This is a genomic window from Micromonospora sp. NPDC003776 (assembly GCF_053605645.1).
In genome coordinates, this window is record NZ_JBSGJR010000003.1 from 1 (window position 1) to 45,104 (window position 45,104).

Annotated in this window: 45 protein-coding genes and 5 pseudogenes; 27 read left to right on the plus strand and 23 right to left on the minus strand. The window is 68.4% G+C overall.

All coding sequences use genetic code 11. The annotated features are described in order from the left end of the window. The 3 genes and pseudogenes from ACWEVO_RS00380 to ACWEVO_RS00390 all read left to right on the plus strand — a co-directional run. Positions 1 to 413 (plus strand): annotated as a pseudogene (locus ACWEVO_RS00380) (hypothetical protein); the annotation flags it as partial. Between the two features lie 342 nt (positions 414 to 755). Then, positions 756 to 1,937 (plus strand): MarR family transcriptional regulator, encoded by a 1,182-nt coding sequence (locus ACWEVO_RS00385; protein WP_452305391.1) that lies wholly within the window; start codon positions 756 to 758, stop codon positions 1,935 to 1,937. A gap of 74 nt (positions 1,938 to 2,011) precedes the next feature. Then, entirely contained in the window at positions 2,012 to 3,001 is a 990-nt protein-coding gene (locus tag ACWEVO_RS00390; protein ID WP_452305392.1) for a DUF932 domain-containing protein, read from the plus strand. 141 nt (positions 3,002 to 3,142) lie between these two features. On the opposite strand, the gene ACWEVO_RS00395 is transcribed toward ACWEVO_RS00390, so the two are convergent. Continuing rightward, entirely contained in the window at positions 3,143 to 4,552 is a 1,410-nt protein-coding gene (locus ACWEVO_RS00395) for a GNAT family N-acetyltransferase (RefSeq protein WP_452305393.1), read from the minus strand. 163 nt (positions 4,553 to 4,715) lie between these two features. Here ACWEVO_RS00395 and ACWEVO_RS00400 point away from each other — a divergent pair, with 163 nt between their 5' ends. The 4 genes from ACWEVO_RS00400 to ACWEVO_RS00415 all read left to right on the plus strand — a co-directional run bounded on the left by ACWEVO_RS00400 (position 4,716) and on the right by ACWEVO_RS00415 (position 8,399). Further along, positions 4,716 to 5,753, plus strand: coding sequence for a C40 family peptidase (locus ACWEVO_RS00400; protein ID WP_452305394.1), 1,038 nt, complete (start codon positions 4,716 to 4,718; stop codon positions 5,751 to 5,753). 143 nt (positions 5,754 to 5,896) lie between these two features. Then, positions 5,897 to 6,436 carry a GNAT family N-acetyltransferase gene (locus tag ACWEVO_RS00405; RefSeq protein ID WP_452305395.1) on the plus strand — a complete coding sequence of 180 codons (540 nt, stop codon included), beginning with the start codon at positions 5,897 to 5,899 and terminating at the stop codon, positions 6,434 to 6,436. A 554-nt stretch (positions 6,437 to 6,990) separates the two neighbouring features. Continuing rightward, positions 6,991 to 7,341, plus strand: coding sequence for a PadR family transcriptional regulator (locus ACWEVO_RS00410; protein ID WP_452305396.1), 351 nt, complete (start codon positions 6,991 to 6,993; stop codon positions 7,339 to 7,341). Continuing rightward, the gene (locus tag ACWEVO_RS00415; RefSeq protein ID WP_452305397.1) at positions 7,338 to 8,399 is read left to right on the plus strand and encodes a hypothetical protein; all 1,062 of its coding nucleotides are present in this window, start codon (positions 7,338 to 7,340) and stop codon (positions 8,397 to 8,399) included. The genes ACWEVO_RS00410 and ACWEVO_RS00415 overlap by 4 nt, the downstream gene beginning before the upstream one ends. 322 nt (positions 8,400 to 8,721) lie before the next feature. Here the strand turns inward: ACWEVO_RS00415 and ACWEVO_RS00420 are convergent, their stop codons facing one another. After that, on the minus strand, positions 8,722 to 9,138 hold the full coding sequence (locus ACWEVO_RS00420) for a hypothetical protein (protein ID WP_452305398.1): 417 nt from the start codon (positions 9,136 to 9,138) through the stop codon (positions 8,722 to 8,724). 293 nt (positions 9,139 to 9,431) lie between these two features. Here ACWEVO_RS00420 and ACWEVO_RS00425 point away from each other — a divergent pair, with 293 nt between their 5' ends. Further along, entirely contained in the window at positions 9,432 to 9,866 is a 435-nt protein-coding gene (locus tag ACWEVO_RS00425) for a low affinity iron permease family protein (RefSeq protein WP_452305399.1), read from the plus strand. Positions 9,867 to 10,077: 211 nt separating this feature from the next. Here the strand turns inward: ACWEVO_RS00425 and ACWEVO_RS00430 are convergent, their stop codons facing one another. Continuing rightward, positions 10,078 to 10,788 carry a hypothetical protein gene (locus tag ACWEVO_RS00430; protein ID WP_452305400.1) on the minus strand — a complete coding sequence of 237 codons (711 nt, stop codon included), beginning with the start codon at positions 10,786 to 10,788 and terminating at the stop codon, positions 10,078 to 10,080. A gap of 28 nt (positions 10,789 to 10,816) precedes the next feature. Here ACWEVO_RS00430 and ACWEVO_RS00435 point away from each other — a divergent pair, with 28 nt between their 5' ends. After that, positions 10,817 to 11,146 (plus strand): hypothetical protein, encoded by a 330-nt coding sequence (locus ACWEVO_RS00435; protein ID WP_452305401.1) that lies wholly within the window; start codon positions 10,817 to 10,819, stop codon positions 11,144 to 11,146. 77 nt (positions 11,147 to 11,223) lie between these two features. On the opposite strand, the gene ACWEVO_RS00440 is transcribed toward ACWEVO_RS00435, so the two are convergent. Next, entirely contained in the window at positions 11,224 to 12,132 is a 909-nt protein-coding gene (locus tag ACWEVO_RS00440) for an aminoglycoside phosphotransferase family protein (protein ID WP_452305402.1), read from the minus strand. 197 nt (positions 12,133 to 12,329) lie between these two features. Between ACWEVO_RS00440 and ACWEVO_RS00445 the strand changes: the two genes are divergently transcribed. The 3 genes from ACWEVO_RS00445 (at position 12,330) to ACWEVO_RS00455 (ending at position 13,705) form a co-directional block, all read left to right on the plus strand. Beyond that, positions 12,330 to 12,491: a VOC family protein gene (locus tag ACWEVO_RS00445; protein ID WP_187399704.1), complete on the plus strand. Its 162-nt coding sequence runs from the start codon at positions 12,330 to 12,332 to the stop codon at positions 12,489 to 12,491. A 270-nt stretch (positions 12,492 to 12,761) separates the two neighbouring features. Next, a complete protein-coding gene (locus tag ACWEVO_RS00450; RefSeq protein WP_452305403.1) occupies positions 12,762 to 13,415 on the plus strand; it encodes an HAD family hydrolase in 654 nt (217 codons plus the stop codon). A gap of 35 nt (positions 13,416 to 13,450) precedes the next feature. Beyond that, entirely contained in the window at positions 13,451 to 13,705 is a 255-nt protein-coding gene (locus tag ACWEVO_RS00455; RefSeq protein WP_452305404.1) for a VOC family protein, read from the plus strand. A 99-nt stretch (positions 13,706 to 13,804) separates the two neighbouring features. Here the strand turns inward: ACWEVO_RS00455 and ACWEVO_RS00460 are convergent, their stop codons facing one another. The 3 genes from ACWEVO_RS00460 to ACWEVO_RS00470 all read right to left on the minus strand — a co-directional run bounded on the left by ACWEVO_RS00460 (position 13,805) and on the right by ACWEVO_RS00470 (position 16,629). After that, positions 13,805 to 14,152, minus strand: coding sequence for a hypothetical protein (locus ACWEVO_RS00460; RefSeq protein WP_452305405.1), 348 nt, complete (start codon positions 14,150 to 14,152; stop codon positions 13,805 to 13,807). 206 nt (positions 14,153 to 14,358) lie between these two features. Then, positions 14,359 to 15,420 (minus strand): DUF2332 domain-containing protein, encoded by a 1,062-nt coding sequence (locus tag ACWEVO_RS00465; protein WP_452305406.1) that lies wholly within the window; start codon positions 15,418 to 15,420, stop codon positions 14,359 to 14,361. Positions 15,421 to 15,519: 99 nt separating this feature from the next. Further along, on the minus strand, positions 15,520 to 16,629 hold the full coding sequence (locus ACWEVO_RS00470) for a serine hydrolase domain-containing protein (RefSeq protein ID WP_452305407.1): 1,110 nt from the start codon (positions 16,627 to 16,629) through the stop codon (positions 15,520 to 15,522). 437 nt (positions 16,630 to 17,066) lie between these two features. Between ACWEVO_RS00470 and ACWEVO_RS00475 the strand changes: the two genes are divergently transcribed. Further along, entirely contained in the window at positions 17,067 to 18,353 is a 1,287-nt protein-coding gene (locus ACWEVO_RS00475) for a hypothetical protein (protein ID WP_452305408.1), read from the plus strand. Positions 18,354 to 18,627: 274 nt separating this feature from the next. On the opposite strand, the gene ACWEVO_RS00480 is transcribed toward ACWEVO_RS00475, so the two are convergent. Beyond that, positions 18,628 to 19,101: a YcxB family protein gene (locus ACWEVO_RS00480; protein ID WP_452305409.1), complete on the minus strand. Its 474-nt coding sequence runs from the start codon at positions 19,099 to 19,101 to the stop codon at positions 18,628 to 18,630. 399 nt (positions 19,102 to 19,500) lie between these two features. Here ACWEVO_RS00480 and ACWEVO_RS00485 point away from each other — a divergent pair, with 399 nt between their 5' ends. Continuing rightward, a complete protein-coding gene (locus ACWEVO_RS00485) occupies positions 19,501 to 19,824 on the plus strand; it encodes a hypothetical protein (protein ID WP_452305410.1) in 324 nt (107 codons plus the stop codon). 84 nt (positions 19,825 to 19,908) lie between these two features. Next, a complete protein-coding gene (locus tag ACWEVO_RS00490; RefSeq protein ID WP_452305411.1) occupies positions 19,909 to 20,247 on the plus strand; it encodes a hypothetical protein in 339 nt (112 codons plus the stop codon). On the opposite strand, the gene ACWEVO_RS00495 is transcribed toward ACWEVO_RS00490, so the two are convergent. Continuing rightward, positions 20,241 to 20,375 (minus strand): hypothetical protein, encoded by a 135-nt coding sequence (locus tag ACWEVO_RS00495; protein WP_452305412.1) that lies wholly within the window; start codon positions 20,373 to 20,375, stop codon positions 20,241 to 20,243. The genes ACWEVO_RS00490 and ACWEVO_RS00495 overlap by 7 nt on opposite strands. A 14-nt stretch (positions 20,376 to 20,389) precedes the next feature. Here ACWEVO_RS00495 and ACWEVO_RS00500 point away from each other — a divergent pair. Beyond that, a pseudogene (locus tag ACWEVO_RS00500) lies at positions 20,390 to 20,608 on the plus strand (ankyrin repeat domain-containing protein); the annotation flags it as partial. After that, a complete protein-coding gene (locus tag ACWEVO_RS00505; protein WP_452305413.1) occupies positions 20,605 to 21,006 on the plus strand; it encodes a hypothetical protein in 402 nt (133 codons plus the stop codon). The pseudogene ACWEVO_RS00500 and the gene ACWEVO_RS00505, both read left to right, overlap by 4 nt. An 828-nt stretch (positions 21,007 to 21,834) precedes the next feature. On the opposite strand, the gene ACWEVO_RS00510 is transcribed toward ACWEVO_RS00505, so the two are convergent. Next, positions 21,835 to 22,293 carry a hypothetical protein gene (locus ACWEVO_RS00510; protein WP_452305414.1) on the minus strand — a complete coding sequence of 153 codons (459 nt, stop codon included), beginning with the start codon at positions 22,291 to 22,293 and terminating at the stop codon, positions 21,835 to 21,837. A 411-nt stretch (positions 22,294 to 22,704) separates the two neighbouring features. Here ACWEVO_RS00510 and ACWEVO_RS00515 point away from each other — a divergent pair, with 411 nt between their 5' ends. After that, positions 22,705 to 23,478 carry an ATP-binding protein gene (locus ACWEVO_RS00515; protein WP_452305415.1) on the plus strand — a complete coding sequence of 258 codons (774 nt, stop codon included), beginning with the start codon at positions 22,705 to 22,707 and terminating at the stop codon, positions 23,476 to 23,478. A 178-nt stretch (positions 23,479 to 23,656) separates the two neighbouring features. On the opposite strand, the gene ACWEVO_RS00520 is transcribed toward ACWEVO_RS00515, so the two are convergent. Beyond that, positions 23,657 to 24,043, minus strand: a complete 387-nt coding sequence (locus ACWEVO_RS00520) for a hypothetical protein (RefSeq protein ID WP_452305416.1) — start codon at positions 24,041 to 24,043, stop codon at positions 23,657 to 23,659. Positions 24,044 to 24,303: 260 nt separating this feature from the next. Then, positions 24,304 to 25,194, minus strand: coding sequence for a phosphatidylinositol mannoside acyltransferase (locus tag ACWEVO_RS00525; RefSeq protein ID WP_452305417.1), 891 nt, complete (start codon positions 25,192 to 25,194; stop codon positions 24,304 to 24,306). A 637-nt stretch (positions 25,195 to 25,831) separates the two neighbouring features. Between ACWEVO_RS00525 and ACWEVO_RS00530 the strand changes: the two genes are divergently transcribed. Next, a complete protein-coding gene (locus tag ACWEVO_RS00530; RefSeq protein WP_452305418.1) occupies positions 25,832 to 26,395 on the plus strand; it encodes a helix-turn-helix domain-containing protein in 564 nt (187 codons plus the stop codon). Between the two features lie 399 nt (positions 26,396 to 26,794). On the opposite strand, the gene ACWEVO_RS00535 is transcribed toward ACWEVO_RS00530, so the two are convergent. After that, entirely contained in the window at positions 26,795 to 29,566 is a 2,772-nt protein-coding gene (locus ACWEVO_RS00535) for a transcriptional regulator (protein WP_452305419.1), read from the minus strand. A gap of 162 nt (positions 29,567 to 29,728) precedes the next feature. On the opposite strand from ACWEVO_RS00535, the gene ACWEVO_RS00540 reads away from it, so the two are divergent. After that, on the plus strand, positions 29,729 to 31,648 hold the full coding sequence (locus tag ACWEVO_RS00540) for a hypothetical protein (RefSeq protein ID WP_452305420.1): 1,920 nt from the start codon (positions 29,729 to 29,731) through the stop codon (positions 31,646 to 31,648). 53 nt (positions 31,649 to 31,701) lie between these two features. On the opposite strand, the pseudogene ACWEVO_RS00545 reads toward ACWEVO_RS00540, so the two are convergent. The 3 genes and pseudogenes from ACWEVO_RS00545 to ACWEVO_RS00555 form a co-directional block, all read right to left on the minus strand. Next, positions 31,702 to 31,911 (minus strand): annotated as a pseudogene (locus ACWEVO_RS00545) (FIMAH domain-containing protein); the annotation flags it as partial. A 212-nt stretch (positions 31,912 to 32,123) separates the two neighbouring features. Next, positions 32,124 to 32,540: a YeeE/YedE thiosulfate transporter family protein gene (locus ACWEVO_RS00550; RefSeq protein ID WP_452305421.1), complete on the minus strand. Its 417-nt coding sequence runs from the start codon at positions 32,538 to 32,540 to the stop codon at positions 32,124 to 32,126. Continuing rightward, positions 32,540 to 32,881, minus strand: coding sequence for a YeeE/YedE family protein (locus tag ACWEVO_RS00555; protein WP_452305422.1), 342 nt, complete (start codon positions 32,879 to 32,881; stop codon positions 32,540 to 32,542). The genes ACWEVO_RS00550 and ACWEVO_RS00555 overlap by 1 nt, the downstream gene beginning before the upstream one ends. A gap of 1,987 nt (positions 32,882 to 34,868) precedes the next feature. On the opposite strand from ACWEVO_RS00555, the gene ACWEVO_RS00560 reads away from it, so the two are divergent. After that, positions 34,869 to 35,297: an ATP-binding protein gene (locus ACWEVO_RS00560; protein ID WP_452305423.1), complete on the plus strand. Its 429-nt coding sequence runs from the start codon at positions 34,869 to 34,871 to the stop codon at positions 35,295 to 35,297. 162 nt (positions 35,298 to 35,459) lie between these two features. Here the strand turns inward: ACWEVO_RS00560 and ACWEVO_RS00565 are convergent, their stop codons facing one another. From ACWEVO_RS00565 to ACWEVO_RS00575, 3 genes and pseudogenes are all read right to left on the minus strand, one after another. After that, positions 35,460 to 37,091: a RecQ family ATP-dependent DNA helicase gene (locus ACWEVO_RS00565; protein ID WP_452305424.1), complete on the minus strand. Its 1,632-nt coding sequence runs from the start codon at positions 37,089 to 37,091 to the stop codon at positions 35,460 to 35,462. Between the two features lie 119 nt (positions 37,092 to 37,210). Continuing rightward, positions 37,211 to 37,438: pseudogene (locus ACWEVO_RS00570) on the minus strand (transposase); the annotation flags it as partial. A 310-nt stretch (positions 37,439 to 37,748) separates the two neighbouring features. Beyond that, positions 37,749 to 38,711 (minus strand): GlxA family transcriptional regulator, encoded by a 963-nt coding sequence (locus tag ACWEVO_RS00575; protein ID WP_452305425.1) that lies wholly within the window; start codon positions 38,709 to 38,711, stop codon positions 37,749 to 37,751. 256 nt (positions 38,712 to 38,967) lie between these two features. On the opposite strand from ACWEVO_RS00575, the gene ACWEVO_RS00580 reads away from it, so the two are divergent. After that, positions 38,968 to 39,531, plus strand: coding sequence for a dihydrofolate reductase family protein (locus ACWEVO_RS00580; RefSeq protein WP_452305426.1), 564 nt, complete (start codon positions 38,968 to 38,970; stop codon positions 39,529 to 39,531). Positions 39,532 to 39,537: 6 nt separating this feature from the next. Here ACWEVO_RS00580 and ACWEVO_RS00585 read toward each other — a convergent pair. Then, positions 39,538 to 40,358: pseudogene (locus tag ACWEVO_RS00585) on the minus strand (IS5 family transposase). Positions 40,359 to 40,427: 69 nt separating this feature from the next. On the opposite strand from ACWEVO_RS00585, the gene ACWEVO_RS00590 reads away from it, so the two are divergent. After that, positions 40,428 to 41,135 (plus strand): DJ-1/PfpI family protein, encoded by a 708-nt coding sequence (locus tag ACWEVO_RS00590; protein WP_452305427.1) that lies wholly within the window; start codon positions 40,428 to 40,430, stop codon positions 41,133 to 41,135. 66 nt (positions 41,136 to 41,201) lie between these two features. Here ACWEVO_RS00590 and ACWEVO_RS00595 read toward each other — a convergent pair whose 3' ends face one another. The 3 genes from ACWEVO_RS00595 to ACWEVO_RS00605 form a co-directional block, all read right to left on the minus strand. Further along, positions 41,202 to 41,732, minus strand: coding sequence for a DUF6036 family nucleotidyltransferase (locus tag ACWEVO_RS00595; RefSeq protein ID WP_452305428.1), 531 nt, complete (start codon positions 41,730 to 41,732; stop codon positions 41,202 to 41,204). Further along, the gene (locus ACWEVO_RS00600; protein WP_452305429.1) at positions 41,729 to 42,121 is read right to left on the minus strand and encodes a hypothetical protein; all 393 of its coding nucleotides are present in this window, start codon (positions 42,119 to 42,121) and stop codon (positions 41,729 to 41,731) included. The genes ACWEVO_RS00595 and ACWEVO_RS00600 overlap by 4 nt, the downstream gene beginning before the upstream one ends. Positions 42,122 to 42,401: 280 nt before the next feature. After that, positions 42,402 to 42,728, minus strand: coding sequence for a hypothetical protein (locus tag ACWEVO_RS00605; RefSeq protein WP_452305430.1), 327 nt, complete (start codon positions 42,726 to 42,728; stop codon positions 42,402 to 42,404). Positions 42,729 to 42,786: 58 nt separating this feature from the next. Here ACWEVO_RS00605 and ACWEVO_RS00610 point away from each other — a divergent pair, with 58 nt between their 5' ends. The 4 genes from ACWEVO_RS00610 to ACWEVO_RS00625 form a co-directional block, all read left to right on the plus strand. Further along, positions 42,787 to 43,215: a hypothetical protein gene (locus ACWEVO_RS00610; RefSeq protein WP_452305431.1), complete on the plus strand. Its 429-nt coding sequence runs from the start codon at positions 42,787 to 42,789 to the stop codon at positions 43,213 to 43,215. Continuing rightward, complete coding sequence (locus tag ACWEVO_RS00615; RefSeq protein WP_452305432.1) at positions 43,209 to 43,436, plus strand: helix-turn-helix transcriptional regulator; 228 nt, start codon at positions 43,209 to 43,211, stop codon at positions 43,434 to 43,436. The genes ACWEVO_RS00610 and ACWEVO_RS00615 overlap by 7 nt, the downstream gene beginning before the upstream one ends. After that, positions 43,433 to 44,410 carry an NAD(P)-dependent alcohol dehydrogenase gene (locus ACWEVO_RS00620; RefSeq protein WP_452305433.1) on the plus strand — a complete coding sequence of 326 codons (978 nt, stop codon included), beginning with the start codon at positions 43,433 to 43,435 and terminating at the stop codon, positions 44,408 to 44,410. The genes ACWEVO_RS00615 and ACWEVO_RS00620 overlap by 4 nt, the downstream gene beginning before the upstream one ends. Before the next feature lie 428 nt (positions 44,411 to 44,838). Beyond that, positions 44,839 to 45,104, plus strand: a 266-nt coding sequence (locus ACWEVO_RS00625; RefSeq protein ID WP_452305434.1) for a hypothetical protein, incomplete at its 3' end; no start/stop codon positions are given.

A 45,104-nucleotide genomic window follows, 5' to 3' on the forward strand; every position in this document is an offset into this window, starting at 1 on the left:
CCGCCTACCGGGCCTGGCGCAACCACCGGCCCATCGGCGGCGGCGACGAGCGGCACCTGCTGCTGCAGCGCAGCGACCCATCACAGGGTGTGGCGACGCTGCGGCTCAAGGACCAGCGCACCTGGCTGGTGGTGCCCGACGCCGAGGCCGCAACCGCTTTCGACATCCCCTACCCGGATCGGATCGTCGGCGAGGTCACCGAAACCGGCCAGGGGTGGGCGCCGACCGCGTACACGGACCCGCAGCATCTGCAGTTGGAGGCCGGCATGGCGTACCCGTTGCCGGTGTGTGATGACCTCGCCTCGGCCTGCCGGTCGCTGCTGCGCTGGTGGCATCTGCGCCACTCCGACGCCTGGCACAGCCGCACCCCTGCCCAGCTCAGTCCGGCCGAAGTCGCCGACCTCGGCAGGTAGCGGTCACCCGGTCGCCCTGAAGACCGGCCGCGCCCCCAACCACGCCGCTGCGTTCTGGCAGCTGGGCCTGCCCCAGACCGGCGTCGGGATCTACTCCCGGCCCTGCCGAAGGCCGGCCCTACATCCTGCGGTCGGCGGCCGCCGCGCTCACCGGCTCCGGCACTGACCGCTTCCGGCCACATCACTCAGCCCCGAGACCACCGGACCGCAACCGAGCAACCCAGCAGGGCAGCGCACCGCTGTGGGCGCCCGCTGGCCGCTGCCCCGCGACCCGGTGCACCGCCGCCCGGCGCGACACCGTGCCGGGCGTTCCTAACCCCACGTTCCCAAGGAGGGGACCCGATGGAAAACCTGTCCCTGACACCTGCCACGCAGGCCGTCCTCGATGCGCTGACGGATCTCGGTCAGGGCAACGTCCACGAACTGGCCGGCAAGTCGGGCAAGGCCCGCTCGACCACCGACAAGGCGATAAAGACGCTGGCCGACGCCGGGTTGGTCGTCGCGGTGGACACCGGGGCCGACTCCGCAGAAGGCACGCCGACCCAGTGGACCCTCGCGACCCCGACACGAGAGGCCGTGCCCGAAGTCGTCGATCATGACGGGCATACGGCCGGCGCGGACGAGACCGAGCAGCTCACCGACCCGGAACCCGATGACGCGGCCGACGAGCCGGACACCGGCGACACCGAACCGGCCGACGACCCGGGCAACGACGGCGCGGGCGAGGAGACCGACGACGCGGAGACCGACAGGGTTGACATCGGCGACAAGGTCTCGAACGACAACGGCGAGGGTCGGCCAGTCACCGTTGTGCAGGCGACGCGCCCCGGTGACCGCAAGGTCATGGCCATCAAAGGCGTACTGGCTGACTACGGCGACGACGGCGCGACCCTCGACGTGATCGTGGCCGAGAGCGGCATCGGTCACGTCACCGCCGCCCGCCTGCTCACCGCGATGGGGCAGGCGGACGCCGCTCGACGGCGGCCGGACCTGCCCGAGCGGTGGATCGCGGGTCCGACCAAGGCCAGCGACGTCGACCCGAACCTGCAACCGCCCCGCTGCCCGCTCTGCGCCCAGGTACTCCGCGGCGTAGCGAACACGCTGAGCACCGCGGCAGCGGTGCTGTCGCTGATCCGGCCGGGCGGCACACTGCACGTTGTCGGCCCGGACGGCGAGACTCACGTCGTCACCCTGCCCACCCGCCCGGGCCCCCGTACGCCGGGCGTCGCACGCAGCGTGGGCCGGCGCGGCGACGTGACCCCCAACGCCGACGGCAGCCAACCGTTCGGCCGGGGCGAGCTGGAGAAGCTGTCCCTCGACGTCCTTGCCGCCAATTCGGGCAAGGCGATGACCCCGCAGGACATCGCCACCGCCATCGGCGGGCAACTCGGCCGCACCGTCAGTTCCGGGGCGGTGCGCAACAACTGCACCAAGGCCGCCGCCGCCGGCCGGATCCTCCTGGTCTCGGACACGCCGTTGACCTTCGCCTACCGGGTGCAAGCCAACACCGCCGAGCAGTCCTGATCCCCCAGTCCCTGTCCCTCGCGGGGGCCGAGTCGTGCGCTCGGCCCCCGCATCCGTTTGAAGAGGAGAAGCCCGTGCCGCACGAACTGGAGACATTCGCGGACGGAACGACCGCCTTCGCCAGCGCCCGCCTGTCGGCCTGGCACCAGCTGGGCACCGTCACCCAGGACACCATGCGCGCCGAGGAGATCATGGCCGCCGCCCGGCTCGGCGACTGGGGTGTGCGCACCATCCGCACCGTCGGCATCGACATCGTCGATGGGGTTGAGGTGCAGGTCCCCGCCGATGACAAGCGGATGACCGTGCGCCGCAACCCCGTCACCGGCGCCACCGAGTACCTGGGCATCGTCGGCACCGACTACACGGTGGTGCAGAACGAGCAGTGCGCTGAGATGCTGGACCGCCTCGTGGATGAGGTGGGCGGCGCCCACTTCGAGACCGCCGGCAGTCTGCGCCGCGGCAAGAGCGTGTTCGTGACCATGAAGCTGCCTACGGCGATGGAGATCGCCGGCGTGGACCGCTTGGACCTCTACCTGATCGGCACCACCTCCCACGACGGCACCGCAGCCCTGCGGGTGGACGCCAGCCCGATCCGGGTGGTGTGCGCCAATACGCAACGCGCTGCCTTCGCCAACTCGGTCGGGCACTACACGTTCCGGCACACCTCCAACGTCAACTCCCAGATCAGCCAGGCCCGTGAGGCCCTGGGCCTGATGTGGAAGTACATGGAGACCTTCGAGAAGGCCGCCGAACGGATGCTGCAGACCGAGCTGACCATGCGGGAGTTCGAGAATGTGGTGGCGCAGGTGTGGCCGGTCAAGGACAACGCGTCCGAGCAGATCCGCAACAACGCCAAGCAGCGCCTCGGCACCCTCAAGTACCTGATCCGCGAGGCCGACACCCAGAAAGCCATCACCGGCAGCCGGTGGGCCGGATACCAGGCCATCACCGAATACCTCGACCACTACCAACCGGCCAAGAACGAGACCGCCCGCGCCAACCGGGTGATCACCGGCAACGCCGGTGACCTGAAGGTGGCCGCCTTCGACCTGCTGAAGGTTTGACCACCACTGCCCCACCAGCCGGGGCGGCGGTCCCCCGTGCCGCCGCCCCGGCCCGCAGAGAAAGGGACGCGCCCTGGGAGTGGTTCTGCATCGACGCCGCCGACCGCGCTGCTCGCTACTACTCCCGCGGCGAGCGCGCGGTCAGAACCAGTGCAGGCAGTGCGGGGCGCGCTCGACGCGGAAGAGGGCGTCAGCGCGGGTTGCCGCGCCGGGGCGGTGGGCCCGGATGTGTCCGGCGCGCACGAGCGTGCTCGGGGCGGTGCCGCCCAGGTAGACCGAGCCGAGGTCACGCACGTCCAGGGACAGGTCGGGCTCCCGGTCCGTCGGGACGCAATCGGCCTTGCTGTCTCGTACCGTCAGCAGGTAGCGGCCGTGCTCGCCGAGGAACGGGTCGTCGACGTCGAGGACGAGTTCGCCGTCGGTGAACCAGCCGCGCGCGGTCAGCGCACGCGGGACGTCCAGCAGCCGCACCCAGAGCCAGTCGGTGTCGTGGCTGACCTGGCCGGCGCGGAAGTCCCCAAGCTGCCAGCGCAGCGGGTGCTCGGGCGGGAAATGCTTGAACACGACCTGGGTGACCAGGTCGTGTTCGAGCACGAACCGGGCCAGCGCCGTGAGGACGACGTCGTCGGTAGCGATCGTCTCGTCGACCGTCAACGTGTCGGAGTCGTCGAGCGAGTAGGTGGCGTACCCGTCCGGGCGGCCGTCGTCGTCACGGTGGACGGCGACGTAGCGCGGCGCCGCAGCGACCGGGGGCTGACCCGCACCCAACGCCCACCAGCGGCGCGGCCGCGATAGCGCGCCGGGCTGTGCCCGGCGGTACCGGTCATAGATCTCTTCCAGGATCTCGCCGCACTCGGCACGGCGCAGCACCTCGACCGAGCCGGTCGCCGGGGCGTCGGCCGTTCCGGACGCCCGGGGCACGGCGAAGGCGGCCTGGTGGCGCGGCACCGTCAGCCGCCGGGTGTAGGTCGCCGGTCCGTAGCCGAACCTGCCATAGATCGGCGCCTCGGAAGCCAGCAGCACGGAGAGGAACTGCCCTCGGGCCCGCAGGTCGGTGAGCTGATACCGCATCATCGCGCTGAGCACGCCCTGGCGTCGGTGCGACGGCAGTACGCCGACGAAGCTCACCCCGGCGGCCGCGACGGTGATCTCACCGGGCAGCGTCAGCTCGAAGGAGTACGCACCAGCGGTGCCGACGGGCCGCCCGTCCGCCGTCATGGCGAGCAGGTTGCGGTCCATCTCGATAGCCGACCACCAAACCCCGCGACCGTCGGTCGCGGTTTCGGGGAAGCGCCCGAACGCGGCATGGAGTGTGTCGACGAAGACGTCGAGGTCCTGGTCGGTGGTAGGACAGATCTCCATTGCTGCCGCTGCCTCCCCGCGGATACCGGCACCGCAACTCGTGGTGTCGCGCCACAGTGCAGCGTCGCCCGTGGCCAGGTAAAGCGAATTTGGGCCCGGCCCGCGGCAGGTCAACGAGGGCACCACCACCGACCCCATCCCGGTCAGCCACGGGAACCGCGCTACGCAATCGAGGTCGAGGTCAGCCATCTCCTGTTGGGACAGCCGACCTGATCGCCGAGCTGCTCCGCAGCGCCCGCAGGGAACTGCTGCCGCTCATCCACCACGTGCAACCCGCCTCCCCGCGCCAGCGTCCCCGACCGCGCGTCCGCGCGGAGGCCGGCCCTTTTTGTTCGAGGGAAGGGGAAACACCTTGCTCAAGACAGTCATCGGAGTCGTCACCGTCGTCGTCGTGGCCTGCCTCGGACTGCCCATGCTGCTGCTGTCAGCGGTCACGGGCGGTGGCTCCAGCGGATGCAGCATCGTCGTCGCGCCCGCCGTGCCGCCCTCCGAGCAGCCGCCCGGCCGAGATGGGTGGGACACCGAGCAGTTGGAGACGGCGGCGACCATCATCGACGTGGGCGTCGCCAAAGGCGTACCCCGCTGGGGCTGGGTTATCGCCGTCGCCACCGCCATGCAGGAATCAGGCCTGCGCAACCTGCCCCACCTGGGTGACCGCAACGACCACGACTCCGTCGGAGTGTTCCAGCAGCGCCCCAGCCAGGGATGGGGCAGCCTCGCGCAACTGTCCAAGCCCGCCTACCAGGCGGGCGAATTCTTCGACAAGCTCCTCACCGTTCCCGGCTGGGAGTCGATGCCCCTCACCCAGGCCGCGCAGGCGGTCCAGGCCTCGGCCTTCCCCGACGCGTACGCCAAGTGGACCGACGACGCCTTGCATCTGGTGGAGCAGCTGACCACCACCCTGCCGAACTGCGCCACCGATGCGCCCGCCGCCCTTCCGGACGGGTTCGCGCTCCCCGCCAACACGCCGCCCGCCGTCACGGCCGCCATTTTCTGGGCCGTAAACCAGCTCGGCACCCCGTACCATTTCGGCGGATCATGCACTGACCCGCACTCCGGCGACCCGGACAAGCAGTGCGACTGCTCATCGCTCATACAGGCGGCGTACCGAGCAGCGGGCATCCCCGTCCCCCGCATCACCACCGACCAAGCCAACGCCGGAAAGCCCGTAGCCGACCCGGCGCTCCTGCTCCCAGGCGACCTCATCCTCATCCCGGGCAGCCAAGGCAACGTGACCAACCCACGTCACGTCGGCATGTACCTCGGCGAAGGACTCATCATCCAAGCCCCGAAGACCGGCGACGTCGTGAGGATCTCTCGGCTGAGCGGTTGGATCAATCAGATCGCAGCCATCCGTCGCATTGTGCCTGGTCGCTCGCTTGTCGGGTAACGGAGGCAGCCACACCCGCCAACTCCCAAAGATCCTGCCGTGACGATCTCTCGCCACCGGGGCCGAGCAGCAACGACCTGCCGGCATGCGGATCTGCCGAATTGAGGATGCGCAGACATGGTCGATTCGGTACCAATGTCGCTATGCCCGAGCTGAGCCCGCCCATCGTCCGAGTGCATCGATCGTTCGTTGCCGCCATGGCCGAGTTCCGCGCTGAGGGACGCGGTAGCTCCGGAGATGACACCATGATCGGGGCTGAGCTGCGGGATTTTGGGCACCGCTGGGCGGCACTTGAGGGCTTCGCCGCGTACGTCGACTGGTTGCGGTCCCAGGCCCTGGAGGATTCACCCCGACCTGACGGCTACGTGCCATCGACCACGCTGTGGTGGATCCAGGACGACGACTACCTCGGCCGCCTCGCGATCCGGCATCGCTTGACCCCGCACCTGCGAGAGGCCGGCGGCCACATTGGCTACGACGTGCGGCCATCGGCGCGGCGTCGGGGCCATGCCACCGCGATGCTGCGCGCCGCGTTGCCGATGGCGTACGGCCTGGGCATCGAGTCCGCGTTGGTGACGTGCGACGTAGACAACATCGCATCCCGCAAGGTGATCGAGGCCAACGGCGGCATCTTTGAGGATCAACGCGGCGGGAAGCTGCGATTCTGGGTACCGACCGCTTGACCGAAGACTGCGGCGCTGAAACGACGGGCTGCCCGCCAACGAACAACAACATCACCCGCGCGGATCTGCCGCTGACCGCGCGTCACACAGCGTCACAGTCCGTCGATCAAGAGGGTGCTCGGTCTTGCCGACATGCGGATGCTTAATCGTTGTCCAGTGCGCGGCTACGCATGATCGTGGTGCGCTATCGGCGAGTCCTCCCCGCGCCGTTCGGGCCACGGGAGCGGGCGCGCTCCGCCGCCGGGGCCGCTGCTTGCGGCGACCGGCAGCGCCTGAACACGCTGCGGGGCCCGGAGTAGGACGACGTGACCGCTGAATCCGGGGCGAGGACGATGGCCCGGTTGGTGGGTGGGGCGCCAACGACACTGCTCTCCGCCGTGGGTATCGCAGGAGCGAAGTTCGGCCCGCCGAGGTCTGCGGCGTCTGCTGCGTCACCGTCGCCCATGACGACTCCTTGTCTCGTCGACTCCGGCGGGTCTGAGACGCCTGATGAAACCGGCTGGCCATCGAGCTCCCGGCTCGCATTATATCTTGTCTTCCACTATATTCGGTGGATGAGTTCTCGGGTGATGACTGAACCGGCCTTCTTCATCCTCACCGCGCTGGTCGACGCTCCACGCCACGGCTACGGGATCGTCGCGGACGTGGCAGAGCTGTCGCGAGGGCGGGTGCAGCTGAAGATCGGCTCCCTGTACGGGGCTCTGGACCGGCTCGTCGGCGACGGCTTGGTCGAGCTGGACCGCGAGGAGGCATGGCAAGGGCGGTTACGCCGGTACTACCGATTGACTGAGCGGGGCCGCGACGCCCTCGCCGCAGAGGCGCAACGGCTGGCCGCGAACGCGCGTCTCGCCTCGACCCGGCTAGGTAGCCAGCGGAACCCGATCACGGGGCCGGCGCCGTCATGAGCCGGCTCGAAGAGCGCTACCGCCTCGTGCTTCGGCTGCTGCCCGCCACCTATCGGCGGCGATGGGAAGACGACATGGTCGCCGCTTTCTTGGACAGCATGGACAACGACGACCCGGAAACCGCCGCGTACGTCGCAGACTACGGCCGGCCGAGCCTGGCGGAGGTCGCCAGCATCGTGTCCCTGGCTGTCCGGTTGCGTCTCGGGGGCCCCGACGCGCCAGCCCGTTCTTACGCCTGGGGACAAGCCGTGCGATTGGCGACCCTGATGGCGATGCTGACCCACGCCGTCATGGTCACCGCCAGCGTCGCCGTCGCACTGTGGCTGTCCGGGAAGATCGCCTGGTTGCCGGCGCCCGCACCCGCGTGGGCGCTCACGCCGTCGGGGAGTATCTGGCACACCGCGTGGAACCTGGCCGGCTACGCCTGGCTGCCGGCCTACATCGCGCTCGTCCTCGGACACCGCCGCGTGGCCCAGGCCGTCGCCCTGCTCGCCATCGTGCCCCCCGCCGTCACCACCGCCGTGGAGCAGGCCGCCAGTGACGTACCGCCATCCGTGACGCCCTGGGCGCTACGGCTCACCGACGTCGTCCTGCTACTCGCCATGGCGGTGTTTCACCGCGACGCCCCACCGGTGCCGCGCCGCCCCTGGCTCCTCGCGATACCGATCGGCATCCTGCTCGTTCCCCTGCCGCTGTTCGCCATCCAGGCCACCAGCCAGGCACCGAGGCTGCTGGACTGGCCTGGCCTGTCCTGCGCCATAGTCGCCGCCGCCATCGCGGTCCATCTGGCCGGGCGGCTACCCAGGCAGCCGGCTCGCACGTTGCCATGGTCACTGGCGCTCACCCTGCTCGCCGCGGCCACCCTCGCCCTACGAATCGTCACCCTGCCTGACTACATCGACCAGGCACAACGCACCACACTCGTCACAATCGCAGCAACGGAAGTCATCGCCGTCCTGATGATGGCCCTACCGCTCGCCCGACGAGCCAATCGAGCACTGCGCCGACTTCCACCGATCCTCGCCGACGCCCAATCGCCCACCACACCGACCGAGTAGGACTCACCCCCATCGCGGCCACCGACCCGCACCGGTCAGTCGAGCTGCTCGAAGTGGAGGTTGGCGTGCACGGCCCCTGACCTGTTCGCGATCTCGACGCCTTTCCTGGGTGAAGTCGAACGCGGCGTGCAGCACAAACGTCGATGTACTGCGAATGGGCAAGCACCGAACTCCATGCGGGTGATGTCGACCGGGTTGTGGCCCCCACCCAGGTAGATGTTCGCATCAATGCAGCCGGTGCGCGGGTTGATCGGGAAGTCGAAGGTTCGGCTAACGGCGCAGCGCGAGTAAGGTTGCCGCCCAGATCAGCAGACGAGATGCCTCAGGCTCCTCCTCCCGGGCCCGGAAACTTGAGAGTTACCTCGGCGGCCCAGCCCATACCCCCTGGCGGTTGCTGCCACTCGCCAGCACGCCTCTTCGCGATCGGCAGGTTGGCCCACCGCTTACGCGCCGCCTGCCGGCTGGCGCCCACCGCCGCACCAAGCTCGGGGTAGCCGGCACCGTACTGCACCGCTTCCTCCGCGCTTGCCGAAACGACGTCGGCGAGCAGGCTCCGCATCTGCTCGCCAACTGCCATGCGCGCGAGATGAGTCCGCATCCGCTCCGGGTGGCTCGGCTCGGGGTCCGCCCTACGCCCGGCATCCAGTTCGGGCTCCTCGAGCCGCTGTGCCCAACCGATGGCGATCGTCCTCAACCGCCACCGCATTTCCTGCCGCTCATCAGGTGTCAGATCCCGCATGACCACGCCCTCCTCAATGGCCTCACACTTCAGAGTCCGCCCGACAACCAGGGTTGTCAACCCCTGTGCGCGTATCACTGCCCCCTGCGGCAGTCAGTGCAGACAGGTCCTTGCCGGGTAAATCAATGAACTCGCCCCGGATCGCCGTCTTGATGATCTCGGGTCTGCCGCCCGTGAGTGACGAACAAAACCACCGCCGACGGCGCAGGTGACGAAATCTGCTTCACCACGCCACTCCGAACTACTCACAGGCGCCGTTTCGCGGCGGCCCATGCTCGGGTACCAGCAGGCATATGAGTACCAGCCAACCTGTCGCGCCCAATCAGCGGCGGGCACCCCACATGCCCAGCGATGTCACGCCCCAGCTGTCGTTCTTCGACAAATTCGCCACCCATGCTGCGCACTTCGTCTCACGGGCCTGGTTCTTCGCCGCCTGCCTGCTGCTGGTGCTGATCTGGGCGCCGTCGATCCTGGTGATCCAGAACATCGACACCTGGCAGCTCATCATCAACACCGCGACCACCATCGTCACCTTCCTGCTGGTGGCACTCCTGCAGAACACCCAGACCCGCAACGACCAGTCGACCCAGGACAAGCTCAACGCCCTGGCCGAGGCGGTCGCGGTACTGATGACCCATACCGCCGACATCCACGATCGCCGGGGACTGCACGACGCGGTAACCGAGCTACGCGACGCGGTCGGGCTGGAGGATCGCGAGAGCTCCTGAACCCGTCGGCCGAAACGGTTACATGCGCGTCCCGCCGGTCTTGCGCCCGAACAGCCACGACAAGGTGGGTAGCCGCTTGGTGTACCTCCACCGAGCGTCGACGGATGCACGGATCTGCCGCAAAGCGCTCGTCACTGGAGGTAACGGTAACCGGCTCGCGGGTGCCCGCATCCGGACGTGCCGAGATGAGTCCGTCGGCTTAGCACTCGGCCTAGCCCAACTGTGCCGCGTCCGGGCCCTCGCCCCAGATGTTCATGATCGTCCAGCGTGTTAGCCCGTAGACCAACGTCCAGCCGACCGGCGTCAGGTAGGACACCACAATGACAAAAGCCGCGACGCTGCCGGCCCGGATCCGATCCCGCAGTGCCTGCTCCCCCTCGCCCTTCAGCGCACGCCACCCCCGCCAGGCAGAAAGCGCAGCGAACAGGGGGGCCAACCAGGCCACCGCCATGGCGAGCACGGTGAACCAGGCGAACGGATGAGCCAGCGAGCCGCGCACCGACTGCCCCTCACCCAGCGGCGCGTACACCATGTCGTACACGCTGTTGCTGTTCCCGCCGTGCGCCCCGCCAAGGAGCCCGAAGAGGAAGAAGAAAACCGCGAGTCCGAAAGCCCACACCACCACTACAGCGCCCTGGAAGGGCTGTACGCGTTCAGTCGCGTCGTCGACGTGCTGGTGTCGGCGCTTCAACCGGACAACCCCGATCCGCAGCTGTTGGGACTGGTCCAGCGGCAAGCCGTGGTGGCGGGGCACCATCCCGGACACGTCGGCATGGCCGGCGTTCTGCGTGGCGATCAGGGCGGCACCGCTGGCCGAGTCGTCATTCCATCCGTTTTTCCACGAGATCGTCTCGGCACAGGTCAGCGACGACGCCGACGAGCCGCCGAGCGTTATTGGCGAGTTCTGACCGGGTGCGATCATCGGCAGCCTGCTGGTGGCCCGAGCAGGCGTGGCGATCCGGGCTGGCGCTCGCCATCTCGACGCCGAGGTGGCGGCACGCTCGGCGCTGTACTGGGCCTGGTGGCGACGCAACCGCAGAACGGTGGATCTATCCCATGGTTGGGGTCACAACTCCCAGTGGAGTACGGATTTCCGTCGCGACTACATCGCCGAGGGCCACCTGCACTACAACGTCGACGGTGATCCGTCGAGACAGCCGGACCGGGACCTGAACGACGCGGACCGGATCGATCTGCTCAGGTACCGGTGCAGCATCCGAGCCGATCTCGGCGCCGATCAATGGCCGTTCGACGACACGGTTGTGGAGCAGGCACCATAGAGCCGTCGAGGTGCCCGCACATGCCGCTGAGTGTGCGCGGATCTGGCCGATGACAGTGCGTGTGCGTGCGACCGTGCTCAGCGTGTGGCGGCGTCGGTGAGGATCGCTTGGAGGCGGCTTCGGCATTCGGCGAGGAATGTGGGGTAGGTGTGCCAGTAGTACGAGATGCCGCTGGCACCGACCGCGATGGCCCAGGCGCGGGCGCGCGTCCAGGTCAGGTCGTCGAGGCCGACGGCGTCCCAGTAGGCGTGTCGCGCCTGGGGCGGCAGGTCCCAGACGGTGGAATGCTCGGCGTCGGGCAAGCCGATCGACAGGCCGCCGAAGTCGATGATCGCGTGCAACCTGCCGTCCTGTACCAGGAGGTTGGTGGGCCTGAGATCGCCGTGGAGCCACACATGAGGTACGGAAGGTTCGGGCAGGGCGAGCGCTTCGTGCCACAACCGTTCCAGGGTCTCGACGTCGATTTCCCCGCCGACGGTGGCCCTGCAGTCCGTAAGACACCTGCTGATCCACTCGTCGCAGGCCCGCAGATGTCCCCCGCGGTACCAACTGAGGTCACCCGTGCGGGTCGCCCCCATGAGATCGATACCGTGAAGTTCCCGCACGACGGCCGCCAGATCGGTGCCGAAGGCCGACCAGTCCTGGACCATGTCCGGCCGGGCTTCGTCGCCGTCGATCCATCGGTAGATCGACCAAGGCAGCGGGTACGCGGTGGTGGGCGTTCCGGCGTGCAGCGGCTCGGGCACCGGACAGGTCAGCAGCGGTGCCAGGCGGGGCAGCCATTCCTGCTCCTTGCGCAGGGACCGCGCCTTGTCAGCGGTTCGCGGAAGCCTCACGAGTAGATCGCTGCCCAGCCGGTACATGATGTTGTCGGTGCCTGCACCCGCCGCTGACAGCGACAAACCGGCCCACTGCGGGCACTGCTCATCCAGCAGCGACCTGACAAGTCCCTCGTCGACCGGGACCTCGTTCTGGTGCAAAGCCATGCCAAGATCTTTCCGCCAGGTGCCAAGGCTAAGCCACTGACATTCCGTCGGCGTGCACGAGTGACCGAAGCAAGACGCGCTCTGCCGCGTAGCGCTCGTCACGCAAGGTAACCAGTTCACGGTGCACGCATCCGGACGTGCCGATGAGCGGACGGCATGCCGATGACAGCGGGTCGCAGCCCCCGTACGTTGGTGTCATGGCGACTTTTTGGACCTTGGGATGCGATGCCGACCATCCGCAGCGGATCGCCGCTTTCTGGGCGCTGGCCCTCGGCTATGTCAAGGAATCTGGCTTCGACGAGCCCGATAACGCGTCGATCGTCGACCCGGATGGTCGGGCCCCGCCATTAGTTTCCTGAAGGTGCCCGAGGGGAAAGCCGCTGAATCAAGAACCGGTCGCCGAATGCATATCGATGTCATGCCGACCGACGGGACACGCGATGAGGAGGTCGTGCGGCTGAATAGGCTCGGGCGCGACCCGAGTACGAGGATCATCGCCCCAACGGCCCCGGTTGGGTGACCAGGGCCGACCCGGAGGGCAACCTGTTCTGCGTCGAGCGCAGTCAGGGGCATCATGATCCACGTCAATCGTCCCGCTGATCTAGGGTGACCTGGTGCCTTCGAAACCCGTGACAACCGTCCTGTTCGATTTCGCTTGGACCCTGTTCGCCAGAGACCCCAACCGCTGGATCGGCAGCGCGGCGGCCTTGGTCGGCCGGGAGGTGGCCGTCGGCGAGGCGCAGCGCATCGCCTCGGATTTCGCTGAGTTGTTGCGGACGACGGCTACGGACCCTGCTCACATCGCCCGGGACTTGGACCCACAGGTGTGGGACCGGGCGATTCTGGCTGTCCTGCAGCAAATCCGTGGGGTGGACTTGCCGTTTGCGCGAGCGCTGCACGAAACGCACGCCGAAGCGCTCGAGCCGTACGCGGACACGTCGTCCACTCTCGCCGCACTGAGTGCCCGCGATATTCGCCTTGGCGTGGTCAGTAACGTCGGCTGGGACATTCGCAAATGCTTTGCGAGGCACGGGCTTGACCGCTACATCGATGCATTCGTTCTTTCCTACGAGGTCGGCTTCGTCAAACCCGATGTACGGATCTGGCGCACCGCACTCGATGCCCTGGCGGCACAGCCAGATCGAACGCTGATGGTCGGTGACCATCCCAGCGGCGACGGCGGTTCCGTGACCGCCGGGATACCGGCCCTGGTACTGCCGATGGTGAGTTCGCCAGCCCAGCTTCGCGGATTCGATCACGTGCTGACGTTGGCCGGAATTTGAAGCTGGTTCGGTTCTTGGTTTGTCGAGGTCGCCCTATGCACTTCGGGAAAGATGTCCGATTCTTCCAGTGTGAAGTCGAGGGCAAGTCCAGCAAGAACCGCATGCATATCGATGTCCGGGTGGCCGGTCCAGGTCCCTGGGACATGGTCGAGCGCGCCCGACTGATCCGGCAGAAAGGCCCCGAGTTGGTCGCCGCTGGCGCGACGGTGATCCGCGAGGAGTGGTACGGCGACGTGCTCGGCCACGTCGTCATGCAGGACCCCGAGGGCAACGAGTTCTGCGTCGCTTGATGCCACGGCCACTGCCCGCGATTCGGTATCCGGATCTGCCGCCACCCGTGCGCGGCACCCATCCTGAACCATTATCCCTAGTGCATACCCCAGGGGGCTTCAGTCCAGACCCTCGCATCGGACGCCGACGCTTGCGATCTCCCCGCTGCGAACGAGTTCTCGGATCGCTGTGGTCATGGCTGGCACGCCCGGTTCCGGCACGATCAGCTGGTCAACGGCCCAGAAGTAACTGCCGTTCGCGACTTCACCGGTCTCCCTCCATCTCGTAAGCAGGCGGCGGACCTCCTCGACGGTGAAGATGGTCAACGCCCAACTGGAGCCGTCAGGAAGATCGACGAAGGCATCTACATTGGCTACGGACTCCTCGGTGTCCGTGCTGGGATTGAGAAGGAACCGTGCCACGAAGGTTGGTTCCGCGATAGTCGTGTACGGGTCGATGGTGCCCATGAGCGCCCATCATGCCGCACGTGCACGAGCAGATCGTGGTCCTGCCCGACATCCGCTTCTGCCGCGATCAGCGCGCTGAGGGTGTCGCAAATCAGTTGCCGGACGACTGTCGCATATCAGTCCACGGAGGGCACTGCCGAGGGGACACGCTCCCGAGCCCCGCGCACTGCCGACCCGGGACGGTAGCGATCTCCGATGCCTATGACCTACGTGTCCTGCAGGGGCGCCAGCCAGTTCAGGTGTCCGTCGACCTGTACCAACGACGTCGGCTTGCTGTCGCCCGGCCCGTGAAACGCGATCACTCCCCGATCGTCCGCCAGCTCGCCGTGGTGCTGTGCCGACGGCGGCTCCTGCCAGACGTGGTACAGGGGCCCGTCGTCGCCGATCGAGTCGATTGCTTCATCGAAAGCGGCTCGCCGATGGGTGGGCACATGCATTCGTGTCGCGGCATGGAATACAACACGCGGCTCGCCGGGCGGCAGGCTTCGGCCGAGGGGCGAACAGACGTCGATGGCGTCGCCGGCGATGATCTCCGGCGGGTCCCCCGCCAGCTGTTCGAGGGCGGCGTCAAGAAGCCCCGCTCCTGCGTGGTCCTCGGGCCAGACCAGCGCCCTGAGCCAGCGCCGATTCTGAATGCTTGTGACATCCACTGGGTTCAGGTCAACGCCGACCCTGGTGGCGATCAGCGGGATGTCGTCTAGGTTCGGTGGCTGTTCGGTGCCCAGCCAGCGGCTCTCGATGGTGACCGGAGATTCCTGCCGCCCGAACGAGTGTCCGCCGATCAGGTAGCGGTATCGGTCCACGTGGAGGTGGATGCCCGCACTTGCGCCCACCTCGATCAGATGCACGGGGCCGTCACATTGGTGTCTGAGCGCCGCCAGCGCGAAGCGGAGACCGGCAGCTCTACGCACAACGTTCGACTGCACGAGACGGGTATGGATCATTCCCTCAAGGTCGCGGTGAAACGCACGACAGAAGTCGACGAAGACCGGTCCTGCCGACTCTGGTGCGGCGGCATCGGGACCGACGACCGAGGGGTAGAAGTGACGCAGATCGTGGTGGACACCGTCCAGCAGGAGGTAGTGGGCTGCCCCGAAGAGCAGGAACGACGCCTGCTGCCCGGAGCGTCGTTCGAGCAGCATCTCCAGTGTTGGCTGGTCGGCCGCAACAGCTGTGCACAACGCCTGGTACAGCGGCGAGGTGGTGAAGATGGCGGGTGCCAGGGCGAAGTGCTCCGACAGACTCTCCAACTCCCGCGTCCGGTCCATGGCACTCCTGTCAGTCAGCCCCATGTCAGCGTTACCGGCGTCACTGGGCGGCAAGTTAACGGGCATCTGGAGTAGGTGATTGGAACCGCGTCTCTGGCGTCATGAGCCAGTACGGGCGGGGATCGTCGGGATGGCGGCCGAGACCTCGGTAATCAAGTCGCGGACCTCGTCGCCCCAGTGCGAGGCGATGACCAGGTCTCGGGCGGGGTCGATCCAGAGCAGGTGACGGCCGCCGTTGCCGCGGGCGCAACGTCCGCTGCCCGGAGCGTCGGGCTGTACCCGCTGGGAGTCGTTGCGCCACCAGAGGTAGCCGTAGTCGGGGTTCAGGTCGCAGGGACTCCAGGCACGGTCGATCCACTCTTCGCTGAGTAGCCGCCGGTCCCGCCACTCGCCCCGGTGCCGGTACAGCTCACCAAGCAGAGCCAGATCCCTCGCGGAGATCCACAGACCGCCGCCCCAGTGCGCCCCGCCGCTGACCACCGGCGTAGGCATCCCGTCGATGTCGATGACCGAGTCGGTGTAGCCGTGCCAGGACCAGGACGAGGAGGCACCGAGTGGTTCGAGCACGTCCTCGCGGAGCACGTCAGGCAGCGGTCGGCGGAACAGCACCGTCAAGGCAAGGCAGAGCAGGTTCACCCGTACGTCGTTGTAGGCCCACCCGGTGCCGGGCGCTCCTTCGCGCTCGAAGCCCTCCCGGCGGCTCTGCGCGTCCACCTCCGTCGGCTTCCCCCACAGCTCACCGTTCCACCCGCTGGTCTGCTGCAACAGGTGCTGCCACGTGATGCCCTCGATTGCAAGGCGATCGACGAGCGGATGACGGATCGTCGCCGACACCAGCGCATCCGGGGCAAGCAGTCCTCGGTCGAAGGCCACTCCCGCCACGGTGGCAACGACGCTCTTGGTGCCGCTGAACAGCATCTCCGGGATCGCCGCGTCGCCCCATTCGGCGACCACCCGACCTCGGTGCCGCACGACACCGCTCGCGCCGGTGCCAGCCAGCAGGGGACCGGTTACCTCCCGATGCGACTCATCCGTCACCTGCTGGGACAGGTAGGCCGCCATGTCCTCGATGCCGTAGGTCACCCGCTGGGCCTGCCGTCGGACAGCTTCCCGGACTGCCGTCAGGTCGCTGGTTGGTTCGCCGCTGTCGCCTGCGATCGCGGAGCCAGGCAGTAGAAGCTGACCAGAGGAGTCCTCGTTGACGCTCACGCTCCGACCCTAGGGCTGGCCACACTCATGCTGTGCTCCCGCCGACAGCGATGTGGATCACAGGCGACCTGGCACAACGTAACGGTGATCTATGCGGGAGGCGACCGTATCAGGACCCGCTCGGCCGACATCCGGATCTGCCGCTGAGCATGCGCTGATCTGCCAATGAGCGGATGCGGCTGAGAGAGCGCTTGTCGCGTCGGCGGGAGATGTGGCGGGTCCCTGGCGGTTTCTGCTTCCTCGCATCAGCGACCGAACGGCCGGAGGCATCCGCGAAAGCCCAGAGTCCTGGGATTGTCATCGTGCGCCGACGATGATCCACTATGGCGGTGGAGCTGACCCCAGAGGAGAGTGACCTACTGGTCGCCGGCCTCGGCGTGGTAGGCGACAGGGTGAACCGGGGCGCTGGGCGAGGCGCTCGCCGGGCAGCCAGGTGGATGCGAGCCGACATCTTCGAGACCACCGTGGAACTGCGGCCGCCGTTGCCGACAATCACCGACCTGGTCGCCCGGACCTTGGAGGCACTGGGTACCCGGACCACCGGGTTGCGGGCCATGATCGGCAGCGGTGCCATGAACCTGAACCCTGCCGTCGTCACGGTGGCGCTGTCGGAAGATGGCGGGAGGATTATCGCAACCGTCCGTGGCGTGGCCAAGGAGGGCCTGATCCGACAGCGGGTCGGCGAGAAGGCGGCACGCCGGGTCGCGGAGCAGCTGACGGGCTCGTTTGTGGTTCGAGGTCGGGACGGGCATCCCCGTGCCGTGGAGTGGACAGACGACCTGAGTGTGCGCCTTGCTCGCGGAACCTCGGTGCGCGCTCTTGTCGCGTATCTACGGGCGGCCGACGAAGAGGGAACGCCCCGTCGCAATGTCCTTGCCGTCCTGACCGAGCGGTTCGCGCTGCCGTTCGATGATGCACGGCTGGCGATGGACCGTGTCGAGGGTGGAATCGTTCGTGCCGCGTCCGGCAACCCTGCCAACGAGCCGGACCCGGTCAAAGACCCGTTGGCGTGGACCTCCTACCGGCTCGAACTCGGACTGCCCGTCGGCGATGATGCTCGTGGGTTATTGCCGGAGCAGCAGGCGTCGGCGCAGGCTCTGCTGGAGCGCGCGAGGCGTGGCCAGCCCACGCACGGCACCGAAGACGTCGCCGTAGCGCTCGAGGTCGCACGCTTGGCAGTCGCGTCCCAGGAGCCGGATCGGACGCGCTTTTACCTCCTCCTGGAAGCAGCGACGTCACTATCGGTCGCCGCCGAAGCGTGCATCGCCCGGTTGGGGCAGCAGCCTTGCGCCCCGGAGGGTTCCCAGGAGTGGGTCGACGGTGTCGCCCTCGCTGCAGCTGCTCGCCAGGTCACCCCGACGTTCGCTGCCCAGCCCGACCCGGAACTCGAGGAGCGTGGCCTCGCACTGGTGGGACGCATCGTCACCCGCCTGCTAGGCCAATGCCACGCCTTCGTCGGACGAGCGATGATCGACTCAGCCCGCTGCATCCAGCGAAACGGCGATCCCGACCGGGCCGCGACCCGTGCCGAGGCCGTACTGGCCGACTTCGCGGTTCTGCTCGACCGGTTCGAGGTCGACGCTCCCTTCGACGAGCACATCATCGCCCTTGAGTACCTGCTGGCCGCCGTTGAGCTCATCACCGAGGTGAGAGGCAACTCCACCGAACTCGACGCTCTACGCAACCGGACCAAGCACGTACTCGGCCGCTCGATGACGGACTGAACCCAACCGGTACCAGCAACAACGGATTCCCGGTCACGAGGCCGGGACGCTGGCCGACCGCACCCATCGCACGGCGGCGTGGTCAGCGAGACGAAAGGTCATCACCGTCTTTACATGTCCACCGCCACGCACGGACATGCCGCAATCCGTGCTTGCGCGTGTACCGTACGCGTTACTGACCGTAGCCGAGCTGTCGGCTGCTGCGCGCGGGGGACGCTGTCGACGTGCTGCACCTCGGCGGTCGCGCTGCTCGGGCTGGTCGCGTTGGGGACGGTCACCCGGCGAACTCGGGGCGCCTGACAATGAAGTCATCCACGATCCGTTGATCCTCGGACGAGAACGCCGCCCGCGGCACCGGGATTTGGCTCATGCCGTACTTCAGCAGCCAGGTGTGCCGTCGCCGCCGAATCCGGGTGATACCGGACCAGTCGATTTGTGTTTGGCTGCTCGCGGTCTGGATGTGGACGCCCGACGTGCTCACCTCGTACCGGAACGGCTCGACGAAGAGGCTGCGCTGCAGCAACCAACTCAGTACCGGAAGGAGTTCGGTCACGGCGAACGCGGCACACAACACCAGCACGAGGTAGAGCAGCCGACCGCTGAACCCGGTCAGTGTCGTGAGCAGCACAGCCAGTGCCGCGAGGGCGAGCAGGAGCGTCCGTATGACGCGTTGCCGGCGGCCCTGTGCGTCTTGGCTCATCCGCCGTAGCAGGCCGTACGTCATCTGCACTTCACCGGTTGCGTGCACGCGCCGCAGTATGGCACGGCATCGCCGCAAGTCGCGCGTCGCCCAGCGTGACAGCGATGGCCGCCCGAAGCGTCGGGAACCTGCCGAGTGAAGGACCATGGTCCACCACGGCAGACAGCTATCCGGCATCTGGGTTGCACCCGCGCAGCGGATAGCCTTCCTGGCCCTACTACGGCTACTCAGTTCCGGATCTGCCGCTGGTCGGTGCCGGGGATCGCGCCGGGTCAGGCGAGGAAGGCGGGCTCACGACGCGGCGATTACCGCAGGCCTTCTCGATGTTCGGCGATTCGGCTCCTGCCGATCCCATGGCGGATGACGGAGACTGGAGCGATGTCTCACGATGTCGGGGGTGCGCCACGAACCCAGGTAGCAGTCACCGCTCTGCTCATCGTCGTCGGCGTGCTCATCCTCTTCGTCCCCGCCGGTGACGAGGGCCGAGTCCTCGTGCCGATCAGCGAAGGTCACGGACTATCCGCCGTAGACGGGGTCGGCGCGGCACTGCTGGCGTTGGGCGGTACCTGGCTGGAAGTGCTCGTGGTACGGCGCCTGCCGTCCCTCGCCCTGCCCCCACGGGCCTTGTTCGGACTCGGCCTGCTGGCCGGCCTCGGCATGGGACTCCTGATCGCCTCGGTCTTTTCGGGATTCTTCTGGTGGTGGGCTGTCGGCGCCACCACACTTGGCGTTGCCGTCCTGATCCTCGTGCCCCTCACGGCGCGCCGTTGAGGTCGCTGACCGAACGCCCGCTTCTGCCGCTGGTCGCGCTCTCGCTGGTCGAAGCGCGGATGGAAGCGGGATTATGGTGGCCGGATGTTTGACCTGAGCAGGTTAGACCTGGAGGAGATCGCCACCACGCTCGAGGACCAGACCGACTACGAGCACCGATGGCTGATCAACCCGCAGACCGGTGAGATCGCGGTCTGGACGACGGACGGCGGCATCGACGGGCGCACGCCCGTCGACCTTGAGGACCTTGACCTGGTCGGCATCGACCCGCTGCCGTTTTACGTCTGGTATCAGGACATGGCCGACTTCGCCGAGGGGATCAGTGACGCGGCGGCCGGCCGCAGACTGGCGCGGGCTATCCGGGGCAAGGGGCCTTCCGCCGGTTCAAGAGCGAGCTGCACGAGGCGTATCCGCACCTACTGACAGCCTGGTACGCCTTCCGCGACGTGCGCGCAACGCGGCGGGCGGTTGAATGGCTGGTCGACAACTCGCTGGTCGACGACGAAACGGGCGGCGCTGAGCTGCTCGCCGTCGACCGTGTCGGTGAACACCGAACCAGCACCGTTCGGATGGTACCCCCGTCCTGGTCCTGGCAGCCCGTCGCGGCGACCACGCCGCCGTAGACGTTCTGATAGCAGCAGGTGCTGACGTCGATGCAGACGACGCGCTGGGACGGACGGCTCTGATGCATCCCGTCGAGCGCGACGAACGCGCGGTCGTGGCAGTTCTCGGCCTCGCGGGCGCTGACATCTACAAGTCAGCGCCGACGGCGCAAAGGCCATGAAGCTGGCCAAGGGCTGGCAGCGGCAGAACATCCAGTTCATGTTGGGTGAGCGCCGCGTCGGCTTGGACAACGTGCCGATTGCCCGCACCGTGATACGTCTCAACCCGACCGGCTACCAGATCGAACGTGCCGTGGACGTCCTGGGAGACGATGAGTGGAACATACGAACCGGCACAAGCTCCGAGGAGGCCCTGGGCTTCGCGGGACGGCTGCGCAGCCAGCCCGAGCCGGCGTCTGGCGCCTCCTGGCACATCCTGAATGTCACGTCTGACGAGTTTGCGACGGCGCGCGCGGCGCTGCTTGAGCTCGCCGACGGCACCCGATCGGTGCCCGATGGGATGAGTCCCGACGAGATCACCGACCTGTTCCAGGAGCTCGAACGTCAACTCGGCCGGTGAACTGAGCCAAGGCATCGAGCGGGACAGCTCAGTTTCGGGAGTGAGTTGGCCAGGTGCCACGTCGGTCTGGCCGACACCGCCCACCCAAAGGCATCCTCATCTGCCGCGGATCGAGCATCACCGTACGTTACGAGTAGTGGGCGGTGGACACCTGGCCCTGCCGATGTGCGACGCCGGCAGGTTCCCCGCGCGAGTAGTGGTCTGGCCCCGCGAGAAATCCATGTGCAACTCGACCGGCTCGACAGTAGCGTTCCTCCGCATGGACGTCACGTTCAGTAAGCTGCCGGGCCGGCGCTACAGGATGACCGTCATCAGGGAGAACGGCCCGGAGCTGGCACCACGCCACGGACCTGGCTACGACGACTACCTACCACATGACGCAGTGCACTTTCTGGTGGAGGCGGAGGCGCAGCTGGCCTGGGGTGTGTTTGGCCAGATCGCCGCAGGCCGAAACAACATCTTCTGGCCCGCAGACCCCGTACAGCGGCGCCGACAGGCGCGCCGTGAGAAGAAGAGGACGCCACGCCCGGACGAGCACGCCGACATGAGCCGCTCCGAGACCCTCGCCTCCCTCTGCCAGCCATTGTGGGAGGTCCGGGCCGGCCATCGTTCTGCGCTACCGGATTGGACGTCACGAGCGCAGCCCGGATTGCTCGAGTCACCCCTGGTGGAAGGCATCCTTGCCCGTCTGAATGAGTTCGCTAGCCGGTGGTACGCGCTACCGCTGAACGGAGGCCTCACCCTGGCTTGGCCATTGCCGGTGCGACGCACGGCGCACCCCCAGCGTGCGTCGGGCTCACCCCAGCCTGTCGGAACGGCCAGGACCAGTCACCTAACAAGGACCCACGCCGGGTGGTAAACACAAGGATGTCCGGACTCGGGTCGGACTTCGATCCGCAGGACGTATTCCAGCAACCGCACGGACATGCCGCTGACCGGGCGTCTTGGGTGTCTTAAGCGGTCGCACAGATAGGCACCCACGACGTCCCACGCCAGCGTGGCCAGGACGGGCGCCAGCCCACGCCGACGGCACCACAGAACCGCCTCGGAAATGCCAGCCACCAGCGGCAGCGACTTCAGGAACCCACGCACCTCCATGGGCGTCCGTGTTGCCCAGCCACGAGCTTCGAGGACCGCCGCCTCCTGGCTGCTCAGGGTCCCGGCGCCGTAGCCGGCCTGCACCTCTTGAATGACCTTGGTATAGCCGAGGAACTCCGCCAGGTGCTGCCCGCTGCTGGTCGGCGTCAGCGTCCCGTCGACATCAAAGAACACCACTCCACGGATCACGGTGGAACGCTACCGGTCGCCAGGGGCAGCCCGAACTTGGGCGTAGCAACGCGCGCTCATGCCGCTGTGCGCGCGGCCGTGCCGATGAGCGGGTCCGACCGGCAGGGTGACCGGCGGTGGGGCCGCGTCCGGTCTGGTTGCCGGAACTTGGCGTGGGCAGCGGCGTTCGAGGTCAGGCAGTGGCCTGGAGGAGTTGTTGGATTCGCGTGACGACGAGTTGTGGTTGCTCGGCTCGGATGACGTGCGCCGAGTCGACGGGTGCGCCGCCTGCACGGCGGAGTGAGGCATGACTGAAGTCCGGAAGGTGTCTCGCCGCAGCCGGCCGCCGAGCTCTGACGCGTCATCGCCACTTCACCTGTGGGCGTGAATCGCCGGTCTCCGCTGTCGCGTGCGCATCAGTACGGTTGCTGGATGGACGTTCCCGGTTTCTCCCGGCAATCGCCGGCGCAACTGCCGATCATCGCCGTCGCCAGCGGCAAGGGGGGTGTGGGAAAGTCGAGTGTCGCGGTCGCGATCGGACGTGAGCTGGCTCGATCCGGCCGCAAGGTCGGATTGGTCGACGCCGACATCGCCGGCCCCGACGTGCCGCGCATGCTCGGCCTGCGCCGCGACGTGCCAGCCCAGTCGATCACCCTCGCGCGGTGGACGCGCGGCGGCCAGGTCGGCTCCGGGCTGGAAGTAATGGAGGTGGGCGACCTCAAGGTCGCCTCCGCAGGCTTCCTCATGGCAGGCAACCAGGCGCTCGCGCTCGGGTCGGACCTGAACGACCTCATGCTCGGCCGGTTGATCAAGGAAACGAACTGGGGCGATGTCGAGGCCCTCGTCGTGGATCTGCCGCCCGGCATCAGCTTCACGCAGCAGGGCGTGCTTTCCGGTGCCGGAAGGGTGGGAACCATCCTGGTGGTGACACCGGCCGAGGTCTCCCACCTGGACACCGGTCGGGCCCTCGGCACGCTCCGCGAGGTGCGAACGCCGGTGCTGGGCGGGGTGGAGAACATGGCGTACTTCGAGTGCCCCTGCTGCGGCGAGAAGACGGAACTGCACGCTCCGGCACCCGAGGAGCGCACCATCTGGGCCAGCGGTGTCGAACGGCTCGCGCGGCTCCCGTTCCGGCCCGACGCGTTGATCGACGCCGCGGATCTCGCCCCCGTCCTCGAGGCGGTGGCGACGCACATCGCAGCGTGACCCGCTCCTGAGGCGTCATCCAGGAGATGGCGCCCGGGCGACGTCCATTCAGTTGCGGAGAGCGGTTAGTCCGCCAAAATCGGGTGCGCACATCTGCGATCCACGCGTGGCGGAGCGTGACGGCGGCCACTACCGCTCGGCATCCTGATCTGCCGATGAGCGGACCGCCCGGTCGGGCTCACTCTTGGCGACCTTCTCTCGTTCGCGCCAAGCACTCGCGACTCAAATACCGAACCGGCTTGCCGAGCGACTCCGCGTAGGCAATCTCCCGTCGGGTTGACTCACCTAAGTAGCCACCCGGATCCACGATGTACACCTCGTCAGCCATGCGAATCTTCTGGAAGTGCACGCCGCCAAGCCGTCCCTTCAGGTCCGAGCTGTCGACTGTCCAGTCGTAGTCCGGCAGATCGGGGAGGCTGAACATTCCGAGGCTGATCACAACGCAACCTTCCATCGTGAGCCGCTGGTTGACCTCCGCGAACTCAGCCTCAAACTTGGTCGAGCCGCAGAGCGTGATGACCTTCGCCTCACCCTCGGCCGACTGCGGCGCCTGCTGGTCCTCCATGAAGTTCATGATCGGTGAACGGGCAGGACAAGTCTATCGCCGCCCCCTGGACATCCACTCATGCCGCGATCCGCGCGCATGTCGCAGGTCAGCTGGCAGACGTGTGTCGCACATCAGCCGACGAAGGGCAACGGGCACGGTGAACGGCACGGACCGCGTTGTCTAGCCCCACCTGAGGCGTGACGAATCCGTCCAAGCACACGCACGACAGTCGGCCTTGGTTCCTCGGCCGTCCTGGTCACAGTCGGTGACATCTGAGCTCAGCCCTGGTGGGCGGGGGCCGGCCAGACCGGTTGCAGCACGTGCCAGTCGTGTGGATGCCGGCGGACGGCGCCCGTGAAGACGTCGGCCAGCTCCTGCGTCATCGCCGCCACCCGGGCCCGGGTGGCGCCGTCACGGCCCGGGACGATCTCCGGGTGGATCCGGATCCGCAGCCGCGGACCGTCGTACCAGAGCGATACGGGCAGCAGCGCGGCCCCGGTGCGCAGCGCCAGCTGCGCAGGCCCGGCCGGGAACGTCGTCGGCGCGCCGCAGAACCGCACGCCGATGCCGGCCGCGGACGTGTCCCGGTCAGCGACCAGGCACACCACCTCGCCGGCACGCAACCGCCGGGTGAGCGTCGTGACCGCCCGCCGGGTCTCGTCGGCGGGGAGCACCTCGATGCCGAGCGCCGCACGGTGGCTCACGAACCGCTGGTAGAGCCGCTCCGGGCGCAGGCGTTGCGCGACCGTGGTGAACCGGTGCCCGCTCAGCACCAGCGCCGCTCCGGCCAGGTCCCAGTTGCCGCTGTGCGGCAGCGCCAGCACCACTCCGCGGCCGGCGTCACGGGCGGCAGCCACCCGGTCCAGCGACTCGAAGACCACGGCGTCGCGGATCCGGTCCCGGCTCCATCCGGCGAGCCCGAAGAACTCCCGCCAATAACGCAGATAGGAGTGCACGCCCCGAGCGGCCGCGGCGGTCACGGCGGGACTGTCCGCGGCATGGCCGAGCACCTGGGCCAGGTTGACCCGCAGCTGGTGCACCCCGCCCGCGCCGGACCAGCGCATCCCGGCGGCGACGGAGTCGAAGACGAGCGCGGCGACCGGGCCCGGCAACCGCGGCGTGACCCGCCAGGCAAGTCCGTAGAGCCGGCTGGCCAGGTCCTCTCCCACGCCGGGATGCTAACGGTCGCTGGCCGGGTCCGGTGGTTGCGGGTGCGTTTGTGGCAGAGCCGTCGGCATGCGTCTTGTGACCTGCGGTGAAGTGCAGCGCGGTGGCACAACCACCCGTGCGGCGGTCCGGTCCCAGCAGTACGCGTAACTGCCGCGAACCTGTGTGTCGTATCGCTCGGCGTCTGATCTACGGCGCCGATGACGCCCGCCGGCGGTCCCGGTTGACGTGGCTTGACCCGGGCGACGGATTGAGCGTGGATCAGGTCCGCCGGTGGCTGATCCGTCGGCAACAGTCCGCACCACCACCCGACCGCCCGACAGGGACTGCTGACAAAGAGGCGAGAGCGATGGCCAGTCCGGCGTTGGGCGTTCAGCACTGCCATAGGCCCCTGCCGTGAGCGATCGCAGGACCAGCCTCCCACCGGGCATTTCGGGCATGCCGTCCCTGCGGCCGCCAGGAGGGGGCTCACACGCCGATCGCCGACAGATTCCCGGGCGGCGGTGAAGCCGCCGCAGCAACGGACGTTCGCACACGAAACACGCCGCCGCACCGAAACAGGCGACGGTATCACCCATAGATCGGCCCGGGGTGCCACCACAGGCACCGCTGACCCTGACGGACGGAGATCCGCAAGCCATGAGTCAAGCCGTCAAGGCTGCCATGCTCAGCACGAAAGATCTTGGGAAGAACGAGCGGGCGGTGGCCATCGCCATCGCCGCCCACGCCAACCAGGAGGGCAACGCCTGGCCATCCGTGGCCACCCTCGCCGAGTACGTCGGCTGCTCCGAACGCACCGTGCAACGATGCCTGGCCAAGCTCGTGCAACTGGGTCGTCTCGTCGTGTCGAAGGTCGCCGGCATCGCCACCCGCGTCTACCGACTGGTGCAGCCGGACCGACGGGCCACAGCCGCAGCGGGGGTGACAGAACAGCGGCCGGGGGTGACACATTCGCCTGCCGGGGGTGACAGCAAGCGTGTCACCCGAAGTAGGGAAGACCAATTGAAGGGCGACACGCCCGTGAGCGCTGCGCGGTGGCGGCGGCTTCTGCCGACGAGCCGGCGGGCTCCGCTGCCAGCCGCGACCGACCAGCGGGGCGCGGCCACGCCAAGCGCCGGCGGCCGGTGCCAGCGGCCTGGGCATATCGGTCAGCCCGCCGGCCGCTGCGTCCCCTGCCGCTCTGAGGCGATCGAGCGCAGGTGAACCCGTCGACACCAGCGCGACATGGACCCGGCATCCGAAGCCCACGCCACTACCCGTCACGAGAGCACCCCGGCGGCGATCCGCCCGGCTCAGCCGCAGTTGCCCCAGCTGTACCGGCCGGCGCTCTGCCAGCTGGTGCCGTACATGCCGATGGCCAGGCCGGCCTGGGCAACCCGCCGGGTTTCCGCGTCCCTCCCCGCCTGGGTTCGCCTGTTGGGTCACCGACCTAAAGAGCGGCCCTGTTGAATCATTGCCGCACCGAGTGCAGCTCCTGGCTCGGGCGATCGCCGGCGAGCCCGTGCGCTAAGGGTCAGCACCGATTAGATGGTGGCCGATCAAATCCGTCCAAGATGCCTACGTCTTGGTTCAGGCGTCGGCCGGTACCTGGGCTGGTGGTGCTCACGCCTGGGCCACGCCGTCGCGGAGTTGGTTGGCGAGCGTGATGGTTGCGTCTTGCGGCACGGCGTCGATGTCGGCGAGGGCCTTGGTCAGGGCGCGCAGCAGGGTGCGGACGCCATCGCCGTCGCCGAGGGCGTGGCGGGTGTGCATGGCGCGGGTGTAGAGGGCTTCGTTGTAGCGGTCCAAGCCGATGGCCTTGTCGAGCAGCGCGGCTGCGTGCTGCGGGTCGGAGTCGATCAGGTCGTCTGCGAGCAGCAGGTGCGCTTCGGTCCCCCATCGGCGGACGGTCTCCCGATGCGGCTGGAGCCATTCGTAGTCCTGGCCGTCGGCCAAGGGCGCGGTGTAAAGGTCGCAGGCCGCGCTAAGCAGGTCACGGCGGCGGTGGCCGCTGGCGATGGTGGCCGCGCGCAGGAGGTCCCGCAGTGTCCAGACGTCCACATCAACGGTGGCGGGGTCGAGTCGGTACCGTCCGGCAGTCTTGACGAGGTAGGCGTTCCTCGCCTCAGCGGTGCCGGCGCGAGCGAGGACGTGTCGTAGGTTGCTGACGTTGGTGTGTACGCGCTGGTCGGCCTGGGTGATACGGGCGTCTGGTTCGAGGTATTCGCCGATGTCGCGGGTGGTCATTCCGTCGGGGTGGCAGGCCAGGAAGACGGCCAGTTCGAGGGCCTTGGCTCGCAGGGGTCGGCCGGGTTTGGTGATGTCCTCGATCCTCGGCTGCCCGAGGACCCGCAGTCGTGCCTTGCCGGCGGTGGCGTCGACCGGCGGCGTGGTGGCGGGGGTCGGCCGGTCGGAGGCGTCGGTGGTGGTGCGGCTGGCGTGCAGTGGGACGACCGTGACCGGTAGGGCGGGCGACGCGACGGCGGACGGTTCGCCGGTTTGCGCCTCTCGCAGGGTCGTGAGGATCTGGATCGCCGTTTCGGATTCGAGTACGGGCAGGCGCGTTGGCAGTGGCTCGGTCGGCTGGCCGGACAGGATGTCGGTGTGGCCGTCGGTGGTGACGTCGACGGTGGCGCCGTCAGGCCATTCTCCGAGGAGTAGGGCGGACACACGCAGGTTGCGGCCGAAGGCGAGCACGGCTTCGGCTCGGGTGCGGGCGTCCGCCGGTGGGGTGTGGGCGATGAGCGTCAGTGGTGGCAGTGCCTCCTCGTCGGGGGCGTGCTGGTGCGGGGTGTCCAGGTCGGTGAGGGCGTGCTCGTCGAGGATGCGGCTGCGGTGCAGAAGTTCGGCTTCGACCCTGGTGAGGGCGTCGTCGATGGTGTCGCAGATGTGCAGCCGTGGCCAGGGCTGGAGGGCGGCGGTGTCGGGGCCGAGCAGTGTCGCCAGGGTGGCTGCGTCGATGATCACTTCACCGCGTGTGTCGGGGTGGTGCGGGTCGCCGGATGCCAGGGCGGCGACGAGGCCAGCGCGGGCGGCTGCGTGGGCGCCGTCACCGATGATGCCGGTCGCACCGCTGGGCAGTGGCGCCAGGTCGGGGACGGCAGCAGGCGGCTCGGCTTGGTTGTCCGGGTTTGATGGTTCGCTGTTGCGGGCGACGGCGCGCTGCAGGCGCAGTACGGGTGGCGGGAGTTGCGTGGGCGGGTCGGCGTCGGGCTCGCCGGTGTAGCGGCGGCGGCGCTGTGCCCAGACCAGCGCGGCGGCGGCGCTGATCGCGGCGGCGAGCGTCCAGGGCAGCCAGTTTGCTGGGGACAGCTGAACACCGTGCTCGTCGGCTGCTGCGGCCGAGCGTCGCGGGTCGCTGGCTGCTGGCGGGGTGGACGGTGATGCCGCGACCGTGGGGGTGGCGGGCTTCGCGGACGGACTGGAGTTCCCGTGAGCTGCCGGTGCAGAGCTGTCGGGGGTGGCGGCTCGTTCCTGTTCGTTAGCCGTGGGCGACGGCGCGGGGCTCGAAGTGTCGTCTGCGGTGCTGGGCGGTGGCGAGGGAACGGTCGGCGACGGTGGCGTCGGCGGACGGGACGGGGCCGGGGCCGCCGGGGTGGCAGTCTGCGGTGGGTGGGCGTCAGCGGGCAGCCGCAGATTCCAGCCGGGATAGATGAGGTCGCAGTCTCGGAGGGTGCCGCCGGGTCGAGGGAAGTGGCGGTGCCGGTTGAGGCGGCAGATTTCCGGCCACCGGCCGGCGTCACCGAGCCACTCCTTGGCGATCTTGGATAGGGTGTCGTGTCGTTCGACGGTGTAGAGGTAGCGGGTGTCGGAGACCTGGATCAGCGCGGGTCCTCGCGCGACGGCTTGCCGGGGAACGACCCCCACATCATCGGTCGAAGCGACAGCCGCGGGCGACGTGTTGCCGCCGTCAGCGATGTTGAGGTTGCCGACGGAGGTGACGGCGATCGCCGCGGTGCCGGCCAAACCGAACACCAGCCGGTGCAGCGGCGCGGGAAGCCGCAGTACCGGGATCCGCCACCGGGTCACCAACGCGAGCAGTTCGGCAACCAGCAGCAGCGCCAGCGCCGCCCACAGCAGCCACAGCACCCAGATGGCCACGCCGGCGAGAACGGTCGGGGTGAACCGTCCGCTCGGCTCATCGAACCACTGGCCCACCTGCGCCCACGACGGCAGGCGCCGTACGGGGTTCCCGTTGAAGAACAACAGCAGCGCCGGCGTCCCGCCCAGGAAGACCGCTGCGCCCAGGACGGCCCGGATCGCCCGGATCGCCCGGACGACGGTCGCGGCGCGCTCTGCCCGAGGACGAGGGGGTGGCGGGATGCGCGGGGTGTAGACCGTGGGGCGCACGTATTCGGCCAGCCGGTCACGCCCCTGCGGGGACTGCTGCGGCACTTGTGTTCCTCCCCGCGACGACGCTGAGTCTCTACCCACATACACGGCAATCAGTGTCGATGACCATCCCGCGACGAAGGATTCTCACCATGCGCGCACAACTGATCACCCGGCGAGATAGTGGTTGACGGTCCACTCCCCCATCGGGAGAGACTGCGCCACATGTCAATCGGCGGCATCCGACTCTCGATCGACCTCAGCTCCTCGGCCATCGCCGCCACCATCGACCGGCACGGCACGCGCATTCCCGTCATGCTGGGCGGCCGCCTCGTCATGCCACACGGCATCACCCTCGACCCCGCCGGCCACCTGCACGTCGCAGTCGCTGCGCCACCTGAGCCGCCAGCCGGCTGCCAGTTCATCCGCGAACCGCTGGAGTTGCTCGGCAGCGCCGAGCCCGATCCGCGGGTCGACGCCGTGCAACTGCTCGCCGGTCAGCTGTGGCACGTCGCCGACCACGCCGCCCGCCAGGCCGCAGCACCCATCGCCGCCCTCACCCTGACCATCCCTTCGGGATGGGGACCACGCCGACGTGGACATCTCACCGACGCGGCGGCCCGCGCCGGCCTGCCCGCCCCCGTCATGGTCACCGCACCAGCAGCACTCGCCGCCTACGCTGCCGGCGGCACCCCGGACGGCTCGTGCCTGCTGATCTGCCAGGCCGACCGGCACCCGGTCACCCTCACCGTCCTGCAGGCGGGCCCCGACGGATACCGCGAACTCGCCACCCGATCGCTCAACCCGAACCGCGACCTGGACCAGGCCCTCGCCCAACAACTCGTCGACGGCAACACCGGGGACCACGAGCCACTACGCGCCGAGACAGCCCCACCCGCACAGGGACAAGGCGACGTCGCGCTGGCGGAGTCGGTCCGTCAGGCGAGGCAACTATTGACCGTCCAGGACCGCGCGCCCGTTCTTCTCCCCGCACCCCGCAAGCCCGCCGTCATCACCCGCGACGACGTCACCGCCGCCGCACAGCCCCTCCTCGACGAAGTGGACGCAGCAGTTTCAGACGTCTTCGACGCGGCCGACGTGGACCGCCGACACCTCAACGGGGTCGTTCACCGCGAAGCCGAAGCGATTCCCGGCCTGCGAGACCGGCTCACCGCAGCTACCGGCCTCACACCGACCACCCTCACCGGCCACTCCCACGCCCTCGCCGACGGCGCCCTGACCCTCACCGCACCCCACCATCAGGCCACCGCTACCGCCGCCGACACCCAACTACCACGCGTCCGGCTGCGCATCCGGGACCTGACCAGCGCCATCCTGCTCGGCGCCTGCTCCCTCACCCTGCTGTTGCAAGCCATCTTCACCGCGGACATCAACACCACCTACGCCCTGCGGGTCGTCGGGGTCCGCCTCTCCCTCCCGGAGCTCGGGGCCGCAGGCGCGCTCGCCATGATCACCGCGTTCGCCGTGGCGCACCTCGCCCCCACCACCTGGCTCGCCGGCACACCCACCACATCCGAGCCCGAACCCGCGACCGGCAGCCTCATCCGACGCGGATACCTCGCCGCCGCCGTCGGCGGCGCCATCGCCGCCGCTCTCTACGGCCTCGCCACCGGCACCGCCGTGGAATTCGACTACCACCCTTATCTGAAATGGGCCCTGGGCGCCGCGCTACCCCTGGCAGGCTGCGCCGCCGTCATCGCCGCCACCGCACCCCGCATCCCCGCCACCGCCCTACCCGTCTGGCTCGCGCGCACCCGGCCGGCGATCCTGCACGCCGGCATCGCCACCACCGGCATCTACCTCATGCGGGCCGCCCTCACGCTCACCCCTCCGGTGGACGCGACCGGCATGCCCGGGCTCTTCGCCAGCGCCGGCGCCGCACTTATTGGCGTCGCCACCGCCCTGACCGCCATCCGAAGCCGGGCCGCTCGCGCCGTCACGGCACCCGGCCTCGGCATCGGCTACGCCATCATCGTCACCTACGACACCAACAGTGCCCTCATCGTCGGATACCTCGTCGCCCTCACCTGGTGGGCCGTCCAACTCACCGCACACACCCTGCGACTCGCATTCCCCACCACCGGAAAAGCGCTACGCCGTCTCATGGACGACCCGACCAGCTGACAACGACCCCCGGCGTCTTTACCGCAGGTCGGCGGCGATCGGTCGGCGTCGGCGGTCAGGGCATCGTAGCCGTCGCTGGTGAGCTTGCCGTCGCGCCGCAGCCCGTCGAGCTTGTCGCGCAACTTCTTGAGCTGATCCTGGGCCTTGTCCGGATCGTTCTCGGCGATCTCCTTCGCGATCGCGTTTACCTTGGTGTGCAGGTCCCTCGCAGCATCCGGGCTCAACCGGCCGGCATCCACCTGCCTCCGGATCGACTGACGCATGCCGGCGATCGGGTCAGCGGTTGGAGTGGGGCTCGGTTTACGGGAGGCGGCCCGAGGGCTCGGTGTCGGGCTGACCGGGTCGCGGGTGGCGGACGATGCGGCCCGCAGCGTCGTGCCTCATGACCGAACCGAGTCTTGAGACACGCTGTAGCGGCGGCCGCTACCCGACCTCGCAGGACTGGCTGTCCATTGCATGCGTCGCATGATCACGATTACCGGCCGCATGATCCGCTGTCGAGCTGGAAGTGCCTGGTGTTGGCCCAGCGGCAGAGCCGAATGCCGAGGATGATGCCAGCGATGGTGACGAACGCGGGCAGGTAGCCGCTGGCGACCTGAACGATCGGGATTGCCGGACAGCCGCCCGAGATTGCCCAGCCGGTGCCGAACAGAACTGCGCCTGGCACGACGCCAGCATGAATGCGTCCGGGTGTCCGCCGGACGCGCAACACGGCAAACGCCACCACGATGATCCCGACGGCGCCAGCGAAGGCCAGGAGCATACGAGGATCCTGGAAGGTGAACATGCGGTTCAGTTCGGCGTAGTCGCCGAAGCCGATGTTGGCGACGGTAAAGCCGAGGGCCAGCCCCGCGATGATGTTGGCGACGAGGATTCCGCCTCGGGTACGCATCAGATCACCTTCCACAGCAGGAACGACACGAGGACGGCGGTGCCGAAGAAGACGGCGGTGGCGACGATGCTGGCCGGTTGCAGCCGGCCGCAGCCGTTGAGCCCGTGACCGCTGCTGCACCCGCCGGCGAGGCGGGTGCCGAAGCCGACGAGTACACCACCGACGAACAGTGCCGCGGTCATCGTGAGCGGATCGCCGGTCACGATCTGACGGAAGCCGTCACCCATGTCGAGACGGAGCTGGAATCGCCCGGAGGTGACCGCCGCCACCCAGCCGCCGACGAAGATCGATAGGAGCAGGGCCGCCTGGCTGACCAGAGGTGTCGGGAGCAGGTTCGCCATCGAGGACCCGGCCTCCGTCGGCGGTCGCGACTCCCGGCCCCATGGCTGAGGGTCGCCGTGACGCACACGTGGCGGCGGAGGCGCAGCCAGGTCGGTGCCGAACTGCGCGGCGGAGGCCGCGGCGAGCGCCTCGACGAGGACCTGGTCGTCCGTGACCTGGGCGTTAAGGCGTTCGACGCGACGTTCAGCGCGCCAGTGCAGGACGCGGTCCCACGACCCGGACACCCCGAACGATCGATCCGTGGTGACGGCGTAATTGATTGTGGTGAGCGCGAGGCCAACGGCCCCCGCCCACCAGGGCCAGTAGTCGTTCATGCGGGACCTGAGATCCAATCTGCGAGTCGGGTCCACCAGCGGCGCCGCGGTGGCGCAGGTGGAGTCGATGGCGTTCCGGGGCGGTGCGGTGCGTATGCGGGTGGCGACGGACGGTTGAGGCCCCAGGCAGGTGACGGCGCCAAAGTGGACTTGGGTGCCTGTGGCGGCGCCGGCTCGAACTGCGACGGCGATGCCTGGCTCGGTGTTCCCGGATCAGACCCGTCGGCTGCAGGAATGCCTTTGAGATGTATTGCATCGGCCCCATTCGGCAGGAGAGTGATCGGCACCAGTTGTCCCGTTCTGGACAGCCGGTACCGGGCACACTCCCGCCACCCGCCCACGCTGTCGCAGTAGTGGCTGCGCCAGCCGGCCAGGCTCGCGTTCAGTAGCGGGAAGAGCGGACAGCTCTGGGTATGCAAGCAGCCCACGTCGCTCCTATCTGGCCGGCGCCAGCGGGCATTTGCGTGCATGGCGAGCTTCGGCCGTTTGATGTTGGTCCGGGAGCATACATACCTGTTGGGTGATACGGCGACCGCGATGTGACGCGGGTGACGGTGAACCGCGCACCGTATGGCAGGCATTCACCCTCGGTGCACGGCTGATCTTCTCCGCCGCAGCCAGCGCTGCTTGTGACCGCGCCCCGTACGGGCCGACCCAGGTCAACGGGCTGCGCAGGCGCGAGCGGGCTGCGACGCACGCGGTTCCGGCGAGCGGGTGGCCACCGCCGACGAACCTGGTGAACGGCATGATCCTCTTCTCAGACTTTGTCAGTGCTACATCTGGGAATCGGTATCTAGACGGGAAATGCAACAGGTGCGGCAGATTTCCCCGGAAGGCGGTACAACGTGGGTTTTGCGCCTGCGCGTCGGCAGGACCAGACGACGCGACACGGGAAGGGATGCTGGCCGCGAGGCAGGTCCTCGGCCAGGCGGCCGGATGGGTCATGGCACCTGGCGGTGGAGTCGGCCAACGTCCGCGTCCACCAACTCCGGCTGGAGGAGCCTGCTCCGCCGCTCCCGTCGTCCGCCTCGTCCCCTCCGGCCAATGCCCGCAACAGGCCGGCCGGGCGCCGGGGGCGGTGATCGCGGCGCCGCCACACGCGCGACCGAGACCAGCGCAACGCCGGTCGTAGACGCGGCCACCGAACAGCTGGTGCGGGCCCGCGCACGGTCCCGACTCAGGTTCCATGACCACCTGCGACCGCGTGTGCGGATCCCCGGCGACGCGGGCCATCGCGAGCGGGTGACCTGTGGCCTGCGGGGGTGCGGTCTCGACCCTCGCCGCTTCCACGTCACCCGCTCTCGGCCGTCTGTTCCTGGACCGAGCTGGCACATGGCGGTAGCCCGTAAACGGCACGCCGCCTGCGTCGTAGGCGTCCAGCCTGAACCAGGGCATGGCAGGTCACCTGGACCGGACTGTCGAGGGCTGCGCGAAGGCGGCCCGCCGCAGGCCCGGAGGCGCAAGGACAGGCAGGGCAGACCGGGGGGCGAGTGCGCGAGCTCCGCCGGCGCGGGGTGCGGCGGCCTCAGGCAGCGAGCGGCCAGCGTCGACGAACCTCACTTCTGCGGCGGAGAGCAGTTGCACTACGACAAGTTTTACCTGGCCAGGCCTGGGTACGGACTGCCGGTCAGGCACGGCTGGCATCAACAGACGGGGACGATCCGTGAGGGAGATGACCGCGCGGCTGGACCTTCCCGTCGGCCCTGGCGCCCTCGCCGCCGCCCGCCAGATCGTCAGGTCGGTCTTGATCGCCTGGGGGCTGAAGGACAGCGAGGACGTGGAAGACGCGGTGCTGGTCGCCGACGAGTTGGTGTCCAACGCGGTGCGCCACGGCGGGGGCTGCCTGAGCTTGGAAGTTCACGCCCGCGACGAGGACGTCACCGTCTGCGCGGTGGACGGCTCCGCGGTCGTACCCCGCCGCCGTGACCCGGACGGCGATGGCGGCCGCGGCCTGGGGATCATCGAGGCGCTCTCCGAGGAGTGGGGGGTCCAAGACATCCCCGGCGGCGGTAAACGTGTGTGGGTTCGTATCGCCAGGTCCGGGCCCCGGGGTCCGGCGAGAACTTCCACCGCGACGCCGCATTACCCGAGCAAAGTTTAGGGCTCTCAGCTGCGCCTGCAACGCCGTCGAATGCCTCTGATTCACACCGGGGGTCCCCAGCGCGAAGCCCTCCCCTGCCCCGATCGTCTGATCAGCGGTGACACGTCGACGTACTCATCGACTGCTGGAGCGACATACGCGGTGTCGCTCGGAGCGGTGTCCTCACGCATCCAGCGTCAGCAGGCTCTGCGCCTGCACGACAGAGACCGACAGCGTCTTGTAGCCGACCTCGTCGAAGAGCACCGTCATGCGGTCTTTCTCGTACCCGAGGACCATGCCTGATCCCCATTTGGGGTGCCGCACGGTGCTGTGGAGTGGGTACGGGCCGTCGTCGGGGAGCGCCTCGGAGGTGCCGCCCTGGCAGTTATCGCAGTGGCCGCAGGGTTGGCTCAGCTGCTCTCCGAAGTAGCCGAGCAGCGACTGCATCCGGCAGCCACGGCTTTCGGCGAAGCGGCGCATCATGTCGGTGCGGGAGCGCTGCCCGGCCTGGTAGCGGCCGTACTCGGCCACCGCCTCCCGCGCCGCCTGATCGGGAAGTGGGGCATACGGGCCGGCCCTCAGTTCGCCTTTCGGCCCCGTCGTGATCGCCCCAACCTGCTCGAGCAGGCTGACGTGGCTGGCGATCTTGCGCGGGCTCAGGCCGGTGGCCTTGGCCAGCGCGGAGCGCGTCAGCGGGCCGGCATGCAGGAGGGCCGCGACCTTTCGCAGCTCGTCCGGGTCAGGTGCGCCGCCGTTGAAGAAGCGTTGCAGGGCAATGTCCTCGGCCCGGTAGAGCAGCAACGCCCGGGCCGGCTCACCGTCGCGCCCTGCCCGCCCGATCTCCTGCAGATAGCTGTCCGGTGAGTCGGGCAGCGCCACATGCGCGACCCAGCGGATGTTCGGCTTGTCGATGCCCATCCCGAACGCCGATGTGGCGACCATGATCGGCACCCGGTCGGCGAGGAAGTCTTCGTGACGACTCCGGCGTAGCCCGGCCGCCATGCCACCGTGGTAGGCCTGCGCCGGATAACCCGCGTCGGACAGCCGTTGCGCGAGGTGCTCAGCGGCACGCCGAGTCGGCACATACACGATCCCGGGAGGGTCGGCCTCCTTCAGCAGCGTGAGTAGCCTGCGCCAGCGGTAGTCCTCGCTCGGGCAGTGCACGGCCGCCACGAACAGGTTCGGACGATCCAGCCCGGACAACACCAGCCGCGGCTTGTGCATGCCCAGCCGCGTGGTGATGTCATCGCGCACCGGCGGCGACGCCGTGGCGGTCAGCGCCACGACCGGCGGGCGTCCCAGGCCGCGCACAAGGTGGCCGATAGCAAGGTAGTCGGGGCGGAAATCGTGACCCCACGACGAGATGCAATGCGCCTCGTCAACCGCCACCAACGCCGGGCGCAGCGCGCGGACCTGGGCCAGCCGTTCCGGCGAGCTGAGCTGCTCCGGGGTGATGAACAGGAACCTCGCCGCACCCGATCGCAGCTCGGCCAGCGCGGCCTCCTGCCTGCTCTGGCTCTCCGCGGAACTGATCCGAACCGCCCGCAACGCCGGGTCGTCGCGCTCGTTGAGGTTGCTTATCTGGTCCTGCTGTAGTGCCAGTAGCGGTGAGATCACCACCGTCGGGCCGCGTAACAGCGTGGCGGGAACCTGGTACACGGCGGACTTCCCGCCCCCGGTCGGCAGGACGACCAGCGCGTCACGGCCCGCAAGCAGGGCCCGCATAGCCTGCATCTGCGTGTCGCGCAGCCGCTGCCAGCCGAAGTGCCGACGGGCGGCGCGGCGTAACCGCCAGGAGCGGAAGATCGTCATCATCGCCGGGCATGTTAACCAACCGCACCGACGGACCCAAGATTTCCCAAGGCCGGGACTGTCCGGAGCTTTGTGTGTGAGGCGGTGATCGCCTTCTCAGTTTCCGGCGATGCGCTCGCTTGCTTGGGCACGATCCGTGGCTCGAACGCCCCGGCCCGATCCCGTGGCACCTGCAGTTGCACCGGGCCGACCTCGGTCTGCACCGTCTTCGGCGAACTGCCGTTGCGGTGGTTGCCCCGGCCCCGCCCGGCCGGATCGCCTTACTCATAGCCGAGGTGCTCGGTCATTTCCGCCTCAAGGCCGGTCTGCAGCGCGGTGCGGGTGACCTGACTGAGCAGGCCGCTACGCCCGACCAGCGACAAACCCTGCGCCCGAGCCCGACCGATCAGCTCTTGGGCGATCCGCACGCCCAGCCCCGCAGGGCCATCAGCCGGACAGCGCCTGGGACACGGCTTGGACGTGCTGCCCGGCCCCACCCTTCAATTCTTGATCTTCCGTGAGGTGGACGGCCCAGGTCTCTCATGCCCAGCCCGGGCGGATGACCACTGGTCGGTTCTGGGCAGGGCCGCCGAATGGCAACCGGCCGACAGCGGGAGCCTCTGTAGTTTCTGTCCGTCGTATCGGGCCGGTCGTCCGCCGCTCGGGGGCAATCCCGAGGCGCTAACTGTGCCGCCGGTGGACCGTTCGGTACTGCGTCGGCGAGATGCCGAACCATGCGCTGAACGCCTGGCGCAGGGTTTCGCCCGAGCGGAAACCCGCCGCCTTGGCGATCGACGAGACGGCCTGGTCAGTGGTGACCAGGGCGGTGGCCGCTGCCTCCAGCCGCACTTGACGAACGAGCCGGGCTGGGGTCTGCCCGGCGTGGGCGACCAGCAGCCGGGTGAGGTGCCGCTCGCTCACACCGGCCACTGCGGCAAGCCGGGCTGTCGAGAGCTCATTACCAGGATTGGCCGTGACGTGATCGAGGACCCGCCGCACCACGGCGTGCTCGGGACGCCGGGCACGCACGAACATGCTCATTTGCGCCTGGTTGCCCGGTCGCTGCAGGTAGGTGACCATGCCCATAGCCACCCACCGGGTCAACTCGGCGCCGTGGTCGGCCTCCACGAACGCCAGCGTGAGGTCGAGCGCCGCGGTGACGCCGCCCGAGGTCCACACGTGACCATCCCGCACGAAGATCGGCGCGGGGTCGAATCGCACCGCCGGATAGGCGGCGGCCAACTCGGCCGCGTGATGCCAGTGCGTGGTGGCCCGCCGACCGTCCAGCAGCCCGGCCGCGGCAAGCACGCTCGCACCCGTGCACACCGATGCCACCCGGCTCGCGCTTCGGGCCAGCCTCTGGACCTGAGCAAGCAACCTACGGTCCGCGGCGGCCGCGGCATGCCCGAGACCGCCGGAGACAACGAGGGTGTGCGTGTGGCTCACATCCTGCAGCGCCACTTGGCTGGACAGTTCCAGCCCGGAGTCACAGCGCACCGCACCGCCGGACAGCGTGGCAAACCGGACAACGTACGCGGGCGTAGCGCCGAGCCGGTTGGCCATGTCGAGACAGCTGGTGACGCTCGCAACGTCCACCAACTCGATGCCGTCGTAGCCGATGACGACCACACGCCGCTCGTGCACGGTGCCATCGTAGGAGCACATGAAGCGGTCCGTCAGGACACGTTTCCCAGAATCTCGGACATGATGGCCACCGCACCTGTCCCCACAGGCTGCGCGGCGAATACGGTTCCGCCCGTAGACAGCTGCATCGAACGCGCACCCTGCCGGCGCCGACCGGGCGATTCACTCGACCCCATCAATGCTGTCGCTGACGGATCGCAGGCTTCGCATGGCGTCGGGTCAACACCCACGCGCTCGACTGAAAGGAGCACACGGAATGGGCAGACTGGTGGTCACCGAATACATATCGGTCGACGGAGTCGCAGAAGGCCCGAGCGGCAGCGAGCAATTCGCACGCACGGGCTGGACCGATCACTTCTCTCGCGGCCCTGAGGGCAATCGGTTCAAGGTGGACGAGACCATGGCCGCGGACGCACAGCTGCTTGGGCGCGTCACGTACGAGCTGTTCGCGGCGACCTGGCCGCAATTCGAGGGCGAATTCGCCGACAGATTCAACGGGATGCCGAAGCACATCGTCTCCGCCACGCTGAGCGACCCGAAGTGGAGCAACACCACGGTTCTCAAGGGCGACCTGGTCGAGGAGGTCACCAGGCTCAAGGAACAGTACGACCGGGACATCCTCGTGCACGGAAGCCTGCAACTGTCTCGCGCGCTCATCGACCACAACCTGGTCGACGCCCTGCACCTTCTCGTGTATCCGATCATCGTCGGCGCGGGCAAGCGCCTGTTCGACGGCACGAGTGAAACAAAGCGTCTGCGGCTCGCCTCCGCACAGACCTTCGGCGACGGAGTTCACCTCCTGATCTACGAGCGTGGCTAAGAGGTCCTAACAAAGTCGTACGACGTGTCGGTACGTGATGATGCAGGTGGCGAGGGCGAGGAAGGCTTCGTGAATGTCGTCGCGGCGTTCCCATCGGATGCGTAGGCGTTTCATGCCGTGGTACCAGGCGATCGTTCTCTCGATCACCCACCTGAATACGCCCAGACCGGAGCCGTGGGGTTGACCGCGGCGGGCGATCCGCGGCCGAATGCCGTTGGCGCGTAAGGCCGGGCGGTACTTGTCGTGGTCGTACGCACGATCGGCGAAGAGCTGGTCGGGACGCTGGCGGGGCCGGCCACGGCGGCCCCGGACCGGCGGGATCTTGTCGATCAGCGGGAGCAGTTGGGTGACGTCGTGGCGGTTGCCGCCGGTCAACGCGACGGCCAGGGGGATGCCGGCGCCCTCGGTCAGGACGTGGTGCTTCGAGCCCGGGCGGGCGCGGTCGACCGGGCTCGGGCCGCTTTTGGGCCACGTCGGGCGGCCCGCACATGCGAGGAGTCGATCACGGCGCGGGACCAGTCGAGCTTCCCGGCTGCCTGCAGCTCGGCCAGCAGCAGCTCGTGCAGGCGTTGCCACACCCCGGCTCGGTTCCATTCCTCCAGGCGCCGCCAGCAGGTCATTCCCGAGCCGAACCCCAGCTCCTGGGGCAGGAACTCCCACTGGATGCCGGTGTGCAGCACGAACAAGATCCCGCACAGCACCTGCCGGTCCGGGTTCCGCCTGCGCCCCGGGTACCGCGGGTTGCGCTGCGGTTTGGGCAGCAACGGCTCGATGCGCTGCCACAGCCCGTCCGGCACGATCCACGGCGGCTGCTCACCACGCCTCACGGCCCGACATCGTAGATCGTCCTCTACAGAGGACGGAAGACCCAGAGATCATTTTGTTAGGACCTCTAAATGCAGATCGCGATCCTGCTGTACCCCGGCACCACCGCCCTCGACGTGGTCGGCCCGTACGAGGTCCTCAGCCGCATCCCGGGCGCCGAAGTCCGCTTCGTGGGCAAGGAAACCGGCCCGCTGCTCACCGACGGGGGTGCCCTGCTACTCGGCGTAACGCACACCCTCGCCGAGGCTCCCACACCGGATCTCGTGCTGGTGCCGGGCGGTACGACGACGCCAACGACGATGGTGGACAAGGAGATCCTCGCCTGGCTGCGGTCGGTCCACGAGGTCACGACGTGGACAGCTTCCGTGTGCAGCGGCGCGGTGATCCTGGCGGCCGCGGGAATCCTCAAGGGCCAGCCTGCGACCACGCACTGGGTGGCGATGGGACCTCTGCAGTTGATGGGCGCAACGCCCCGGCCCGACGAGCGGATTGTGCAGATCGGCAAGATCGTAACGGCGGCGGGCGTGTCTGCCGGCATCGACCTGGGACTCTGGCTGGTCGGCGAGATCGCCGGCCGAGAGCTCGCCGAGGCGATCCAACTGGCCATCGAATACGACCCGCAGCCACCGTTCGACGCCGGCCACGTAAGCAAGGCGTCCGAACCGATCCGCAAGCGCGCCAAGCAGCTGCTCGACGCTCGCACGGACTTCAAACAGACGCTGGTCAAGCCGAGAATCGCCTGGAATCGACTGATCGACTTCGTGCGTACCGGCAAGTAGTCCGTGCGGATGAACAGAGCGGATGTTCTCAAAGGTCTCGTGCGTTGCCGGAAACCCGTTGACGGGCTACCCGCCGTCGAAAACGTCGTCGAGCACGAGTCTTGCCCGACCCGGAACCTCCTCCTCCGGGAAGATCTCCGCGCACAGACCGAGGACTTCCTCGGCGCTGCTCAACCTGAGGTGATCCGCCAGGAACCGGATGTCCTCGGCGTCCCGACGACGTGCACCAAGCACCTTCATGGCCAATAGGTGCTCCGCAGACGCTGCCGCGACCCGCAAGCCCGGATGGTCGAACACACGAGGAGCTGTCGCGTCACCGCCGGGAGCTACGTAGGCGCTGGCCTGTTCGTTGAGCCACCAGTGCGGCAGACCGAGTTCATCGGCTACGGCTCGGGCCTCGTCGAGCACGACCCCGTGCGGCTGGAACACCGCATCGATGTCACGGGTCGCCCGTCGTGCGTCGTAGGCCAGAGCCATGGCGGCCCCACCGAAGATGTACAGATCCGCGACCACGCCTCGCCTTGCCAGCCGGTCCCCCAGCCGACGGAAGGCGTCCTCGATCGCAGCACGGTCCAACAGCGGATCATCGAGACTCACGCGACGTTCAACTCCTGCGCCGACACGTACACGCCCCGACGACGGAACGCTGCCGGCGCGTGCACCACCGCGTCGACCCGGGCGGCGCGGGTGTTGAAGGGGAACCAGAAACGCCGCAGCGACCGCGTCTCAACCCATGACGGCGCGCCGCGCCCGTCCTTGGCCGACAGGTGCTCCGTCAACGCTGCGAGGAACACGTCCCAGTGCTCGTCCCCGGTAGGCGATGGTTCCTGGTCCAGCAGACCGGCGCGCACCTCAGCCGGTTCCCATCGATACTCCTCCAGGAACTCCGCCACCAACCGCCATCGTCGCGTCTCGTCAGCTCCGACGAGCAGGGCACCCAGGCGCGCCACCGTCAGTGGCTCGTACCTCGCAGCACGCTTCCTCACACCTCCGACGCTAGTACATGCGGAGGCAGATTCACGGCCGGCTACAGCCAACAGGAACATCCCGGTGAGCGTCACGGGTTGCCGCGGGACTGTGCCTGAATCATGGGATGGGTCGGACGGTCGTCGATGGAGAAGGCGCAGCGCCGCCGCCGTGTCCGCGTCGCCCTCCGGTACGCCCAACAGCGTCGCCAGCCACGCCGCGTGCGGTCTGCTCGTACAGCGTCGGGTCGCGTCCGCGCTGGTGGTGTAGGAGACAGCCATCGCGGGATCCGGTTTGATGTTAGGCGGCGATCGGGGTCGGTTCGGTGTTGTCGGGGTCGTGGTGGTCGGTGTCGACGGCGATCAGGCGGGCTTTGGGCCGACAGCGACGAAGATCCAGCGCCGGGCCGAACGACGGGGCCAACTCTCGTACGAGCCCGAGGGCAACGTGGAAGCGCCCCGACGGCGAAGCGGCGGCGCGAAAGTCGCTACCTCTTCCGTAGCGCTCAGGCAGCGGCTTGGTGCGGACGACGGCCAGATCGCGGTTCGGCCGGGTGAGCGCCGCGTGGAGCGGCCCGGCCGGCCCGGTGACAACGATCGGCGCCCCGATGTAAAGATTTTTGGACATGTCGTCAAAGATGCTTTACTCTCGCCATGTCGAGGATTCTTTACATCTGGAGTCGGTCATGACACACCAGGAAAAGCGTGCCTGGGCCATGCTGGTCGTCAGCGTGGTCGGGTACGCCGTCTACACCGCCGTCGTCCTGAGCCGAGCCGACGGCATGAAACTCTCCGCCACCCCCTACGCCGACGCTCTTTTATGGACGGTCGGCGCCGCCATCGCCGCGAACATCGTGGCCGAGATCGGCATGGGCGTAGTGAACCCCCGCGCGTCGCGCGTCAAGGACGTACGCGACCGGGAAATCGGGCGGCTCGGCGACCACGTCGGCCAGGCGTTCGTCGTCATCGGCGCGGTGTCGGCGATGCTCATGGCGTTAGCCGAGTGGGACCGGTTCTGGATCGCCAACGTCATCTACCTGTGCTTCGTGCTGTCGGCGGCGGTCGGATCCCTAACGAAGGTGATCGTCTACCGCAGGGGGGTCCCGCAGTGGTGAAGCCGACCCGCGTCACGAACAACATCCGCGCGCTGCGCTTCGCGCACAGCGAGATGACCCAGGCGGAGCTCGCCGAACGGATCGGCGTGACCCGGCAGACCGTCATCGCCATCGAGCAGGGCCGCTACTCGCCCTCCCTGGAGATGGCGTTCCGGATCGCCCGCGTATTCGGCGTACGGCTCGACGACGTGTTCCAGTACCCCGAGGAGGCAGCATTGTGAAGGCGATCGTGCAGGACACCTACGGCCCGCCTGACGTGCTCGAGCTGCGCGACATCGACCCACCAACCATCGGCGACAACGATGTCCTCGTCCAGGTCCGCGCGGCTGGCGTCGACCCCGGAGTGTGGATCTTCATGGCCGGCTGGCCCTACCTGGTCCGCCTCGCAAGCGGGCTGCGCCGCCCGCGGGTGCCGGCGCGCGGCCGGGACCTGGCCGGGACGGTCGCCGCGGTCGGTGCCCGGGTGACCCGCTTTCAGCCGGGCGACGAGGTGTACGGCACGTGCCTGGGCGGCTCGTACGCCGAGTTCGCGAGCACAACGGAGCGGCGGCTGGCACGCAAGCCGGCCAACCTGTCGTTCGCGCAGGCCGCCGCGGTGCCCGTCTCCGGGATGACGGCACTACGCGCCGTGCGCGACAGCAGCGCGGTGCGCCCAGGGCACCGGGTGATGGTGATCGGCGCGGCGGGCGGCGTCGGATCCTTGGCCGTGCAGATCGCCAAGGCGTACGGCGCGACGGTGACCGCCGTCTGCGCTCCGGCCAAGGTCGATTTCGTCCGCTCCCTCGGCGCCGACGACGTCCTCGAATACACCCGCGAGGAGGTCGACCGCGACGGCCCGATGTACGACGTTGTCATCGACACCGGCGGTGACCGGCCGCTGTCACTGCTGCGGCGCGCGCTCACCCCGCACGGGACGCTGGCGCTGGTCGGCGGCGCGTACACGAAGGGTCCGCTGCTTGGCGGCTACGGCCGGCAGATCTTCCACGCGCCTTTGCTGTCCCCGTTCGTCGGTCAGCGACTACGCTCCGTGAGCAGCATGGAACGCGCCGAGGACCTCGACGAGCTGCGGAACCTCATCGAGTCTGGTGCACTCACCCCAGCGGTCGACCGCACCTACCCTCTTGTCGAGGCAGCGGACGCGATCCGGCACCTCCGGGACGGGCATCCCGCGGGCAAGGTCGTCATCGCCATCTGACCGCGTCAGGCGCCGTACAGCACAGTCCGGAAGCCCCACAACGACGCCATGATCAACACCGCCACCCCCACTGCGAATCCCGACCCAGCCCGTGGCAAGCTTCCGCTCGCCGTCAAAATCACCAGGCCGGACACCTGAACCAACCGGATCGCAGCGATTCGCCGCAGCGCCAGCCGTCGGCCCGCGAGTTCCCCGCCTGGATCCGCCCGACGACCCGCTTGAGTTCGCCGACTTCCGACCTTGCACCGCCACGGGAAGGCGTGCCGGTCCATAGGCACCGTCCTCGCCGGAACGCGCTCGAACAGCCCGAACTGGTCAGACTATTGCCGAAAATCATTCACGAGCGTAGGAAGAATATCCCGCCCCACCGCAGGGCTCGTCCCACCACGTCGGCTCCGCGCCTCCGTCCACCATCGAAGGAGATGCCTGTGACCACTTCCAGGCGATTGCCTTTCGCCGCGGCCGTGCTGGTGACCGCGGGCGCCGTGCTGCTCGGGACCGCCGCCGCCGCGGCGCCGCCGCAGCCGGCCGCGCGCGGCGCCTGCGACCCGATCGACCCGACCGCGTGCCTGCTGCCGTTCCCGAACGACTACTTCACCGTGCCTGACAGTGAGGATGTAGGTGGGGTCACCCGGTCTGGTCTGACTCAGTGCCTGACCGACGATGCTGTCCTGCTGTGGGATTCGTCGACCGG

Bases quoted from the DNA above. Each gene is read 5' to 3' on its own strand.
- ACWEVO_RS00385 (WP_452305391.1), top strand. From the start codon at position 756: ATGGAAAACCTGTCCCTGACACCTGCCACGCAGGCCGTCCTCGATGCG.
- ACWEVO_RS00395 (WP_452305393.1), bottom strand. From the start codon at position 4,552: ATGGCTGACCTCGACCTCGATTGCGTAGCGCGGTTCCCGTGGCTGACC.
- ACWEVO_RS00405 (WP_452305395.1), top strand. From the start codon at position 5,897: ATGCCCGAGCTGAGCCCGCCCATCGTCCGAGTGCATCGATCGTTCGTT.
- ACWEVO_RS00410 (WP_452305396.1), top strand. From the start codon at position 6,991: ATGAGTTCTCGGGTGATGACTGAACCGGCCTTCTTCATCCTCACCGCG.
- ACWEVO_RS00415 (WP_452305397.1), top strand. From the start codon at position 7,338: ATGAGCCGGCTCGAAGAGCGCTACCGCCTCGTGCTTCGGCTGCTGCCC.
- ACWEVO_RS00420 (WP_452305398.1), bottom strand. From the start codon at position 9,138: ATGCGGGATCTGACACCTGATGAGCGGCAGGAAATGCGGTGGCGGTTG.
- ACWEVO_RS00425 (WP_452305399.1), top strand. From the start codon at position 9,432: ATGAGTACCAGCCAACCTGTCGCGCCCAATCAGCGGCGGGCACCCCAC.
- ACWEVO_RS00430 (WP_452305400.1), bottom strand. From the start codon at position 10,788: ATGATCGCACCCGGTCAGAACTCGCCAATAACGCTCGGCGGCTCGTCG.
- ACWEVO_RS00440 (WP_452305402.1), bottom strand. From the start codon at position 12,132: ATGGCTTTGCACCAGAACGAGGTCCCGGTCGACGAGGGACTTGTCAGG.
- ACWEVO_RS00445 (WP_187399704.1), top strand. From the start codon at position 12,330: ATGGCGACTTTTTGGACCTTGGGATGCGATGCCGACCATCCGCAGCGG.
- ACWEVO_RS00455 (WP_452305404.1), top strand. From the start codon at position 13,451: ATGCACTTCGGGAAAGATGTCCGATTCTTCCAGTGTGAAGTCGAGGGC.
- ACWEVO_RS00460 (WP_452305405.1), bottom strand. From the start codon at position 14,152: ATGGGCACCATCGACCCGTACACGACTATCGCGGAACCAACCTTCGTG.
- ACWEVO_RS00465 (WP_452305406.1), bottom strand. From the start codon at position 15,420: ATGGACCGGACGCGGGAGTTGGAGAGTCTGTCGGAGCACTTCGCCCTG.
- ACWEVO_RS00475 (WP_452305408.1), top strand. From the start codon at position 17,067: ATGCGAGCCGACATCTTCGAGACCACCGTGGAACTGCGGCCGCCGTTG.
- ACWEVO_RS00490 (WP_452305411.1), top strand. From the start codon at position 19,909: ATGTTTGACCTGAGCAGGTTAGACCTGGAGGAGATCGCCACCACGCTC.
- ACWEVO_RS00505 (WP_452305413.1), top strand. From the start codon at position 20,605: ATGAAGCTGGCCAAGGGCTGGCAGCGGCAGAACATCCAGTTCATGTTG.
- ACWEVO_RS00515 (WP_452305415.1), top strand. From the start codon at position 22,705: ATGGACGTTCCCGGTTTCTCCCGGCAATCGCCGGCGCAACTGCCGATC.
- ACWEVO_RS00520 (WP_452305416.1), bottom strand. From the start codon at position 24,043: ATGGAGGACCAGCAGGCGCCGCAGTCGGCCGAGGGTGAGGCGAAGGTC.
- ACWEVO_RS00530 (WP_452305418.1), top strand. From the start codon at position 25,832: ATGAGTCAAGCCGTCAAGGCTGCCATGCTCAGCACGAAAGATCTTGGG.
- ACWEVO_RS00540 (WP_452305420.1), top strand. From the start codon at position 29,729: ATGTCAATCGGCGGCATCCGACTCTCGATCGACCTCAGCTCCTCGGCC.
- ACWEVO_RS00550 (WP_452305421.1), bottom strand. From the start codon at position 32,540: ATGCGTACCCGAGGCGGAATCCTCGTCGCCAACATCATCGCGGGGCTG.
- ACWEVO_RS00555 (WP_452305422.1), bottom strand. From the start codon at position 32,881: ATGGCGAACCTGCTCCCGACACCTCTGGTCAGCCAGGCGGCCCTGCTC.
- ACWEVO_RS00560 (WP_452305423.1), top strand. From the start codon at position 34,869: ATGACCGCGCGGCTGGACCTTCCCGTCGGCCCTGGCGCCCTCGCCGCC.
- ACWEVO_RS00565 (WP_452305424.1), bottom strand. From the start codon at position 37,091: ATGATGACGATCTTCCGCTCCTGGCGGTTACGCCGCGCCGCCCGTCGG.
- ACWEVO_RS00580 (WP_452305426.1), top strand. From the start codon at position 38,968: ATGGGCAGACTGGTGGTCACCGAATACATATCGGTCGACGGAGTCGCA.
- ACWEVO_RS00590 (WP_452305427.1), top strand. From the start codon at position 40,428: ATGCAGATCGCGATCCTGCTGTACCCCGGCACCACCGCCCTCGACGTG.
- ACWEVO_RS00605 (WP_452305430.1), bottom strand. From the start codon at position 42,728: ATGTCCAAAAATCTTTACATCGGGGCGCCGATCGTTGTCACCGGGCCG.
- ACWEVO_RS00610 (WP_452305431.1), top strand. From the start codon at position 42,787: ATGACACACCAGGAAAAGCGTGCCTGGGCCATGCTGGTCGTCAGCGTG.